Genomic DNA, 57,051 nt, shown 5'->3' on the forward strand with positions numbered 1-57,051 from the left:
TGCCACTGTTCGTACATCTGCACCGTGGTTTCCAGCACGCGCTTCGCCTGCTCGCGGTCGATGTTGTACTGGTTGGCCAGGCTCTGGGCGGTGCGGCTGCGAATATCCTGATGACGGAAGCGGCCTTCCATCTCATACAGCACCCCCTCACGCAGCGCGCCGTCGGAGAGGCGCAGCTCTTTAATCGCCAGCGCGTCGAATACGCCGCAGAGAATAGCCAGACCCGGCACGAAGACTGCCTTACGCTCGTCGGAAAGCCCCGGCAGGCTTAAGGCGTCAAAACTTTTATGCTTCAGCACCTCTTCAGTCAGCAGGGTCAGGCGTTCAGGCGTGATAAAGCCGTCTTTTTCACCCATCGCAAGCAGCACCTCATGCGCCGCCTTGATGGTGCCCGACGCGCCCAGCGCCACGTTCCAGCCCTGAATGCGGTACTGCCAGGCCAGGTTTTCCAGCTTCTGGATCGCAGCCATTTTCGCCCGCTGGAAGTTCTCGCGGGAGATGGTGCCGCCCGGGAAGTACATCTGCGCGAAGCTGACGCAGCCCATACGACGGCTCTCCACCAGGCGAGGCTCAAAATCTTCGCCGATCACCAGCTCCGTTGAGCCACCGCCGATGTCGATCACCAGCTTGCGGCCTTTTTCCGGCTGGGTGTGTTCAACGCCCATGAAAATCAGACGCGCTTCCTCATTACCGGAGATGATCTCAATCGGGTAGGGGATCACTTTTTCGGCCCGCTTGAGGAACTCCGGCGCGTTCAGCGCCTGGCGCAGAGTGTGGGTGCCCACGATGCACACGCTGGAGGGCGAGAAGCCCTGCAGGCGTTCAGCAAACAGCGACAGGCAGTTCAGGCCGCGCTCCATCGCCTCTTCGCTGAGCATGCTGCGCTCATCAAGCCCATCCGCCAGGTGTACGCGCTGCTTCAGACGACCGATGATCTGCAGCGCGCCATCCACCTCACGGGCGATGACCATGTGAAAACTGTTAGAGCCAAGATCGACCGCGGCGAATTCCTGCGGGCGTGGGGTCTTATCATTTATCGGCATAGGTTAATCGGGTTGCTCGAGTGATTTGATATAGTCGTAAATCGCCAACTGTGACCGCACTTTACGGCGATTGCCGCGCGGTACGTAGCGGTTACTGAGTTCTTTGTCGATATAGCGCGCTTTTACCGTATCGCTGAACAGGATCTCGATAATGTCGAGGATACGCTGTTTCAGACGCGGATCCAGCAGCGGGGTTGCGACTTCAATTCGATAGTCAATATTGCGCGTCATCCAGTCTGCCGAAGAGAGATAGACCTGTTTATCGCCCGCATTATCGAAAATATAGACCCGATCGTGCTCCAGGTAGCGGTCAACGATGCTGATAACGCGAATATTGTCGCTAATGCCTTCCAGTTCGGGGATAAGCGAGCACATGCCGCGGATCAGCAGGTTAACCGGCACACCGGAGCTGGACGCTGCATAGAGCCTGTCCACCAGTCCTTTGTCGACCAGGTTGTTAAGCTTCAGCGTGATGCCGGACGACAAGCCTTTCTGGGCATTGGCGATCTCTTTATCGATCATATCGTACAGCAGGCGGCGCGAGTTCTGCGGGGAGACCAGCAGATAATCGAAGCTTACCGGGCGGTACGGGTTTTCGATAAAGTTAAAGACCCGGCGCACCTCGTTAGTGATGCGGGCATCGGCGGTCAGCAGCGAGTAGTCGGTGTAAATCCGTGCGGTTTTTTCGTTAAAGTTCCCGGTGCCGATGTGGGCATAACGCACCACGTCGTCGCCCTCTTTGCGCGAAATCAGGAACAGCTTGGCGTGAATTTTCAGCCCCGGCGCGGAGAAGATCACGTGCACGCCCGCTTCCGTCAGACGGCGCGCCCAGTGAATGTTTGCCTCTTCGTCGAAGCGCGCCTGCAGCTCAACCACCACGGTCACTTTTTTGCCGTTGTGCGCCGCGTGGATCATCGCGTCGATGATGCGGGAATCTTTTGCCACGCGGTAGATGTTGATTTTGATCGCCAGCACGCTCGGGTCGAAGGAGGCCTGACGCAGCAGCTCCAGCACGTGCTCAAACGTGTGATACGGATAGTAGAGCAGCACGTCGCGCTCGCGAATGGCGTCGAACCCGTTGCGGAACTTATCGAACCACAAATGGCGCAGTCGCGGCAGCGGCTTGTTCACCAGATTGGCTTTGCCGACGTTCGGGAAGCCAATAAAGTCTTTAAAGTTGTGGTAACGGCCACCCGGCACGATGGAGTCATAGCGCGAAATGGTCAGTTTCTCGCGCAGCATCTCCACCATGGCGTCCGGCATATCGCGCTGGTAAACAAAGCGCACCGGCTCGGCCGTCAGGCGCTGTTTCAGGCTGGAGGACATTAGCTCCATCAGGCTGGCTTCCATCTCGTGCACCAGGTCATATTCGGCGTCACGGGTCATCTTCATCGAGTAGGCGTTTAAGGCATCGTAATCGAAGAAGCCTTTGAAGATGTCGTCCAGACAGTAGCGCAGGATGTTGTCCAGCAGGATCATCGGCTTGCGTCTGCGCGGGGTCTCCGGCGGCAGGTTCACAAAGCGCGGAACCTTATCGGACGGGATCTCCAGCAGGGCGTAACGGATGGATTCACCGCGAATAATTTCCACCGCCAGGTAGGTATAGTCATCCTTGAGGAACTGCACCAGGTCGGTTTCGCGGTTGATGAGAATCGGGGTAATGTGCTGGCGCAGGTAGTGTTTAAAGTAGTGACGCAGCCAGCTTTGTTGGTTAACGGAAAGCTGACGTTCGTTAATCAGGAAGATTTGATTGCGCGCCATCTCCAGCAGCAGTTCGTTATACAGGCCGTCAAATTCCTGATCGGCTTTCAACACGCGGGACTGGATTTTGCCCAGCAGATGCCGCGAGTGCGAGTTTAAGCCCTGTTCTTCGCTGATGATGATCCGTCTTTTCAGCTCGGCAAAGCGAACCTTGTAGAACTCATCCAGGTTGTTGGAATAAATGCCTAAAAAACGCATGCGTTCGATCAGCGGGTTACTTTTGTCTGCCGCTTCCTGGAGTACACGTTCGTTAAATGCTAACCAGCTTAGCTCTTTCTCGATATATAACTTTTCCTGACCCATTACAGCTCACACTCCAGTTCAATCACAGGACGTGGTAAATCCGTCTCGTCCTTATTATGGCGAGCATTTCCACGATATGTCCAACAGTGCCAGAAAAGTATGACAGTTATTTTTTTTGTTGGGGATTTTAGCGGGTTGGGGGAGGGAATATCGGGGAATGCAATGTACAGGTCGGGTAAGCGCAGCAGCGCCACCCGACATAACAAACTACTCTTCCGCCGCATAGCCCTGCGGGGGTAACTTCACGCCGTCCAGCCAGGCCGCGCCGTCGCGCATCTCCAGACGCCCGTCGACAAACCAGCTCACCACCAGCGGGTAAATGGCATGTTCCTGGGCCTGCACGCGGTCGGTCACGTCTTCTTCGCTGTCGCCGTCAAAGACCGGGACTTTCGCCTGCAGGATAACCGGGCCGCCGTCCAGCTCGTCGGTGACGAAATGGACAGAAGTGCCGTGCTCCTCGTCGCCGTTTTCCAGCACCTGACGATGGGTGTGCAGGCCGGGATATTTTGGCAGCAGGGAAGGGTGGATATTCAGCAGACGACCGGCGAAGTGTTCGACGAAGGCCGGGCTCAGAATACGCATATAGCCCGCCAGCACGACCACGTCTGGCGCGTAGGCATCAATCTCATGCACCAGCTCGCGGTCAAAGGCTTCACGCCCGGCGAACTGGCTGGCTTCCAGCGCGTGCGCAGGAATGTTCGCTTCCCGCGCGCGCTCAAGGCCGAACGCGTCGGCCTTGTTGCTGAAAACTGCCCGAATGGTGCCATTGATTTTCTTCTGTTTGCAGGCGTCTATGATTGCCTGCAAATTGCTTCCGTTGCCGGAAATGAGCACCACGATGTTTTTCATTCAATGACCACACGCTGTTCGGAATCGGAGGCTTTAATCGTACCGATTTTCCACGCGTTTTCACCTTTCTCTGTCAGCAGCTTAACCGCTTTATCCGCTTCGCTTGCCGGCAGGGCGATAACCATGCCCACGCCGCAGTTAAAGGTGCGGTACATTTCGTGAGAGCTCACATTCCCTGCGGTCTGCAGCCAGTTAAAGACGGCCGGCCACTGCCATGAGGATTCGTCGATCACCGCCTGGGTGTTGTCCGGCAGGACGCGCGGGATGTTTTCCCAGAAGCCGCCGCCGGTCAGGTGGGCGATAGCGTGCACGTCAACGTTCTCAATCAGTTCCAGCACGTTCTTCACGTAAATACGGGTTGGCGCCAGCAGGTGGTCGGCCAGCGGTTTGCCGTCCAGCTCGGTGGTCAGCGGGTCGCAGCCGCTCACTTCGAGGATTTTACGTACCAGAGAGTAACCGTTAGAGTGCGGGCCGCTGGAGGCCAGTGCGATCAGCACATCGCCATCGGCCACTTTGCTGCCGTCGATAATTTCTGATTTTTCTACTACGCCGACGCAGAAGCCCGCGACGTCATAATCTTCGCCGTGGTACATGCCCGGCATTTCAGCGGTTTCACCGCCTACCAGCGCACAGCCGGACTGCAGACAGCCTTCGGCGATACCGTTAATGACGCTGGCTGCGGTATCCACATCCAGTTTGCCGGTCGCGTAGTAATCGAGGAAGAACAGCGGCTCTGCGCCCTGAACCACCAGGTCGTTCACACACATCGCGACCAGATCGATACCGATCGTGTCGTGACGTTTTAAATCCATCGCCAGGCGCAGCTTGGTGCCTACACCGTCAGTACCCGAGACCAGAACAGGTTCACGATATTTTTGCGGCAGCGCGCACAGTGCGCCGAATCCACCCAGACCACCCATCACTTCCGGGCGGCGGGTTTTCTTCACCACACCTTTGATTCGGTCAACCAGCGCATTACCTGCGTCAATATCAACACCGGCATCTTTGTAGCTGAGAGAAGTTTTGTTGGTCACGGCTTAAATCCCCACGCGATTGCATAGCTAGTAAGAAAAATCGGCGCAATTCTAACAGTCCAGGCAAACGTTTGCGAGCCTATTCTGGACGTGGAGATCTTTTTTTCTGCATAGCCTGTAAATGCAGCCAAACTTGACTCCGTTCACGAAAATGAAACCGGTTTCTGAGAACTGCTTGCAACGGATATCTCCTTTGCACATCATCGAAATGAAACCGGTTTCTGTAATTGTTTTTGCAGAAAATAACGCAGAATGAGGGAAAGCGAATGTCAGGATTTAAAGCAGATTTTCTGTGGGGTGGGGCCGTGGCGGCACACCAGCTTGAGGGCGGCTGGAAAGAGGGCGGCAAGGGCGTAAGCGTGGCCGACGTCATGACCGCGGGCGCGCACGGCGTACCGCGTGAAATCACCAACGGCGTTCTGGAGGGGAAAAACTACCCTAACCATGAGGCCATCGATTTCTACCACCGCTATAAAGATGACATCAAACTCTTTGCCGAGATGGGGTTCAAATGCTTCCGTACCTCCATCGCCTGGACGCGCATCTTCCCGAAAGGCGACGAGCTTGAGCCGAACGAGGCGGGCCTGAAATTCTATGACGATCTGTTCGACGAATGCCTGAAGTACGGCATTGAACCGGTTATTACGCTTTCCCACTTTGAGATGCCTTTCCACCTGGTCACGGAATACGGCGGCTGGCGCAACCGTAAGCTGATTGACTTCTTTGTCCGCTTTGCGAAGGTCGTTTTTGAGCGCTACCAGCATAAAGTGAAGTACTGGATGACCTTTAACGAGATCAACAACCAGGCCAACTTCCACGAAGACTTTGCGCCGTTCACCAACTCCGGGCTGAAATATGCGCCGGGTGAAGACCGCGAGCCGGTGATGTTCCAGGCCGCGCACTATGAGCTGGTGGCCAGCGCCCTGGCGGTGAAGGCGGGGCGCGAGATTAACCCGTCGCTGCAGATCGGCTGCATGATTGCCATGTGTCCCATCTATCCGCTGACCTGCGCGCCGGACGACATGATGATGGCGATGAACGCCATGCACCGCCGTTACTGGTTCACCGACGTGCACGTGCGCGGCAAGTATCCACAGCATCTGCTCAACTACTTTGAACGTCGCGGCTTCGCGCTGGATATCACCGAAGAGGACAAAGCGGCGCTGACGCAGGGCTGCGTTGATTACATTGGCTTCAGCTACTATATGTCCTTCGCCACCAAGGCGACGGCGGATAACCCGCAGTTGGACTACGACGAGAGTAAGAGCCTGGTCTCCAACCCTTACGTGCAGAAATCCGACTGGGGCTGGCAGATTGACCCGGTGGGATTGCGCTACTCCCTGAACTGGTTCTGGGATCACTACCAGCTCCCGCTGTTTATCGTTGAGAACGGCTTTGGCGCAATCGACGTGCAGGAGAGCGACGGCACGGTGAACGACCAGTACCGCATTGATTACCTGGCCGCTCACATCCGCGAGATGAAAAAAGCGGTGGTAGAAGACGGCGTGGATCTGATGGGCTACACCCCGTGGGGCTGTATTGACCTGGTGTCTGCCGGTACGGGCGAAATGAAAAAACGCTACGGCTTTATCTTTGTTGATAAAGACAATGAAGGTAACGGCACGCTGAACCGCAGCAAGAAGAAATCGTTCGACTGGTATAAGCAGGTGATCGCGAGCAACGGCGATAACCTGTAATTGTCGGGTGGCGCTAACGCTTACCCGACCTACACTACACGTAGGCCCGCGTAAGCGTAGCGCCACCGGGCAGAACCTCACACTTAAGCCGGAGACCTGTCTCCGGTTTTTTGTCTTTGCTTGATCCCTGTCAAGCAACATGGGTATGGCGCAATCCGAAAAAAGCGGTATAATCCCGCGATTTTTTTGCGGATGCCACCTCAGAGGAGAAAGAGAATGAAGATTGTGGAAGTGAAACACCCACTCGTTAAACACAAGTTGGGCCTGATGCGTGAGCATGACATCAGCACGAAGCGTTTTCGCGAACTGGCTTCTGAAGTGGGCAGCCTGCTGACCTACGAAGCGACCTCTGATCTGGAAACAGAAAAAGTGACCATCGAAGGCTGGAACGGCCCGGTGCAGGTTGAGCAGATCAAAGGTAAGAAAATTACCGTTGTGCCTATCCTGCGTGCCGGTCTCGGTATGATGGAAGGCGTACTGGAGCACGTCCCAAGCGCGCGCATCAGCGTGGTCGGTATCTACCGTAACGAAGAGACGCTGGAGCCGGTACCTTATTTCCAGAAGCTGGTCTCTAACATCGACGAGCGTATGGCGCTGGTGGTTGACCCAATGCTGGCGACCGGCGGTTCAATGATCGCCACCATCGACCTGCTGAAAAAAGCGGGCTGCAGCAGCATTAAGGTGCTGGTTCTGGTGGCTGCACCGGAAGGGATCGCGGCGCTGGAAAAAGCGCACCCGGACGTTGAGCTGTATACCGCCTCTATCGACCAGGGGCTGAACGAGCACGGGTACATCATCCCGGGGCTCGGCGATGCCGGCGATAAGATCTTTGGTACGAAATAATCGAATAACGATAAATAAGCCGACTTTGATAGTCGGCTTTTTTTTGAATAAAACACCAACAACGATACTACACAGAGGAAAACACTATGACGCGCCGTGCTATCGGGGTGAGTGAAAGACCGCCGCTTTTACAGACTATCCCGCTTAGTTTGCAGCACCTGTTCGCCATGTTTGGCGCAACCGTGCTGGTGCCAATCCTGTTTCACATTAACCCGGCTACCGTGCTGCTGTTCAACGGCGTCGGTACGCTGCTGTACCTCTTTATCTGTAAAGGCAAAATCCCGGCGTATCTCGGGTCCAGCTTTGCTTTTATCTCACCGGTGCTACTGTTGCTGCCGCTGGGTTATGAAGTCGCGCTGGGCGGCTTTATCATGTGCGGCGTGCTGTTCTGCCTGGTCTCCTTCATCGTGAAGAAAGCGGGTACCGGCTGGCTGGACGTGATGTTCCCGCCTGCGGCGATGGGCGCTATCGTTGCGGTCATCGGTCTGGAACTGGCGGGCGTGGCGGCGAACATGGCCGGCCTGCTGCCTGCGGACGGCCAGTCGCCGGATTCCAAAACCATCATTATCTCGCTGGTAACCCTGGGCGTGACGGTGTTTGGCTCCGTGCTGTTCCGCGGCTTTATGGCGATTATCCCGATCCTGATCGGCGTGCTGGCGGGCTATGCGCTCTCCTTCGTCATGGGCGTGGTGGATACCACCCCGATTGCTCAGGCACCCTGGTTCGCGCTGCCAACCATCTACACCCCGCGCTTTGAATGGTTTGCTATTTTCACCATTCTGCCTGCCGCGCTGGTGGTGATTGCCGAGCACGTTGGTCACCTGGTGGTGACGGCGAACATCATTAAGCGCGACCTGATCCGCGACCCGGGGCTGCACCGCTCCATGTTTGCCAACGGTTTCTCGACTATCATCTCCGGATTCTTCGGTTCCACGCCAAATACCACTTACGGTGAAAACATCGGCGTGATGGCGATTACCCGCGTCTACAGCACCTGGGTTATCGGCGGCGCGGCGATCATCGCCATTCTGCTCTCCTGCGTGGGCAAGCTGGCGGCAGCGATCCAGATTATCCCGGTTCCGGTGATGGGCGGCGTTTCCCTGCTGCTGTACGGGGTGATCGGCGCGTCCGGTATTCGCGTGCTGATTGAATCCAAAGTGGATTACAGCAAAGCGCAAAACCTGATCCTGACCTCCGTCATCCTGATCATCGGCGTGAGCGGTGCGAAGGTGCATATTGGCGCGGCCGAGCTGAAGGGCATGGCGCTGGCGACCATCGTCGGTGTGGGCCTGAGCCTGATTTTCAAGCTGATCTCGGTGATCCGCCCGGAAGAGGTGGTGCTGGACGCTGACGAAAGCGAAAAAGCGCCACATTGATCCTTTAACCGGGTGGACGATCCGCCCGGTTCTCTCCCGGCTGGTTCCGTGTTAAACTCATCGCCGATTTTATGTAAGATCTCTGGTTGAGGTATTTCTGAACGGACCGGCACAGCTCTCTCTGCCACTTTATCTCCCTGACGACGAAACTTTCGCGAGTTTCTGGCCGGGTGATAACCCCTCTTTACTGGCTGCACTGCAAAACGTGCTGCGCCAGGATCACAGCGGATACATTTATATCTGGTCACGCGAAGGCGCGGGGCGCAGCCACCTGCTGCATGCCGCCTGCGCGGAGCTTTCGGCCCGCGGTGACGCGGTAGGCTACGTGCCGCTGGATAAACGTACCTGGTTCGTGCCTGAGGTGCTGGAGGGAATGGAACATCTCTCGCTGGTCTGCATCGATAATATCGAATGCGTGGCGGGGGACGAGCCGTGGGAAATGGCGATCTTCAACCTCTACAACCGCATTCTGGAGTCGGGAAAAACCCGGCTGCTGATCACCGGCGATCGACCGCCGCGACAGCTGAATCTGGGGCTGCCGGATCTGGCGTCTCGTCTGGACTGGGGGCAAATCTACAAGCTCCAGCCGCTGTCGGATGAAGATAAGCTTCAGGCGTTACAGCTGCGCGCAAAGCAGCGCGGCTTTGAGCTGCCGGAAGACGTGGGCCGTTTCCTGCTCAAGCGTCTGGACCGCGAAATGCGCACCCTGTTTGATACGCTCGATCAGCTCGATCGCGCCTCGATTACCGCCCAGCGCAAGCTGACCATTCCGTTTGTGAAAGATATTCTCAAGCTGTAGTTATGCCGGGTGGCGGCTACGCCTTACCCGGCCTACATATGGCATCCGTAGGCCCGCGCCACCGGGCTAAAGATCTCCCAGCAAGTGCTCCACCAAAAGTGGAATCGGTCTTCCCGACGCCACGCTCCTGCCATTTTCGCGCCACAGCGCCGTGCCGCTGATGTCCAGATGCGCCCACGGGATCGTCGGCGGGCAGAAATGGTGCAGCAGCCACGCCGCCGAGGCGCTGATCGCCGCGTTGTTTGTCGGGGTGTTGCACAGATCGGCGATGGCGCTGTCGGTCTGCTTTTTCAGCCGCGCATCTAAAGGCAGGGACCACACTTCGTCGCCGCTCTGCTTACCCGCCCGCGTCAGCGCGGCGCGCAGCGCTTCATCCTGCGTCATTAGCCCGCTCAGCTCATACCCCAGCGCCTTCACCACCGCACCGGTTAAGGTTGCCATATCAATGATATAGCGCGCCTGCGGATGGCGCTGGCTGGCCCAGGCGATGGCGTCGGCCAGCACCAGTCGGCCTTCGGCATCGGTGTTGTTGATTTCAACGGTGGTGCCGTTGCAGGCGGTCGCCACCGTGCCGGGCTGCATGGCGTCCGGGCCGATGGCGTTTTCCGCCAGCGCCAGCACGCCCATGATGCGCACGGGCAGCGCCAGCTCTGCGGTGGTCAGCATCAGCCCCAGCACGTTGGCCGCGCCGCACATGTCGTATTTCATGGTGTACATGCCCGCGCCTTCCTTCAGCCACAGGCCGCCGGTATCGAAGGTGATGCCTTTACCCACGTAGCAGCGCACCGGTCCGTCAGACACGCCGTCGTAATGAATCGCCAGCAGACGCGGTGGACAGGTCGCCCCTTTGCCGACGGCGTTAAGCAGCCCCAGCCCATGCTCAACGATTTGCTTTTCATCCAACACCTCACAGCGCAGGGTGGGGAAGGTAGCGCAGAGTTTTTGCGCCTCTTCGACGACAAACTGCGGCGTGCAGCGGTCGGACGGGATATCCGCCAGGCGTCGCGCCGCGACCATACCGTGGGCGATAGCCTGCTGCTGGCGGAAAATAACCGCCAGTCGGTCCTGCTGTTCTGGTAAACAGAGCGCGGTGATGCGCTGAAGACGGACTTCGTCACTGGTTTTCTTCAACTGCAAATCGCTTAGCCTGTGCGCCTGATTAAAGAGAAAGCGCAGTACCTGCGCCAGGACGACGTCGTCGATATTTGTTACGTCCAGCGCGATATCTGCGCTGACGGGAGAGGCAATCAGCGGTCGCAGGGCGGCAAGCAGGCTTTCAGTAAGTGCGTCATACCAGAGCGCCTCCGGCAGCAGAGTGATGCGGGCAAACGGCGCGCAGCCAAAGCGGGTGTCAGCTATGCTGGCAAAATTGCGCATTTCCGCGACAAGCGCCGTTTCGGGCAAGTGCGTACAGGAGGTGGAGGCAATCAAATGGCATTGCGGAGCCGCGTCAGAAAGCGCGGTGATAAACTGATATTCAATCATCATGACTCCTCAATCGGCGCACGGATCCGCGCGGCATAGGCCTGCATCCACTCATCGTCTACCGCGTGATAGTGCGTTTTCTCCCGCTGGCGCTCGGTACGATAAACGGTGAGAGGCTGACGGGCCGTCGCCACCACGAACGAGAAGGTTTTGATGTTGGTGGCGGCACCAAATTCGCCCCTGTTATTCATGCATACCACGGAGAGATCGCCCGCGCGGCCGAAGCGCGACATCAGCTTGTCCTCCAGCTCGAACACCACCGAATCTGCCGCCTGCTGGGGAGACATCCCTTGCGCCATGCGGCGGACGATTTCGTAGCTGGTGCAGCCTTTCATCAGATCTTCACCGACGCCCGTGGCGGTGGCCGCGCCGGTTTCGCTGTCGCAGTAGAACCCAGAGCCGATAATTGGCGAATCCCCAATGCGGCCGCGTTTTTTCATAAACAGGCCGCTGGTGGAGGTGGCGACGCTCATCGAGCCCTGTTTATCGAGGCCGATGATGCCGACGGTGTCGTGCCCGTCGTACGGGCTCAAGCCTTTATCCAGCGTCTCGCGGCAGCGCTTACGGTAGTGCTGCATGGCCCGGTCGGTGAGCATGGTTTTGTCGGCAAAGCCCTGGCTTAGCGCCCATTCCCGTGCGCCCTGGCCGACCAGCAGGCTGTTGTAGCGCTGGCGGCTGAGCGCGTGCGCCACGCGCACCGGGTTGGCGATATCCACCAGATTCCCCACGGCACCGAATGCCAGCGTGTCGCCGTCCATGTAGGCCGCGTCCAGCTCGACCTCGCCGTTTTCGGTAGGCAGCCCGCCGTAGCCGACGGATTTATAAAACGGAAAGTCTTCGACGGCGGCGACGGCATCAACCACCGCCGGCGCGACCGGTTTTCCCGCCGCCAGCGCAGACGCGGATTCCGTCACGCCTTCAAGCGCCATTCGCCAGGTGGCGATAATTCCCCACATGCTTTACTCCTGTTTTGCAAGGGTGGTGTCGGTGTGCGTAACGGTGGCAATTTCCGCCGCGCGGTACTGTTTGTCCACGATACGCATGAAAGGAAGGTACAGCATGGCGCCAATCAGCAGGTTAATCAGCTGCATCACGCTGCCGCTCAGGTGTCCTGTGACGATAAAGCCGCTGATCACCGGCGGCAGCGTCCAGGGAATAAACACCCCGGTGGTGACGGCGACCGCGCCAACCTTCATCGCCGCATACTGCACGGTAACCAGCACCAGCGGTACCAGGTTGAACGGGATGAGCATGATCGGGTTCATGATCACCGGCAGGCCAAACAGAATCGGTTCGTTGATGTTAAACACCGAAGCCCCGGCGCCGAGGCGCGCCACTTCGCGCATGTTTTTGCTGCGGGCGAAAATCAGCATCGCTATCACCAGCGACAGCGTGGCACCCGCGCCGCCCATCCAGATCATGTCAAAAAACTGCTCGGTGATGATGTGCGGCGGCGTTGCCCCGGCCTGAATGGCAGTGATGTTGTCGGTCTGGTTCTCCATCCACAGCGGGCGAATAATGCCGTTTATCATCGAGCCGGAGTTAATGCCCACGGACCACAGAATGGTGATGCTGAAGACGGTCATCAGCGCGCCAAAGTATGAGGTGCCGTAGTGGCGTACCGGCGTGGCAACGACTTCATAAATAAACTGATGAATCGTGTGGTAGTGGGTGTTTTCGAAGACGATGCGGATACCCAGCACCAGAATCATCACCAGCAGGGCGGGGATCAGCGCCGCGAACGACTCCTGCACCGCAGGCGGTACGCCGTCGGGCATTTTTATGACCAGATTTTTGCGCTTCAGCCAGCAGAACAGCTCCGTCCACAGCAGGGAACCGATCATCGCCACGAACAGACCTTTGCTGCCAATCCACTCCACCGGAATGACGGTGATACCGCCGTTTACTGCCACCTTGATAAACGGCGTCAGGATCAGAAACGCGACCAGCGCCAGAATGCCGCAGGAGATGCGGTCCTCGCCATAATGTTCGGCCAGGCGGTAGGCCACGAGGAAGCTGATAAACAGCGACATGGTGGAGAAGACCGCGTTGAACGGGATTTCAATAATGGCGCTCCAGCTCTCACCAAAGGCCTGAGACATAAACTGCTGATAGGCTTGATTCGGGAACGACGAGATCACCAGCAGAATAGAGCCAACGATGATAAACGGCATGAATGACACGTAGGCGCCGCGAATGGCCCCGAGATGACGTTGCTGGGCCGTTTTGGCCGCCAGCGGCATCAGTTTTGCTTCAAGAAATCCCAGAACATTGTTCATTGTGAACTCCGTACAAGATTGAGGGGTGTTGTTTATGTTATGTCTGTGGATTATCAGTGAAGCACGGCGAGCGAAAGGTGAAATCGGTCACAAAGCAACCGCCTTTGTAATATAAATCTCACATGATTAGTTAATGGAGTTGTTGCGATGGAAATTAAGCTACACGCCAACGCCACCACCACGCCGCGTATCCGCCGCTATCTGCAGCAGTCAGATAAAAGCGACAGAGAGCTGGCCGTTGAGCTGGGGATCTCGGTCACGACAGTCAGGCGCTGGCGCAACCGAGATCGGGTTTCGGATAATCACACCACGCCAAAAGTGATACACAAAGCGCTGAGACAGGAGCAGGTTGCGCTGGTCAATGCCCTGCGCGACATCTCAGGGGCGCCGCTGGATGAACTGCTGCAGATGGTTAACGACGTGCTGGGGATCCCCGTTTCAAGGGCAACGCTCAATCGCTATCTCAAACCGGCACCCGCGAAACATAAGGGGAGTTCACTGCAGGGGAAAAAAGCGCTGAAGGCCGGCATCCTGCCGCATACGCTGATGCTGCATCATCTGCCTTTGTCGCTGCATATGGACGATGGGGGAGAACAGCATCTGCTCTGGGCGCGTGAACCGGTAAGCGGCTGGTGCTATGCCCGGCTCTACGCGGGTCTTTCACCCCGGTTGCTTACTACCTGGACGCAGGCGCTGCTGGAGGCCTGTCCCGCTGATATACAATCTATCGAGACTTTTGGCTTTGAGCCGACACAGGCTGTAAAAGATGTGGCTGTAAAAACGCATCCCCAAAAACAAAATGCGCTTCAGGTGGCGGTGCCATTACGCGATATTATTCCGCGCGTGAATGATGAACCTGCCGGAGAGGTATTAATCGCGCTGTGCGAGTTTTATAACCGGGGCAAAACGCAGAAAAAGCTGGGAGAAAGTACGCCGCAGGCGTTTCTGGAAGCGCTGCGGCGTAAGGACTAGAGGATGTCGAGCACATCTTCCGGCGGGCGGCCAATGCGCGCCTTGCCGTTCGCTACCACAATCGGACGCTCAATCAGCTTTGGATTGTCGACCATCGCCTGTACCAGCTCAGCCTCGGTGAGACGGCTGTCATCCAGATTAAGCGATTTATACAGATCCTCTTTCTGACGCATCAGTTCGCGCGCGCTGCCCATCCCCAGCATGTGCAGCAGTTCGCGGATTGTCTGCGCGTCCGGCGGCGTCTCCAGATACAGCACCACCTCCGGGTCGATGCCATTAGACTTCAGCAGGCTGAGCGTGTCGCGGCTCTTGGAGCAGCGAGGGTTATGGTAAATTTTTACCGCGTCTGTCATGACTTCTCCTTTATTACATCTTCTCGTACGGCTTAAAGCGCTGTTGCAGGCCGCGCAGCTGGTCGATACGCGCGTCGTAGCGGGCCTGCTGCAGGCTGCCGAGCTTCACCTGCGAGCTGGCGCTGCTGAGCAGGGAAATCGCCTGATCGAGGCGACCCGCCAGGGCCAGCCCTTCAGCACGCGCCGCCAGCTCCTGATCGCGGTTACCCAGCTGACCCTGGGCCTGGGCGAGCAGCTCCCAGCCGTTCTGGTCGTCTTTATTGTTAAAGGTATAGCGGTTCAGAATGGTCACGGCCTGCGCAGGCTGACCGCCCTGTAAGTAAGCGTTCGCCAGGTTAAGCTGCAGCACCGGGTTGGTCCGTACGTCTTTCGCCCCTTTCAGGCGGTTAATCGCATCGGTGGCTTTCTTCTGTCCCAGATCGATATCCGTCGAGAGATCGAGATACCACGGGTTATTGGGGTCGGCTGCCAGCAGCGGCTGCAGCGCTTTACGCGCCTCGTCATATTTGCTGGCTTCCATCGCCTGCAGCGCCTGACCATACTGCGCGGCATTTTTTTCCCGCACGTTGCCTTTCGCCAGGGTATCCAGCAGATCGCTGGTGAGCTGGTTACGCCCGGAGTTGTACATGCCGAGCGTTCTTACCTTAGCCATGTAGAAGTCCTGCGACGACTGCACGACCACCGGGCGCATCTGGTTGGCACGGTTGCGCGCATCCGACAAACGGCTTTCCGGTAACGGGTGGGTAAGCAAAATTTCCGGTGGACGGGATGAATAACGCGCCTGGTCGAGCAGTTTTTCCAGGAAGCTCGGCATCGCCTGCGGGTCAAAGCCGGAGCGCTGTAAAACCTGGATGCCGATGCGGTCTGCTTCCTGCTCGTTTTGCTGGGTGAAGCTGATCATCCCCTGGCGCGTTCCCGCCAGCGTACCGGTCAGGGCCGCCATCCCGGCCTGTGGGCTGGCCATCGCCAGCAGAATAGAGCCCAGTGCGCCCACCCAGGTGAGCGGGGCGTTACGCTTCTGGTCTTCCATCGCACGCGCCAGGTGGCGCTGGGTGACGTGCGAAATTTCGTGCGCCATCACCGAGGCCAGCTGGCTTTCGTTGTCAGAGTAACGGAATAACGCCGAATGCAGCACCACGTTACCGCCAAAGAAGGCGAAGGCGTTGATTTCGTCGTTATTGATTAAATAGAAGTGGAAGGGGGTTTTTACCGAGTCGGCGTGCGAAACCAGACGCATCCCCAGCCCGTTAATGTACTGCACCAGCAAAGGGTCGTTGATCAGCGGGGCGCTACCGCGCAGCTGGCGCACATAGTAATCACCCATCTGCATCTCTTGCCCGATAGAGAGCGTGCTTCCTGCCGTGGTGCCCATGTCCGGCAATGAATCGGACGAGTCAGCGAAAGCGGGCAACACCTGACCGACCGTCACTGCGGCAATCAGTGTTGCAACCAGTGTTTTTCTCAACTGCCTGAACATAACCACTGTCCTGTATGTTGGAGGTGCTAATTTGACCGATGAACCGGCATATCGTTCATCTCTGCTGCCCTGCGAGTGTAGCCGTGTTACCGCATGAAGAAAATCCCATTCATCAGGCTTTTGCGGATTGTGACAGGGATACAAAAAGCGAAAGTCTTTTTTGTGACAATTAGATACAATTCATCGTCTCACTCCCGCCAATCGATTCAGGGAAGGGTTGTATGCTCGAAATGTTAATGCAGTGGTATCGGCGTCGGTTCAGTGACCCGGAAGCCATTGCTTTGCTGGTTATTCTGGTTGCCGGGTTCGGTATTCTGTTCTTCTTCAGCGGTCTTCTCGCCCCCCTGCTGGTGGCGATTGTGCTGGCGTACCTGCTGGAGTGGCCAACAGCGCGCCTGGAACATATCGGCTGTTCACGCCGCTGGGCAACGAGTATCGTGCTGGTGCTGTTTGTCGGCATTCTTATGTTGATGGCATTCGTGGTGATGCCGGTTGCCTGGCAGCAGGGGATCTACCTGATCCGCGATATGCCCGGCATGTTGAATAAACTCTCTGATTTCGCCGCCACGCTGCCGCGTCGTTATCCCGCGCTGATGGATGCCGGGATTATTGATGCGATGGCCGAAAACATGCGCGCCCGCATCATGACGATGGGCGACTCGGTGGTGAAATACTCTCTGGCCTCGCTGGTGGGGCTGCTGACGCTGGCGGTTTACCTTGTGCTCGTGCCGTTAATGGTGTTCTTCCTGGTCAAAGACAAAGAGCAAATGCTTAACGCAGTCCGCCGCGTGCTGCCGCGCAATCGCGGCCTGGCCGGGCAGGTCTGGGAAGAGATGAACCAGCAGATCACCAACTACATTCGCGGCAAGGTGCTGGAGATGATAGTGGTCGGGGTCGCGACCTGGATTGGCTTCCTGATCTTCGGCCTGAACTACTCGCTGCTGCTGGCGGTGCTGGTCGGATTTTCGGTTTTGATCCCCTACATCGGCGCGTTTGTGGTGACCATTCCGGTGGTGGGCGTTGCGCTGTTCCAGTTTGGCCTGGGCACGGAGTTCTGGAGCTGCTTTGCGGTATACCTCATCATTCAGGCGCTGGACGGTAACCTGCTGGTGCCGGTGCTGTTCTCCGAGGCGGTGAACCTGCATCCGCTGGTGATTATCTTATCCGTGGTGATTTTCGGCGGGCTGTGGGGGTTCTGGGGCGTGTTCTTTGCTATTCCGCTGGCGACGCTGATTAAAGCGGTGGTGCATGCGTGGCCGGATGTGCCGGCGATGGAAGAGAAGTAGTTTTTGTGCGGGCTGATGCCCTCACCCCGGCCCTCTCCCACGGGGAGAGGGGGAAAACACTCAAAACGGCAACCTGAGTTGCCGTTTTGCTGTTTATCAGGCGCTTGCTTTCAGCCAGTTCAACACCACGTCGTGGTGGTTGCTGGTTTTGAAGTCGTCAAATACATGTTCAACTTTACCGTCAGCGTCAATCAGGAAGCTGATGCGGTGAATGCCGTCGTAGGTTTTACCCATAAAGGTCTTTTCACCCCAGACGCCGAACTGCTCGCATACCTGGTGGTCTTCGTCGGAAAGCAGCGTGAAGTTCAGCAGCTCCTTTTCCGCAAATCGTGACAGCTTTTCTGGTTTATCGGTGCTGATTCCCAGCACTTCCACGCCGACTTTCTTCAACTCGTCCATGTTGTCGCGTAAGCCGCAGGCCTGTACGGTGCAGCCGGGGGTCATGGCTTTCGGGTAGAAATAGACCAGAACACGCTGTCCCTGGAAGTCGGTCAAATTTACTTGCTCGCCGTCTTGATCCGGTAAGCTAAATTTCGGTGCGATGTCACCGGCTTTCAGTGGATTCATTACTCAACTCCATCCTGTTCGTGCTGCGAATAATTGACGACGCTTATACTGCCCTGCGCGTTTAATTCTGTACAGAGGGCTTTGAACGCTTGCTCGATATTTGACGCATCCTGCGAGGCAGGGCTGTGCGCGGTAATTTGAATAAACAGCGTGGGAACGGCGCTCTCGTCGCCCGGCTGCGTGCGGGAGACGAGCTCGGCAATGTTCATCTGATGGCTGTCGAACAGCGCGGTAAAGCGCTCAATCAGATGTGGAGAATCAGGGACTTCAACCTGCACCCAGACGGTCGCAGGCATGGCCGGACGCGGGCGCGCGGTAGTGCGCTTCATGACGATCAGCAAATCCAACTCCGCGCCTTTCAGCGGCAGGGTGGATTCAATAAGGGTAATGGCATTCCATGTTCCGGACAGCAGCATGATAAACGTGAACTCTTCGCCGAGCATCGCAAGGCGGCTGTCTTCGATATTACAGCCGCAGCTGCTCACGTGACGGGTGATGGTGTTCACGATACCCGGCCTGTCGGCACCCAGCGCAGTGATAACCAGGTAATGTTGTGATGAGGTTGTCAAACCTGTTCTTCCTTTGCATGGTTAAGTCTTCCTAAGGAAAGCATAAAAAAAACGTGCATACAACCGCCAGAGGGCCTCAGGTCGCTTGCTTTTATTACAGTTCCAAACGTACCATTGAGACTCTTGTTCGCACAGAGGATGGCTCATGTTCACGGGAAGTATTGTCGCGCTTGTTACACCGATGGATGAAAAAGGTAATGTCTGCCGGTCCAGCATGAAGAAGCTGATTGATTACCATGTCGCCAATGGAACCTCGGCGATCGTTTCGGTAGGGACTACCGGTGAATCTGCAACGCTGAGCCACGAAGAGCACGGCGATGTGGTTATGCTGACCCTGGAACTGGCTGACGGACGTATTCCGGTCATTGCGGGAACAGGCGCTAATGCAACCGCAGAAGCGATCAGCCTGACCAAACGTTTTAACGACAGCGGCATCGTGGGCTGTCTGACGGTAACCCCTTACTACAACCGTCCTACTCAGGAAGGTTTGTTCCAGCACTTCAAAGCCATCGCTGAACATACTGACTTGCCACAAATTCTGTATAATGTGCCGTCCCGTACCGGTTGCGATATGCTGCCGGAAACCGTTGGTCGTCTCTCGGAAGTAAAAAATATTATCGGTATTAAAGAGGCGACAGGGAACTTAAGCCGCGTTCATCAGATCAAAGAGCTGGTTTCAGACGACTTTATCCTGTTGAGTGGTGATGATGCGACCTCGCTGGACTTTATGCAGCTCGGTGGCCATGGCGTGATCTCCGTAACGGCAAACGTTGCGGCGCGCGATATGGCTGAAATGTGCAAACTGGCCGCAGCCGGTCACTATGATGAAGCGCGCGTCATTAATCAGCGTCTGATGCCGCTGCACAATAAATTATTTGTCGAACCCAATCCGATCCCAGTGAAATGGGCGTGTAAGGAGTTGGGGCTTGTAGCATCCGATACGCTGCGTTTGCCTATGACACCGATTACCGACCAAGGTCGCGATATCGTCAGGGCAGCGCTGAAGCATGCCGGTTTGCTGTAAAGTTTAGGGAGATTTGATGGCTTATTCAGTACAGAAGTCGCGCCTGGCGAAGGTTGCGAGTGTTTCGCTTGTTATGCTGCTCGCTGCCTGTAGTTCAGACTCGCGCTACAAGCGCCAGGTGAGCGGTGATGAATCCTATCTGGATGCGACCCCGCTTGCTGAACTTCATGCACCGGCTGGTATGATCCTGCCGATTCAAAACGGCGATTATAATATCCCCGTGACCAACGGCAGTGGTCTGGTCGGTAAAGCGCTTGATATTCGTCCGCCAGCTCAGCCTCTGGCGCTGGTGAGCGGTGCGCGTACCCAGTTTACCGGTGATACGGCCTCTCTGCTGGTTGAAAGCGCGCGCGGAAGCAATCTGTGGCCACAGGTGGTCAGCGTTATTCAGGCGAAGAACTACACCATTGATAAACGTGATGACGCCAGCCAGACGTTAACCACCGACTGGATCGAGTGGAACCGTCTTGATGAAGATCAGCAGTACCGTGGACGCTATCAGGTCTCCGTGAAACCACAGGGTTACCAGCAGGCTGTTAACGTTAAGCTGTTGAACCTGGAGCAGGCGGGTAAACCGGTTGCGGATGCCGCCTCTATGCAGCGTTACAGCACTGAAATGCTGAACGTGATTGCCGCAGGTCTGGATAAGACCGCTACCGATGCCGCCAACGCCGCGCAGAACCGTAACGGCGTCACTTACGACGTTCAGAGCGGCGCGGATGATACCGGCCTGCCAATGCTGGTGGTGCGTGCACCGTTTAACCAGACCTGGCAGCGTCTGCCGGCGACGTTGGAAAAAGTGGGCATGAAAGTGACCGACAGCACCCGTTCAACCGGTAGCATGACGGCGACCTATAAGCCGCTGTCCGACAGCGCGTGGCAGGAGCTGGGCGCCAAAGATCCTCAGCTTGCTTCCGGTGACTACAAGATTCAGGTAGGCGACCTTGATAACCGCAGCAGTCTGCAGTTTATCGATCCAAAAGGTCACACGCTGACCCAGGCGCAGAACGATGCGCTGGTTGCTGTGTTCCAGGCTGCATTCAGCAAATAAATACGAGGGCGGGTTAATCCCGCCCTTTTTATTTTCGTGCTACGCAAACGTGTGCGTGGCATAATATACCCGGTTTTGAACACAAATTATCACACCAGGAGTAATGAAGATGCAGAAGCAAGCTGAGTTGTATCGTGGCAAAGCGAAGACCGTATACAGCACGGAGAACCCGGATCTGTTGGTGCTCGAGTTCCGCAATGATACGTCAGCAGGGGATGGCGCACGCATTGAGCAGTTCGATCGTAAAGGCATGGTGAACAACAAGTTCAACCACTTCATTATGACCAAACTGGCCGAAGCGGGTATCCCAACCCAGATGGAAGCGTTGCTGTCCGATACGGAATGTCTGGTGAAAAAACTGGATATGGTTCCGGTTGAGTGCGTGATTCGTAACCGTGCGGCAGGCTCCCTGGTGAAGCGTCTGGGCATTGAAGAAGGTATCGAACTGAATCCACCGCTGTTCGACCTGTTCCTGAAAAACGATGCCATGCACGATCCGATGGTCAACGAATCCTACTGCGAAACCTTCGGCTGGGTGAGCAAAGAGAACCTGGCGCGCATGCAGGAACTGACCTACAAAGCCAACGACGTGCTGAAAAAGCTGTTTGATGACGCGGGCCTGATCCTCGTCGACTTCAAGCTGGAGTTTGGTCTGTTCAAAGGTGAAGTGGTGCTGGGTGATGAGTTCTCCCCGGACGGCAGCCGCCTGTGGGATAAAGAAACCCTGGATAAAATGGACAAAGACCGTTTCCGTCAGAGCCTGGGTGGCCTGATTGAAGCGTACGAAGCGGTTGCTCACCGTTTAGGCGTTAAGCTCGACTAAGTCCCTCTGTTGCCAAAGGATGTTCGCATCCTTTGGCGTCTTACCTTTGTTTCCTATGGTAATCTTGCCGTTAACCGCCTACGATCATAGCTATTATTAATGGAATAGTTCGAGGTGGTTATGCGCTGGCAAGGGCGTCGTGAAAGTGACAATGTAGAAGACAGACGCGGTGATGGCGGCGGCGGTCCTTCAATGGGCGGGCCCGGCTTCCGCTTACCCAGCGGCAAGGGCGGTATCATCCTGCTGATTGTGGTGCTGGTCGCGGGCTATTACGGCGTCGATCTCACCGGTCTGATGACCGGTCAACCGCTGCAACAGCAGCAACAATCTCCGCGCTCCATCAGCCCGAATGAAGATGAAGCGGCCAAATTTACCTCCGTTATTCTCGCCACAACTGAAGACACATGGAGTCAGCAGTTTGAGAAGATGGGGCGCACCTATCAGCAGCCGAAGCTGGTGATGTACCGGGGCGCAACCCGCACCGGATGCGGTACCGGGCAATCTGTGATGGGGCCGTTCTACTGCCCGGCAGACGGCACCGTTTATATCGATCTCTCTTTTTACGATGACATGAAACGCAAGCTTGGCGCTGACGGTGATTTTGCCCAGGGCTACGTTATCGCGCATGAAGTCGGCCATCACGTGCAAAAGCTGCTGGGGATTGAGCCCAAAGTGCGCCAGCTTCAGCAGAATGCGTCTCAGGCTGAAGTGAACCGCCTTTCCGTCAAAATGGAACTGCAGGCGGACTGTTTTGCGGGCGTCTGGGGCCACAGCATGCAGCAGCAGGGCGTGCTGGAATCCGGCGATCTAGAAGAGGCATTAAATGCGGCTGAGGCTATCGGCGACGACCGTTTACAGCAGCAGAGCCAGGGTCATGTCGTGCCGGACAGCTTCACTCACGGTACGTCGCAGCAGCGCTACAGCTGGTTCAAGCGCGGCTTTGACAGCGGCGATCCGGCCCAGTGTAATACCTTCGGCAAAGCCATGTGATGGTGTCGTTTGAACATCTGACGCGCGAGCTTGAGCGTACCGGGCACCGCCGTCTGGTGGTGCTCACGGGTGATGAACAGTGGACGTTCAGCCAGGCGGCTGGCCTGCGTGATGCCTTGACGGGAGACTGGCTGTGGCTGGATGACAATCCCTCTAAAGCCGTTAGCGGACTGCTGGGACGCGAATACCTTCACGCCGTTTTTGACTCGCGTGCCGGGTTTGACGTTTCAGCCTTTGCCGCGCTCAGCGGGACGCTGCGCGCCGGTAGCCTGCTGGTGCTGCTGGTGCCCCCGCTCTCAGAGTGGGCCGACAGGCCCGACGGCGATTCCGTACGCTGGAGCGACAGCGCGGAGCCAATCGCCACCCCGCATTTCGTTCACCATTTTTGCCGGACGCTTGCCGCCGATGCGGATGCCATCGTCTGGCAACAGCATCGTCCTCTCTCTCTTCCCGCTGCGCCGGATCTTCCCGCCTGGCAGCCTGCCAGCGGCGAGCCGCAGCGCGAGCAGGCGGAGATCCTCGACGCGCTTCTGGCCATGCCTTCGGGCGTCGCTGCCGTGACGGCACCGCGCGGACGCGGAAAGTCAGCCCTGGCGGGGATGCTGCTCAACGGCATCCACGGAAATGCAGTGGTGACGGCACCGGCAAAAGGGGCAACGGATGTTATTGCGCGCTTCGCCGGCGAGCGTTTTCACTTTATGGCCCCGGATGCGCTGCTGGCCTCCGCGACAGAAGCCGACTGGCTGATTGTTGATGAAGCCGCCGCCATCCCTGGCCCGCTGCTGGACAAGCTGGTGGCGCGTTTTCCCCGCGTACTGCTGACCACCACGGTCCAGGGTTATGAAGGCACGGGCAGGGGGTTTCTGCTCAAGTTCTGCGCCCGGTTCAGCGGGCTGCGGCGCTATACCTTATCCACCCCCATTCGCTGGGCAGCCGGGTGTCCGCTTGAGCGGATAGTGGGGAATACGCTGCTGTTTGACGATGCACTTATTGACCGCAAGCCGGAAGGTGACGTGCGTTTACGAACGCTGGAGCCGCGGATGTGGGAGAGCGACCCGGCACGCGTGGCAAGCGTGTATGAACTGCTGTGTGCCGCGCACTACCGGACGTCTCCGCTCGATTTACGTCGGATGATGGACGCACCCGGCCAGCACTTTGCGGTTGCACACGCGGGTGTGGATATCGCTGGCGCGCTCTGGCTGGTGGAAGAGGGGGGATTGCCTCCTGAGCTGAGCCGCGCGGTGTGGGCGGGCTTTCGTCGTCCACGCGGGAACCTTGTGGCGCAGTCGCTGGCGGCGCACGGCGGATCGCCACTCGCGGCGACGCTGAAGGGGCGACGGATTAGCCGCATTGCGGTACATCCCCACCGTCAACGGGAAGGCATTGGCGAGCGGCTTATTCGCAGCGCCAGCGGTGAAGATTATCTCTCGGTCAGTTTTGGCTATACCGACGAGCTGTGGCGTTTCTGGCAGCAGTGCGGCTTTGTGCTGGTGCGAATGGGCAGCCATCGGGAAGCCAGCAGCGGGTGCTACACGGCGATGGCCATACTGCCGCAGAGCGAGGCCGGGCACCGGCTGTGCGCTCAGGAACATCAGCGCTTGTGTCGCGATATGCGCGTCCTGTCGGCCCGGAACGGCGAAAAGATCCCGGTAAGCGATGCCTGGGAAGCTACCCTTAATAGTGACGATTGGCTGGAGCTGGCGGGGTTTGCCTTTGCGCACCGGGCGTTTTCAACCTCGGTTGCCGCGCTGACGCGGCTGGTGTTAACCACAGACATGCCGCTCCCGGCTCTGCGCGGGAAAATCGAGGGAAAGACGGACGAGACGGGGCGAAAAGCGTTGCTGGCTAAGCTGCGGAGTGAAGCTGCGCAAGCGCTTGAGAGTCTTGACTATTCCCGCTGCCAGCGGTTGAAAGCAGACATTTTGCAATGGCAATTTTTTCAATGACTTCTTCAGTAAAGTGGCATGGTCATTACCCCGCAGAGGCGTAAAATCCTGCTCATCAATTAAGGAGACCGCCATGAAACACGACCATTTTGTTGTTCAAAGCCCTGACAAACCGGCTAAACAGTTACTGCTCCTGTTTCATGGTGTGGGCGATAATGCCGTTAACATGGGGCAGATTGGCCGCTGGTTTGCCCCCGTTTTCCCGGAAGCGCTAATTGTCAGCATCGGCGGCGTGGAGCCGTGCGGCCCGAACGGACGGCAGTGGTTCCCGGTTCAGGGCGTGACGGAAGAGAACCGTCAGGCACGCATTGATGCCATTATGCCCACGTTTATCGACATCGTACGCTACTGGCAGCAGCAGAGCGGCGTAGGCGCTGACGCAACGGCGCTGATTGGTTTCTCTCAGGGGTCAATCATGTCGCTGGAAAGCGTAAAAGCGCAGCCCGGTCTGGCTTCACGCGTGATCGCGTTTAACGGGCGCTACGCGACGCTACCGACCAGCGCGACCACGCAGACCACTATCCATCTTATTCACGGCGGCGAAGACCGGGTGATTGAGCTTTCGCATGCGGTGGCAGCCCAGGAAGCGCTGGTGCGCGAAGGCGGGGATGTGACGCTGGATATTGTTGACGGTCTGGGCCACGCGATTGACGACCGCAGTATGCAGTTTGCGCTCGACCATCTGCGTTATACCGTGCCGAAACACTACTTTGATGAAGCGCTCAGCGGCGGCAAGCCGAATGATGATGATATTGTTGAATTTATATAAACATTTATCCCCTTACCCTAACCCTCTCCCCTAAGGGGAGAGGGAACATGGCCCCCCTCGCCCCTCTGGGGAGAGGGGCCGGGGGTGAGGGGATTACTTCTTCTGGTCTTTCTTCGGCCAGTCGTCGTCATCGTCCCACTTGTCGTTAAAATCCCGGTGCGGCGGAAGATCCGGTTTGTTGGCGAGAAATTTTTTGTGGTCAACGCGCTTAAGGTCTTTAATCACGTTAAGCAGTACGCCTACCAGAAACACCAGAACCAGAATCCACCAGTACTTTGCAAGCCAATCCATTCGCTATTCCTCTCTGAGCGTTCGTCAGGCGACGAGTTGCTCCATAATACGTTGATACATGCGGGCCAGCAGTTGTAAATCGGCAGCGTTCACACACTCGTTGATTTTGTGAATCGTCGCGTTAACCGGACCCAGTTCGACAACCTGTGCACCCATGCGGGCGATAAAGCGTCCGTCTGAGGTGCCGCCCGTCGTCAGCAGCTGCGGCTTAATTTCATTATAGTGCTCGATGGCGTTCACTACCGCATCCACCAGCTTGCCGCGCTGCGTCAGGAACGGCTGGCCGGAAAGCCACCAGTCGACGGTGTAGCGCAGGTTGTATTTTTCCAGCAGAGCGACAACGCGGGCTTTGATCGTCTCGTCGGTCAGTTCGGTGCTGAAGCGGAAGTTGAACTGGACGAAGAAGTCCCCCGGGATCACGTTGTTGCTGCCGGTCCCGGCCTTAACGTTAGCAATCTGCATGCTGGTCGGCGGGAAGAACTCGTTGCCTTTATCCCACTCGATGCCCACCAGTTCGTTCAGCATTGGCGCGGCGCGGTGGACCGGGTTATCGGCCAGATGTGGATAAGCCACGTGCCCCTGAACGCCGTGAATGGTCAGGTTACAGGTCAGCGAGCCGCGGCGACCGTTTTTGACGACATCACCCACCACTTCGGTACTGGATGGCTCGCCGACCAGACAGTAGTCGAGACGCTCGTTACGCGCCATCAGCGCCTCAACGACCTTTACGGTACCGTTATGGGCGCTGGCTTCTTCATCGGAGGTGATCAAAAACGCGAGACGGTTTTTGTGGTTCGGATGCTGAGCCACAAAGCGCTCTGCCGCCACCACCATCGCCGCCAGCGAGCCTTTCATGTCCGCCGCACCGCGACCGAAGAGCATGCCATCGCGGATGGTTGGCTCAAACGGCGGGTTAATCCAGCGATCTGCGTCACCCGCGGGAACGACGTCAGTGTGCCCGGCAAAGGCCAGCGTTTCGCCCTGGCCACGCCACGCCCAGAAGTTCTGGGTATCGCCAAAATCCATGCGCTCAACGGTAAAACCGATGGCACGCAGGCGCTCAATCATTAATGCCTGACAACCTGCGTCGTCCGGGCTAAGGGAAGGACGGCGAATAAGCTGTTGAGTCAGCTCAATGACCGGGCATGACATACACTACACCTCAACGAAAAAGTCAGAATAAAGGGTTTCACTGAAACCCAGCAGCATAGGCTGACCTGGCTTGCAGAGCAATGGGCGTTTGATAATTGCTGGCATATCGAGCATCAGCTTTGCCGCGCTGTCGGCATCAACGATGCTGGCGCGCACGGATTCGTCCAGCTTACGCCAGGTGGTGCCGCGGGTGTTCAGCAGCGCTTCCCATCCCAGTTCGTTAATGGCGGTATGCAGAAATTGTGCATCAAGCCCGTCGGCACGGTAATCGTGGAAGCGGTACTCCACGTGGTTTGCTTCCAGCCAGCGGCGCGCTTTTTTGATGGTGTCGCAATTTTTAATGCCGTACATCACAACCATGTTGAATCCTTTTGCTCTTATGGCGATTAAATGTTCAATAAATTCGAAGATATATCCTTAAGTGGAATATAACACATTCAGGAATTGTCTGGATTTACGCTTCATCTTAATTCAACTCACACTTGTACGCTGAATATTCTTTCACCCTTTAAGCATAGATGTCCATAGGGTTTAAATTCCCCATAAACTCAGCGAGTAAAATAGAACTCACCCGTTCGTAGGGTTATTTCAAAATATTGCTGCCCATCACACAAAATTTAAGGTTCTCGGTTCATATTTATCATAAATCCCCGGCAGTGGCGGGGTACAATCGCAGCGATTGGTTAAATAGTCTTCACAATGATGATACGTTTTCGTAGAATGCGCATAATAATAAGAGAGGTTGTTATGATTGAACGTGAACTGGGGAACTGGAAAGATTTTATCGAAGGCATGCTTCGTAAATGACATTCAGTAAGAATTGCAAGAGCACTAAAATAAGTAAAATAACCATAGTGTGAATTAATCACACAATAAAAAGGCGGCCGATAAAGCCGCCTTTTTTATGGCTGCGGGTTATTCCTGTCGCTCCCGGAGCGGGAAGCGACGACGCACCAGCACAAAGAACAGCGGAACAAAATAAATCGCCAGGATGGTGGCCGAAATCATCCCCCCCATGACGCCGGTACCCACCGCATGCTGGCTGCTTGAGCCTGCACCCGTGCTGGTTGCCATCGGCAGTACGCCAAAAATAAACGCCAGCGAGGTCATCAGGATCGGACGCAAGCGCTGACGGCAGGCGTGCAGCGTGGCGGCCATCAGCTCGTGGCCTTTAGCATTCATCTCGTTGGCAAATTCTACGATCAGAATGGCGTTTTTCGCCGATAAGCCGATCACCGTGAGTAGCCCCACCTGGAAGTAAACGTCGTTCTCCAGGCCGCGCATCCAGGTCGCCAGTAGTGCACCGATAACCCCAAGCGGCACCACCAGCATGACCGAGAACGGAACCGACCAGCTCTCATACAGCGCGGCAAGGCAGAGGAAGACCACCAGCAGAGAAAGCGCATAAAGCGCGGGCGCCTGTGCCCCGGAGAGGCGCTCCTGGTAAGACATGGCCGTCCATTCCAGACCAAAACCAGCGGGCAGCTGCTGCACCAGTTTTTCCATGGTGTCCATGGCGGTACCGGTGCTGACGCCCGGCGCGGCTTCCCCGACGATTTCAACTGCCGAATAGCCGTTGTAGCGCTCCAGGCGCGGCGAACCGCTCTCCCAGCGCGACGTGGCAAAGGCGGAGAAGGGAACCATCCCGCCAGAATTATTGCGTACAAACCAGCGGTTAATGTCATCCGGCAACATGCGGAAAGGCGCGGCTGCCTGAACATACACTTTTTTCACGCGGCCGCGATCCATAAAGTCATTTACGTAGCTTGAGCCCCACGCGGTTTGCAGGGTGTCGTTGATATCGTCGATCGAGACGCCCAGCGCCTGCGCCTTACGCTGGTCTATATCCACCTGAAGCTGCGGGCTGTCGTCAAGACCGTTGTGACGAACGCGGGTCAGGCCGGGATCTTTACCTGCAAGTTCTAACAGCTTGTCGCGCGCGGCCATCAGCGCCGAGTGACCCGCGCCGGCGTGATCCTGCAGCTCCATATCAAACCCGGCGGAACTGCCCAGGCCGCTGATCGCGGGCGGACTGCTGGCAAAAACGCGCGCCTCTTTAATGCCCGCAAAAGCTTTGGTTGCCCGTTCAATGATGGCGAACGAGGTTCCCGTTCTGGCGTCGCGTTCGTCCCAGTCTTTCAGGCGGACAAACATGCGGGCGACGTTCTGCCCGTTCCCGCCCGGGCCGGAGCCGACAGTGGAGAAGACCGAGACAACGTTATCTTTCTCTTTGGTGAAGAAGTACTGCTCCACGTTCTGGACCACCTTCAGCGTTTGCTGCTGCGTGGAGCCGCTCGGGAGCTGCACCGAGGTGATGAACATCCCCCGGTCCTCCTGAGGCAGGAACGAGGTGGGAAGATGCAGAAACAGCCACACCATGCCGCCCAGCAGCACAACGTAAATCATCATCCAGCGCAGGCTGCGGTGCAGCACTTTACCGACGGCAGATTCATACCGCTCGGCATTGCGGTTGAACATACGGTTAAACCAGCCGAAGAACCCTTTCTGTCCGTGATGTTCCCCTTTGTGCAGCGGCTTAAGGAGGGTGGCACAGAGCGCGGGGGTGAGGATCAGCGCCACCAGCACGGAGAGCACCATCGCCGAGACGATGGTAATTGAGAACTGACGGTAAATCGCCCCGGTTGTACCGCCAAAGAAGGCCATCGGGATAAAGACCGCCGACAGCACCATCGCGATACCGACTAACGCCCCCTGAATTTGCCCCATGGATTTGCGTGTGGCCTGACGCGGGGAAAGCCCCTCTTCGCTCATGATGCGCTCGACGTTTTCCACGACCACGATGGCATCGTCCACCAGCAGGCCAATCGCCAGCACCATGGCAAACATCGTCAGGGTGTTGATGCTGTAGCCGAACGCGTAGAGCACCGCAAAAGTACCCAGCAGCACTACCGGGACGGCAATGGTGGGGATCAGCGTGGCGCGGAAGTTTTGCAGGAACAGGTACATGACCAGGAACACCAGTGCGATCGCTTCCAGCAGGGTTTTCACCACATCCTCAATCGAGGCTTTAACGAAGGAGGTGGTTTCATAGGCGACTTTGTACTCCAGCCCGTGCGGGAAATACTGCGACAGCTCATCCAGACGGTCCAGCACCAGCTTCGCCGTCGCCATTTCGTTCGCGCCGGAGGCCAGCTTGATCCCAAGACCGGAGGCCGGATTGCCGTTAAAGCGGCTCAGGTAATCGTATTTCTCCGCACCCATTTCCACCTTAGCGACATCGCCCAGGCGCACCTCTGAACCGTCCTGATTCACGCGAAGGGTGATGTTGCGGAACTGGTCCGGCGTCTGAAGCAGGGATTGTGAATTGATGGTGGCATTCAGGGCCTGTTTATCAACCGAAGGCGTGCCTCCCAGCTGCCCCACGGCAATTTGGGCGTTCTGGGCTTTGATGGCGTCCGTCACGTCGGTTGCGGTCATCTGATAGCTGTTCAGCTTGTTAGGATCGAGCCAGATACGCATTGAGTACTGTGAACCGTAGGCGTCGATATCCCCTACGCCGTTAATACGGCTGAGCGGGTCCTGAATATTACTGGCGACGTAGTCCGCAATGTCCTGTTTATCCATTGAGCCATCGGTGGAGACAAACGCGATAGTCAGAATGTTGGTATCACCGGTTTTACGCACGGTGACCCCCTGGTTCTGCACCGCCTGGGGCAGCTTACGCATGGCCGACTGCAGCTGGTTTTGTACCTGCTGCACCGCTTCGTCCGGGTCGGTGCCCGCCTCAAAGCTCAGGGTGACCGTGGCCTGTCCCGTGGCGCTGCTTTGGGAGGACATGTACATCAGATTATCCAGACCCGTCATGTTCTGCTCGATAACCTGCGTCACGGTGTTTTCCAGCGTTTGTGCGGAAGCGCCGGGATAGTTGGCGGTGACACGCACGTTAGGCGGTGCCAGATCGGGGTATTGCTCAACGGGAAGAAAAGTAATCGCCAGGACGCCTGTCAGACACAACAGGATGGCAAGCACCCAGGCAAAAATGGGGCGATCGATGAAAAAATTCGCCATGGAAAAGTGACCTCGTTTTGCTGCACGTCATTATTGTTTATTGCCCGCATCACTTTAGCGGCAAGGCCCAGGCCAAACGTGGAGAAATAAAGGAGATAATGTAAATTATCATGCGCTTTTCCCGGCGCTTCCCCCTTTACCGTTATTTACCTGTTAACGGCGCGGGTGCGGGGAACGTCACGCTGACCTGCGTGCCGCCGTTTTGCGGCTGCGAGAAGTGCAGCATTCCGCCGAGCCGTTGCGCGCGTTCTCGCATAATGTTCAGCCCGTAGTGTCCCGGCGGTTCGCTGGCCTCGCCAATTCCGATGCCGTTGTCACGAATGCTGACGTTGTGCGTGCCGTCCACGGCGGTCACGCAGCTGACGGTGATCTCGCTGGCCTGCGCGTGCTTAATCGCATTCAGGACGGCCTCCCGCACGATCTGCAGCAAATGCACCTGCTTCTGCGCGTCAAGCGCCAGCGAGGAGAGGCGGCAGTCGAGGTACAGCTTCGCCTGCGTTTGGCTCTGCAGGGCATCGAGGGACTCCTGAAGCGCCGCGGGTAAATTCGCATGGTTTAGCGTCAGGCGGAAGGTGGTCAGCAGCTCGCGCAGCTGCTGCCAGGCGTTGTTCAGTTCGCGGGAGAAGTCGGTGATGATGGTCTGCGCGGGGGCATTTTCCGCCGGCACGGCGTGTTTAAGCAGCGTGAGCTGGATCCGCAGATAGGAGAGTACCTGCGCCAGCGAGTCATGCAGCTCGCGGGCGATGGTGGCGCGCTCCTCCATCAGCAGCAGCTGCTGGTAGTGTTTCTGCGCCTGGTTAAAGTACAGCCCGCGCCCGAGCATGGTCGCGACACTTCTCATCAGCGGAAGAGGAACGCTGCCCGTCTCGCTTTGCCAGCGCAGCTCGCCGTAAAGGGTGTCCTGCATCAGCACCGGCAGGGTTTGCAGAGAAATGCCGCTCACCTCTGTCCCTTCACACAGCCGCCAGTCGTCGCTGGTGCGTAGCTCCAGGTAATTCATCTGCGTGTATTCATGGACAATCTGTAAAATATGCCGGAAGCACAGGCTGTCAATCTGTCCGGTATTCAGCGCCTGAGAGCATTTGAACAGCATGTCGAGCTGCTGGTGGGCTTCATGCAAATGCCGCGTCTTTTCCGCGACGGAGGCTTCGAGCGACCGATAGAGAGTATGTAGCTCGCCCGACATATGGTTGAAGGCGCGGGAAAGCTGGCCCAGCTCGTTGGGCAGCGCGGTGTCCGGCGCCGGGGTGGTAAATTCCCCTCGCTCAATCCGTTCACTGGCGGCTACCAGGTTGTTCAGTGGCAACACCACCTGGCGGCGGATGCGCCGCAGGGTAAACAGCGTCAGCAGCAGGATCCCGAGCGCGCCAGCCAGAGAGAGAAGGGTCACCGTCTGGATTTTATTTTCGGTGTAGTGCTGGAGGGCGAGAACAAAGGCATCAATGCGGCCGACAAAATCCTCAATGTTAGCGTCATACCATGCGCTGTCGCCGCGGGCGATGTGCTTATCTATTTCCCGCCAGGCCACATGAAGCTGCTGATAGCGCGCCTTGACGTTTTCCGGGACGTACCAGCGGTTCAGCTTCTCCAGGGAAGGCGCGCTTAACGTCTGCTGCCAGTTCTCAAGATGCGCCTTAAGGGAGGGGCTGTTGCGCTGCATCTCGTAGCCGAGGCGGTAGCTCTGCATGCGCAGCGAACCCGCAATGTTAATGGCTTCGGCGTCACGCTGGCTGCTGGCAAGCGTCAGCAGCGCGACGGTGCTGGTCAGCACGGACAGGGCAATGATCGAAAAGAAAGCCCAGGCAAGGCTTCCGGAAACGGGGCGTTTAACGGTCACGGAACGGCTCTCTGAATAAAATGGCTCTGCCACAGGTTACGGGCAGTTGTACATTGCCTGATAACGCGGTAGTGAGCAAATAGCTTATTCATACTAAAAATAAGGTTATTGATCCAAAAGCCGCTTTGGGGATTAACATGAAATCTGACGAGAAGAGACGCGCCGTCTTAACCGACGGGCGACAAAGCGGGCTTCACGGCGTAGTATAAACAGACTCATTTTGCCGTGGAGCCCGTATGTCCCTGAACATTACCGTTATCAAAGACAAAATCCTCTCTGAAAATTACTTTGTCCTGCGGAATATCACTTACGATTTAACCCGTAAGAACGGTGACGTGATTCGCCACAAACGCGAAGTCTACGACCGGGGCAATGGCGCAACCATTCTGCTGTATAACCGTGAAAAGCAAAGCGTGGTGCTGATTCGCCAGTTTCGGGTCGCGACCTGGGTCAACGGCAACGCGGACGGGCGTCTGATTGAAACCTGCGCCGGCCTGCTTGATGACGATGAGCCGGAAGTCTGCATCCGCAAGGAGGCCGTCGAGGAGACCGGTTTTGAAGTGGGCGCGGTGCAAAAAGTCTTTGAGCTTTTCATGTCACCTGGCGGCGTGACCGAGCTGGTCCATTTCTTCATTGCGGAGTACACCGATGCCCAGCGCACGCATCGCGGTGGCGGCGTGGAGGATGAAGATATTGAAGTGCTGGAAATGCCTTTCGCTCAGGCCGTTGAGATGGTGAAAAGCGGCGAGATCCGCGATGGTAAAGCGGTGATCCTGTTGCAATATCTGCAAACCAGCGGGTTAATGAACCCCAAACCGATGTCGCAATAGCCTGCATTTCAGATAAATCTATCCGATAAATCCGATTGAGCCCGCCCGCCCTGGGCACGAAGATACGCCCCAGATTGACCTTTTCGTTTCCGGGGCTGTGCCATTCATGCGCTACTGCGTTTTGCTTCTCTTCTTTTTCTGCGTGCTACCCGTGCCTCTGGTGTGGGCGGCACCTGCGCAGCAGTCTTTCTCAGACTGGCAGGTCACCTGCAATAACCAGAATTTTTGTGTTGCCCGGAATACGGGGGAACATCGCGGTCTGGTTATGACGCTGAGCCGTAGCGCCGGCGCGAAAACGGACGCCAGCCTGCGCATCGATCTCGGCGGGCTTTCGGCCCCGCCGGTAAAAGAGCCGGACATCGCCCCGCGCCTTCTGCTCGACAACGTTCCGCTAAAACTCAATTCACAGCACTGGCAGTTAACGCCTTGGCATCTCAAGACCGACGATACGGGTACCCTCAACGCGTTTCTGAAAACTATTCAGGAAGGGCAGGCGCTGACCCTGCGCGGGGGGAAGCAGACGATTTCGCTGGTCGGGCTGAAGGCGGCGCTGCTGTTTATTGACGCCCAGCAGAAGCGCGTTGGCAGCGAAACGGCATGGATTAAAAAAGGGGATAGCCCGCCTCTGAGCGTGCCTCCTGCACCAGCATTAAAAAAGGTGGCCGTGGTGAACCCGACGCCGACGCCGCTGACGCATAGCGAGCTGAACGATCTGCTGGATTATGGAACCTGGCGGATGAACAACAGCCAGTGCTCGCTGGATCCTAACCGCCGTGAAGTACGCGTCACCGCATTAACCGACGACAAAGCGCTGTTAATCGTCAGCTGTGAGGCAGGAGCCTATAACACGGTCGATCTGGCGTGGCTGGTATCACGTAAAAAACCGTTCACTGCCCGCAGCGTCAGGTTACGTCTGCCGTTTACCCCCTCCAGCCAGAGCAGCGACATGGAGCTGATGAACGCCAGCTTTGATGAAAAAACGCGCGAGCTGACGACGCTGGCGCTGGGACGCGGTATCGGGGACTGCGGGATCCAGACGCGCTGGCGTTTTGACGGCCAGCGCTTCCGCCTGGTGCGCTATGCGGAAGAGCCAAGCTGCGATAACTGGAATGGGCCAGACGCCTGGCCCACGCTGTGGATCACACGCTAGTTTTACCGGGTGGCGACTTACAAAACCTCGAACCGCAGGCCGGGTAAGCGACAGCGCCACCCGGCAACGAAGAACGCACTACAGCACGCTCAGCGCCTTCTCCACCACGTTCTCAACGGTAAAGCCGAAGTACGGGAAGAGCTTGTCGGCAGGTGCCGATTCACCGTAACCCCGCATGCCAACAATCGCTCCTTTTAGCCCCACGTACTTATACCAGTAGTCGGCAATACCCGCTTCCACCGCCACGCGTGCCGCTACGTTGGACGGCAGCACCGATTCCCGATACGCCTCATCCTGGGCGTCAAAGATATCCGTTGAAGGCAGGGACACCACGCGCACCGCGTGGCCTTCGGCGGTCAGTTTCTCCGCCGCTTTCACCGTAATTTCCACCTCGGAACCGGTGGCAATCAGGATCACGTCCGGCTTGCCGCCGCTGTCTTTCAGGATGTACCCGCCACGGGCGATGTTTTTAACCTGCTCCGGGGTGCGCTCGATCTGCGCCAGGTTCTGGCGCGACAGGATCAGCGCCGTGGGGCCGTTGTGGCGCTCAACCGCCAGCTTCCAGCCCACCGCCGCTTCCACCTGGTCGCACGGACGCCAGGTGCTGAAGTTTGGCGTTAAGCGCAGGCTCGCCAGCTGTTCCACCGCCTGGTGCGTCGGGCCATCTTCCCCCAGGCCGATGGAGTCGTGGGTGTAGACCATGATCTGCCGGGCCTTCATCAGCGCCGCCATGCGCGCCGCGTTTCGGGCGTACTCGACGAACATCAGGAAGGTGGCGGTGTAGGGCACGAAGCCGCCGTGATGGGCGATGCCGTTTGCAATCGCGGTCATGCCAAACTCGCGCACGCCGTAGTGGATGTAGTTCCCGGCAATATCCTCTTTCAGCGATTTCGAGCCGGACCAGATGGTCAGGTTACTTGGTGCAAGATCCGCTGAGCCGCCGAGCAGCTCAGGCAGGATTGGGCCAATGGCGTTGAGGGTATTTTGCGACGCCTTACGGGTGGCGATTTTCGCCGGGTTGGACTGCAGATTTTCAATCAGCGCCTGGGTTTTATCGTCCCAGTCCTCCGGCCGCCCGCCGCCCATGCGGCGGGAAAACTCTGCCGCCAGCTCCGGGTGCGCTTTTTTGTAGGCGGCAAATTTTTCGTTCCACGCCTGCTGGGCTTTTTCACCCGCTTCGCGGGCATCCCAGGCTCTGTAGATCTCTTTCGGGATCTCAAATGGCGGATACTTCCAGCCCAGCTTCTGGCGGGTTAAGGCCACTTCCTCTTCGCCCAGCGCCGCGCCGTGCGCCTCTTCCTTGCCCGCTTTGTTCGGCGAGCCGAAGCCGATGGTGGTGCGACAGATAATCAGGGACGGTTTGTCCTTCACGCTCTGCGCTTCCTGAATCGCTTTTTTCACCGCCTCAGGATCGTGGCCGTCGATCTCATGCACCACGTGCCAGTGATAGGCCTCAAAGCGTTTCGCCGTGTCGTCGGTAAACCAGCCCTCGGTTTCCCCGTCAATGGAGATGCCGTTGTGGTCGTAGAAGCCAATCAGCTTCCCGAGCCCCAGCGTGCCCGCCAGCGAGCAGACCTCGTGGGAGATCCCCTCCATCAGGCAGCCGTCACCCATAAAGACATACGTGTAGTGGTCGACAATCTGATGGTCCGGCTGGTTAAACTGCGCCGCCAGCGTGCGCTCGGCAATCGCCAGACCGACGGCATTCGCCAGACCCTGACCCAGCGGGCCGGTGGTGGTTTCCACGCCCGGGGTATAGCCGATCTCCGGATGGCCCGGCGTTTTAGAGTGCAGCTGGCGGAAGTTTTTCAGCTCTTCCAGCGGCAGATCGTAGCCGGAAAGGTGCAGCAGGCTGTAGAGCAGCATCGAGGCGTGGCCGTTGGAGAGAATAAAACGGTCGCGGTCGTACCAGGTTGGGTCTGTGGGGTTGTGCTTCAGAAAGTCGTTCCACAGCACTTCGGCAATATCGGCCATCCCCATCGGGGCGCCAGGGTGGCCGGAATTGGCTTTTTGTACGGCATCCATGCTGAGGGCGCGAATGGCGTTGGCAAGCTCTTTACGGGACATAGTTCACTCCGTGGCAAGGTTAAAGTTTGGCGGCGAGAAGATCTTCAAGTTTGCGCTGGTCGACGGCGAACTGGCGGATGCCGTCAGCCAGTTTTTCCACGGCCATAGGGTCCTGATTGTGCTCCCAGCGGAACTCCGCTTCGGTCATGGCTTTCGGTTTTGGCAGTACGGTAGAGGTCGGCACCAGTTTGCGGATCACCGTTTCGTCGCTCTCCTGCAGCTTTTTCAGCAGATCGGGGGAGATGGTCAGACGGTCGCAGCCTGCGAGCGCGAGGATCTGCTCGGTGCGGCGGAAGCTGGCGCCCATCACGATGGTTTCGTAGCGGTGCTGCTTGTAATAATCGTAGATATTACGCACCGACTTCACGCCAGGGTCTTCCTCTACCACGTACGGATCCATCGGCTGTTTCGCCTGATACCAGTCGTAGATGCGCCCGACAAACGGCGAGATCAGAAACACGCCCGCTTCGGCACAGGCGCGCGCCTGGGCAAACGAGAACAGCAGCGTCAGGTTGCAGTGGATCCCCTCTTTTTCCAGAACCTCCGCCGCGCGGATGCCTTCCCATGTGGACGCGAGCTTGATCAGAATGCGTGACTTATCGATCCCCTGTTCCTGGTAGAGTTCCACCAGACGGCGCGCTTTGTGAATACTCTTTTCCTGATCGAATGAGAGGCGGGCATCCACTTCGGTCGACACGCGCCCCGGAATGCTTTTCAGAATTTCCGCACCAAAATTAACCGCCAGCTTGTCGCTGGCTTCAGCAACCTGCTGTTCCTGTGTTTTCCCGCGCTGTTTACCGTAGGCAATCGCGTCATCAATCAGATGGCTAAAGTGGGCAAGCCCCGCCGCTTTCAGAAGCAGCGAAGGGTTGGTGGTCGCGTCCTCCGGCTGATAGTGGCGAATCGACTCGATATCGCCGCTGTCTGCAACCACGGTGGTGAATTGTTTGATGCCGTCTAGCTGGTTCATAAATCATTACTCCTTGGAAATAAAAGAGTTAGATGAGTGCGTTAGTTCACACTTCTGAGAAAATCATGATGGACTTAACAAAAAAGCATAGCAGACGGGGCAGGCATTGCTTTTGAGACGGGTAACATGGCTGTTATAAATTGATAACAATTTTTAATGTGTGATGGTGAGAGTTTGGCAGCCTTCAAAGTTTATGCGCTGTCCTGAGGCGATACTAGGCGGCACACCAGGGTGTGCATCAGGATCGCTTACGTCACCCTTTTGATCGATACGTGAAAGGAAAAATAAGATGGATGAGCAGTTGAAACAGAGTGCCCTCGATTTTCACGAGTTCCCTGTCCCCGGTAAAATTCAGGTTTCCCCAACCAAGCCGCTGGCGACGCAGCGCGATCTGGCGCTGGCCTACTCGCCGGGCGTGGCGGCACCGTGTCTGGAAATCGAAAAAGACCCGCTTGCGGCCTACAAATACACCGCGCGCGGTAACCTTGTCGCCGTTATCTCTAACGGGACGGCGGTGCTGGGCCTGGGCAACATTGGTGCACTGGCCGGTAAACCGGTGATGGAAGGGAAGGGCGTACTGTTCAAGAAATTTGCCGGTATCGACGTGTTCGATATCGAAGTGGACGAACTCGATCCCGATAAATTCATCAACGTGGTAGCCGCGCTGGAGCCGACCTTCGGCGGGATCAACCTGGAAGACATCAAAGCGCCGGAATGTTTCTATATCGAGCAGAAGCTGCGCGAGCGTATGAACATTCCCGTGTTCCATGACGACCAGCACGGGACCGCGATTATCAGCACCGCCGCCATTCTGAACGGCCTGCGCGTGGTCGAGAAAAATCTCTCCGATGTGCGCATGGTGGTTTCTGGCGCAGGCGCCGCGGCCATCGCCTGTATGAACCTGCTGGTGGCGCTGGGCATGCAGAAACACAACATTGTGGTCTGCGACTCCAAGGGCGTTATCTACAAAGACCGTGAGCCGAACATGGCGGAAACCAAGGCGGCGTACGCGGTAGAAGACGACGGCAAGCGCACGCTTGAGGACGTGATCGACGGCGCGGATATCTTCCTCGGTTGCTCCGGTCCGAAAGTGCTGACCCAGGAGATGGTGAAGAAGATGGCGCGTGCGCCAATGATCCTGGCCCTGGCGAACCCTGAGCCGGAAATCCTGCCGCCGCTGGCGAAAGCGGTGCGTGAAGACGCCATTATCTGTACCGGCCGTTCGGACTACCCGAACCAGGTCAACAACGTGCTCTGCTTCCCGTTCATCTTCCGCGGCGCGCTGGACGTTGGCGCGACGGCGATCAATGAAGAGATGAAGCTTGCCGCCGTTCACGCCATCGCCGAGCTGGCCCACGCCGAGCAGAGCGAAGTGGTCGCCTCCGCGTACGGGGATCAGGATCTAAGCTTTGGCCCGGACTACATCATTCCAAAACCGTTCGACCCGCGTTTGATTGTCAAAATTGCGCCAGCCGTTGCCAAAGCGGCGATGGACTCCGGCGTGGCAACGCGTCCGATTCAGGATTTCGACGCTTACGTCGATAAGCTCACCGAGTTTGTCTATAAAACCAACCTGTTCATGAAGCCGATCTTCTCTCAGGCCCGCGCAGACGCGAAGCGCGTGGTGCTGGCGGAAGGTGAAGAGGCGCGCGTGCTGCACGCTACCCAGGAGCTGATCACCTTAGGGCTGGCGAAGCCGATCCTGATCGGTCGTCCGAGCGTGATCGAGATGCGGATCCAGAAGCTGGGCCTGCAGATTAAGCCGGGCGTGGACTTCGAGATCGTGAACAACGAATCCGATCCGCGCTTCAAAGAGTACTGGAGCGAATACTACGCGATCATGAAGCGCCGGGGGATCACCCAGGAGCAGGCGCAGAAAGCCGTTATCAGCAACACGACGGTGATCGGCGCGATCATGGTCCATCGCGGCGAGGCGGATGCGCTGATCTGCGGCACCATCGGCGATTACCACGAGCACTTTAGCGTGGTGCAGGAGATCTTCGGCTATCGCGACGGCGTCCACACCGCCGGGGCGATGAACGCGCTGCTGCTGCCGAGCGGCAACACCTTTATTGCTGATACCTACGTTAACGACGATCCGTCCCCGGACGAGCTGGCGGAGATCACCGTGATGGCGGCGGAAACGGTGCGTCGCTTTGGTATCGAGCCGAAGGTAGCGCTGCTGTCGCACTCTAACTTCGGTTCGTCCAAATCGGCCGCGGCGTGCAAAATGCGCCAGACGCTGGAGCTGGTGCGCGAGCGCGCGCCGGAGCTGATGATTGACGGGGAGATGCACGGCGATGCCGCGCTGGTGGAAAGCATTCGTAACGAACGTATGCCGGACAGCCCGCTTAAGGGGTCGGCGAACATACTGATTATGCCGAACGTGGAAGCGGCGCGTATCAGCTACAACCTGCTGCGTGTCTCCAGCTCTGAAGGGGTGACCGTAGGACCGGTGCTGATGGGCGTGGCGAAACCGGTGCATGTGTTAACGCCGATTGCCTCCGTGCGCCGCATCGTGAACATGGTGGCGCTGGCTGTGGTTGAGGCGCAGACGCAGCCGCTGTAAGCCTTGTGAGTCGGGTGGCGCGTTTGCTTACCCGACCTACAGGTTGAGTAGGCCGGATAAGCGCAGCGCCATCCGGCAGTTAAACCCAGTCGCGTACTTTAAGGAACTCACACAAGGCAGCCTCCGGGCTGCCTTCTTTTGGCTCGTAGCAGTACTCCCAGCGCACCAGCGGCGGCATCGACATCAGAATCGACTCCGTGCGTCCGCCGGTCTGCAGGCCGAACAGCGTCCCGCGATCCCACACCAGGTTGAACTCCACGTAGCGCCCGCGGCGGTAAAGCTGGAATTCACGCTCGCGCACGCCGTAGTCGGTGTTTTTACGGCGTTCGACGATGGGCATATAGGCATCGGTAAAGCCTTCGCCCACCGCGCGCATAAAGCTGAACGCGGTGTCAAAATCAGGCACGTTGAGATCGTCAAAGAACAGCCCGCCAATGCCGCGCTGCTCATCGCGGTGCTTCAGGTAAAAGTAGTCGTCGCACCACTTTTTAAATTTCGGGTAGACGTCTTCGCCAAACGGCAGGCAAAGATCCCGCGCGGTGGTGTGCCAGTGCACGGCGTCCTCTTCGAAGCCGTAGTAGGGCGTGAGGTCGAAACCGCCGCCAAACCACCAGACCGGATCGGCCCCTGGCTTCTCCGCAATGAAAAAACGCACGTTAGCGTGGCTGGTGGGCACAAACGGGTTATGCGGATGCACCACCAGCGAAACGCCCATCGCTTCGAAGCTGCGGCCCGCCAGCTCAGGGCGATGCGCGGTAGCGGAGGCGGGCATGGCGTCGCCGTGAACGTGGGAGAAATTTACGCCCGCCTGTTCAAAAATACCGCCGTTTCGCAGCACGCGGCTGCGCCCGCCGCCGCCGGCTTCGCGCTGCCAGCTATCTTCCTGAAATTCACCGCCGTCTGCGGCGGCCAGTTTCTGGCAGATCGCATCCTGCAGCTGCAGCAGGAAGGTTTTTACCAGTTGAGCATTGGGTTTCATCAACGTTTCCTGGAGTGCGCTTTTTGGTTATCGAACCAGTTGAAGTAACTGATAATGCCGGAGGCGATGGCGTTGGCGATCTTCTGGCGAAACGCCGTGGTGCCGAGCAGTCGTTCTTCTTCCGGGTTGGTAATAAAGGACGTTTCCACCAGCACGGACGGGATGGACGGTGACTTCAGCACCACAAACGCCGCCTGTTCGGTGCTTTTACTGTGCAGGCGGTGCACCGGCTTAATCCGTTTGAGAATATGCGAGCCGAGCGTTAGGCTGTTTTTGATGGTGTCCGTTTGCACGAGATCGAACAACACCTGCTGCAACAGATGATCTTTGTCAGTGGCCTTCTTACCAGCCACTTCATCCGCCCGGTTTTCACGATCGGAAAGGTACTTCGCCATGGCGCTACTGGCGCCACGGTTGGAGAGGGCAAATACCGACGCGCCCGCGGCGGAAGGGTTGGTAAAGCCGTCCGCGTGAATGGACATAAACAGATCCGCACCGTGCTGGTGGGCGATCTCGACGCGGTCGTACAGCGGAATGAACGTGTCGCCCGTGCGCGTCAGGCGGGCGTCAATGCCGTTGCTGCGTAAAATCGATCGCACATTTTTTGCAATCGCCAGCACGACGTGTTTTTCTTTCGAACCGTTTTTGCCAATGGCACCGGTATCAATCCCGCCGTGGCCCGGATCGAGCATCACCAGACGCTTTGCGCCCGGCTTTTTGGTTTTTGGCTTACTGTGTCCGTTACTGGTTTTGAGCGTGCTCTCGTCTTTTGCCTGAGCCTGCTTTGCGATGCCCGTTAACGTTAAGGCCGCCAGCCCCGCTTTGAGAACCTGACGACGCGATGTGAGTGCTTTTAATGGTTTGAATGTGCTCATGCGGCCTGAATACTAAAAAAAGGGGTCCTGGTGTTATATCGTATCGTGTTTCCCGTTACGACAGTCCTTATTGAGAATTGTTTTACTTTTCATTTCAATACGTGACAAAGTGACATTATGCCAAATTTTGGCGAGATTTTCCCCGGTTATTGGCTAAACGCCCCGTTCACGCCATAATCACTGTTTTTAAACCCGAAAAGGCGGTTAATACCATGGAGATACGCGTTTTTCGCCAGGAAGATTTCGAAGAGGTGATCACCCTTTGGGAGCGCTGCGATCTGCTGCGTCCGTGGAACGATCCGGAAATGGATATCGAACGTAAGCTGAATCACGACGTTAGCCTGTTTCTGGTCGCGGAAGTGAACGGCGAGGTCGTCGGTACCGTGATGGGCGGCTACGATGGCCATCGCGGCTCGGCCTATTATCTGGGCGTCCACCCGGAATATCGGGCGCGCGGCATCGCCAACGCGCTGCTTAATCGGCTCGAGAAGAAGCTGATCGCCCGCGGCTGTCCGAAAATTCAGATCATGGTGCGGGAAGATAACGACGTGGTGCTGGGCATGTATGAACGTCTGGGCTATGAGCACGCTGACGTGCTGAGCTTAGGTAAGCGTCTGATCGAAGATGAAGAGTACTGAGATCCACCCGGCTGACTTTGATGCACAGGGCCGCGTCAGGCTGCCGTTTTTATTCTGGTGCGTTTTGCTCCTGCAGGCCCGCACCTGGGTGCTGTTTGTGATGGCCGGCGCGTCGCGCGGGCAGGGCGATACGCTGCTGAATCTCTTTTATCCCGATCACGATGCTTTCTGGCTCGGCTTACTGCCGGGCGTACCGGCGGTGGTGGCTTTTTTATGCAGCGGTCGGCGGCACGTAATCCCGCGTCTGTGGCGCGCCCTTCGCTGGCTGCTGATCCTCGCCCAGATCGCACTGCTGTTCTGGCAACCCGTGCTCTGGTGGTTGGGTGAACCGCTTTCGGGTATTGGCATCGCGCTGGTGGTGGCGGATATCGTGGCGCTGCTGTGGCTGCTGACGAATCCCCGATTACGCGCCTGTTTTACGCAAGAGTCAGATTAGTGCGGCACTTTTTGCCGATGCCGCACTCCAACAAGCGTTGATTTAATTAGAAAGGACGTTTCAATGAAATCGCTGCGTTTACTTTTATGCGCTCTCCCGCTGGCGTTGACCGGCTGTTCCACGCTCTCTTCTATTAACTGGTCCGCCGCGTATCCGTGGAACTGGTTTGGCTCTTCCATCGAAGTCACCGAGCAGGGCGTAGGAAAAATCACCGCGTCGACCGCGCTCAATCAGGACGCTATTCAGGATGCCCTGAGCAGCGACTACCGCCTGCGTAGCGGGATGAAAACCGAGAATGGCAACATTGTGCGTTACTTTGAAGCGCTGAAGGGTGACAAGCTGGCGCTGGTAATTAACGGTGATAAAGGGACGGTGAACCGCATTGCGGTGCTGGACGATGCTATCCCGACCGCCAGCGGCGTAAAGGTCGGCACCCCGTTTAGCGATCTTTATAAACAGGCCTTTGGCAACTGCAGCAGCGCCCCTTCAGACGATGGCGTTGCGGTGGAATGTAAGGCGGAAGGCAGCCAGCACATCAGCTATGTCTTCACCGGAACCTGGAGCGGCCCGGAAGGATTGATGCCGTCTGACGACACGCTGAAGAGCTGGAAAGTGAGCAAAATAGTCTGGAAGCAGTAATTTGCGCCTGAACAAACCGCCTCGCTGAAATCCGGGTATAATAGCCGCCATCAATGCCACGCTGACGTGGCATCTTTATTTCAGGAGGAGCGATGTCTCAGGTTCAGAGTGGCATTTTGCCAGAACATTGCCGCGCGGCGATTTGGATTGAAGCCAATGTAAAAGGGGACGTGGATGCCCTGCGTGCGGCCAGTAAAGCGTTTGTGGACAAGCTGGCGACCTTCCAGGCCAAATTCCCCGACGCCCACCTCGGTGCCGTTGTTGCCTTCGGCAATAACGTCTGGCGTCAGCTGAGCGGCGGCGAAGGGGCGGAAGAGCTGAAAGACTTTATCCCTTACGGCAAAGGTCTGGCACCAGCTACCCAGTATGACGTGCTGATCCACATTCTCTCCCTGCGTCATGACGTGAACTTCTCCGTTGCGCAGGCGGCGGTCGCGGCCTTTGGCGACAGTATTGAGGTGCAGGAAGAGGTTCACGGCTTCCGCTGGGTGGAGGAGCGCGATCTGAGCGGCTTCGTTGACGGCACCGAAAACCCGGCCGGTGAAGAGGTTCGTCGCGACGTGGCGGTGATTAAAGACGGCGTAGACGCGGGCGGCAGCTATGTGTTCGTCCAGCGCTGGGAGCACAACCTCAAGCAGCTTAACCGCATGAGCGTGCACGACCAGGAGATGATGATTGGTCGTACTAAAGAAGCCAACGAAGAGATTGACGGCGACGAGCGTCCGGTGACCTCTCACCTGAGCCGCGTTGACCTCAAAGAGGACGGTAAAGGGCTGAAGATTGTTCGCCAGAGCCTGCCGTACGGCACCGCAAGCGGCACGCACGGCCTCTACTTCTGCGCCTACTGCGCGCGCCTGCACAACATTGAGCAGCAACTGCTGAGCATGTTCGGTGACACCGACGGCAAGCGCGACGCCATGCTGCGCTTCACCAAACCGGTGACCGGCGGCTACTACTTTGCGCCGTCCGTTGAGCGACTGCTGGCGCTGTAACACCCCTCACCCTGACCCTCTCCCCACAGGGGAGAGGGGATTAATGCCTTATTCCCTTTTCTGCTTGTAAATCACCAAACGGTATATAAAACCGTTACTCCTTTCATCCCCGTTATAAATATTATGACTATAAGATAGTCATCACATTTATAAGGGTGCGCAATGGCCGTTACTGTACTGAAAAAAGGAACTCTGGCGCTGGCAGGTATACTGCTGGTGGCCCAGGCGCAGGCGACCGAGCTGCTGAACAGCTCGTATGACGTTTCCCGCGAGCTGTTTGCCGCCCTTAACCCACCGTTTGAGCAGCAGTGGGCGAAAGACAATAACGGCGATAAGCTGACCGTCAAGCAGTCCCACGCCGGCTCGTCCAAGCAGGCGCTGGCGATTTTGCAGGGGCTGAAAGCGGACGTCGTGACCTATAACCAGGTGACTGACGTGCAGATCCTGCACGACAAGGGCAAGCTGCTCCCGGCTGACTGGCAGAGCCGCCTGCCGAACAACAGCTCGCCGTTCTACTCCACCATGGGCTTCCTGGTGCGTAAGGGTAATCCAAAAAATATCCACGACTGGAGCGACCTGGTGCGTTCCGACGTGAAGCTGATTTTCCCGAACCCAAAAACCTCCGGTAACGCACGCTACACCTGGTTAGCCGCGTGGGGCGCGGCGGACAAGGCTGACGGAAACGACAAAGCCAAAACCGAGCAGTTCATGACCCAGTTCCTGAAAAACGTCGAAGTGTTCGATACCGGCGGCCGCGGCGCGACCACCACCTTCGCCGAACGCGGTCTGGGTGACGTGCTGATCAGCTTTGAATCCGAAGTGAACAACATTCGCAAGCAGTACGAAGCGCAGGGCTTCGAGGTGGTTATCCCGAAAACCAACATCCTGGCCGAGTTCCCGATAGCGTGGGTGGATAAAAACGTGCAGGCGAACGGCACCGAGAAAGCGGCAAAAGCCTATCTCAACTACCTGTACAGCCCGCAGGCGCAGACCATCATTACCGATTACTACTACCGCGTGAACAACCCGGACGTCATGAACAAACTGAAAGACAAATTCCCGCAGACCGCCCTGTTCCGCGTGGAAGATCATTTCGGCTCCTGGCCTGAGGTGATGAAAACGCACTTTGCCAGCGGCGGTGAGTTAGACAAATTGCTGGCGGCGGGGCGTAAGTAATGTTTGCAGTCTCGACAAAACGCGTGCTGCCGGGCTTTACCTTAAGCCTGGGGACCAGCCTGCTGTTCGTCTGCCTGATCCTGCTGTTGCCGCTCAGCGCGCTGGTGATGCAACTTGCTCAGATGAGCTGGGCGCAGTACTGGGAGGTCATCACCAACCCGCAGGTGGTGGCGGCCTATAAGGTGACGCTGCTGTCGGCGTTTGTCGCCTCCATTTTTAACGGCGTGTTTGGCCTGCTGATGGCGTGGATCTTAACCCGCTATCGCTTCCCGGGTCGCACGCTGCTTGATGCACTGATGGATCTGCCGTTTGCGCTGCCGACGGCGGTCGCGGGCTTAACCCTCGCGTCGCTCTTCTCCGTGAACGGGCTGTACGGCGAGTGGCTGGCGAAGTTTGATATCAAAGTGACCTATACCTGGCTTGGGATCGCGGTGGCGATGGCCTTTACCAGCATCCCGTTTGTGGTCCGTACCGTGCAGCCGGTGCTGGAAGAGCTGGGTCCGGAATATGAAGAGGCGGCGGAAACGCTGGGCGCCACGCGCTGGCAGAGCTTCCGTAAAGTGGTTCTGCCGGAGCTTTCTCCGGCGCTGATGGCGGGCGTCGCGCTGTCGTTTACCCGCAGCCTGGGTGAGTTCGGCGCGGTGATTTTTATCGCCGGGAACATCGCCTGGAAAACGGAAGTTACTTCGCTGATGATTTTCATCCGTCTGCAGGAGTTTGATTACCCGGCGGCGAGCGCGATTGCCTCGGTGATCCTGGCGGCCTCGCTGCTGCTGCTGTACTCGATTAACACTCTGCAAAGTCGCTTTGGTCGACGTGTGGTAGGTCACTGATGGCGGAAGTTACGCAATTGAAGCGATACGATGCGCCCCGCATCAACTGGGGTAAATGGTTTCTGATTGGCGTGGGCGTGCTGGTGTCTGCCCTCATTCTCGTCGTCCCGACGGTTTATATCTTCGTTCAGGCGTTCAGCAAGGGGCTGATGCCCGCGCTGGAGAACCTGGCGGACCCGGATATGCTGCATGCCATCTGGCTGACGGTGCTGATTGCGTTGATCACCGTGCCGGTGAACCTGGTATTCGGTACCCTGCTGGCCTGGCTGGTGACGCGCTTTAACTTCCCGGGACGTCAGATGCTGCTGACGCTGCTGGATATTCCCTTTGCCGTGTCGCCGGTGGTGGCGGGTCTGGTGTACCTGCTCTTTTACGGCTCCAACGGTCCGCTGGGCGGCTGGCTGGATGCGCATAACCTGCAGATCATGTTCGCCTGGCCGGGCATGGTGCTGGTGACCATCTTCGTGACCTGTCCGTTTGTGGTGCGTGAGCTGGTGCCGGTGATGTTAAGCCAGGGCAGCAACGAAGATGAAGCAGCGGTGCTGCTGGGCGCGTCAGGCTGGCAGATGTTCCGTCGCGTCACGCTGCCGAACATTCGCTGGGCGCTGCTTTACGGCGTGGTGCTGACCAACGCCCGCGCGATCGGTGAGTTCGGTGCCGTTTCCGTTGTTTCCGGCTCCATCCGTGGTGAGACCCTGTCGCTGCCGCTCCAGATTGAACTGCTGCAGCAGGACTACAACACCATTGGCTCGTTTACTGCCGCAGCGTTGCTGACGCTGATGGCCATTTTGACCCTGTTTTTGAAGAGTGTGGTGCAGTGGCGTTTAGAAAATCAGGAAAAACGTCAGCATCAGGAGGGAAATCATGAGCATTGAGATTGCCAATATTAAGAAGTCTTTTGGTCGCACCCAGGTGCTGAATGATATCTCGCTGGATATCCCTTCCGGACAAATGGTGGCGCTGCTTGGGCCGTCTGGCTCGGGAAAAACCACGCTGCTGCGTATTATCGCCGGGCTTGAGCATCAGACCAGCGGGCATATCCGCTTCCACGGCACCGACGTGAGCCGCCTGCACGCCCGCGATCGTAAAGTGGGCTTTGTGTTTCAGCACTACGCTCTTTTCCGTCACATGACCGTGTTCGACAACATCGCCTTTGGCCTGACCGTGCTGCCGCGTCGCGAGCGCCCGGATGCGGCAACCATTAAAGCGAAAGTGACCAAACTGCTGGAGATGGTGCAGCTGGCTCACCTGGCGGACCGTTTCCCGGCCCAGCTTTCCGGTGGGCAGAAACAGCGCGTGGCGCTGGCGCGCGCGCTTGCCGTTGAGCCGCAAATTTTGCTGCTGGATGAGCCGTTTGGCGCGCTGGACGCGCAGGTGCGTAAAGAGCTGCGCCGCTGGCTGCGCCAGCTGCATGAAGAGCTGAAGTTCACCAGCGTCTTCGTGACCCACGACCAGGAAGAGGCGATGGAAGTTGCGGACCGCGTGGTGGTCATGAGCCAGGGCAACATTGAGCAGGTTGACGAGCCGGAGCAGCTCTGGCGCGAGCCGGCGACCCGCTTCGTGCTGGAGTTTATGGGCGAGGTAAACCGTCTGCAGGGCACCATTCGCGGTGGGCAGTTCCACGTCGGCGCGCACCGCTGGCCGCTGGGCTACACCTCCGCGCATCAGGGACCGGTCGATCTGTTCCTGCGCCCATGGGAGGTGGACGTCAGCCGCCGAACCAGCCTGGATTCACCGCTGCCGGTTCAGGTGCTGGAAGCTAGCCCTAAAGGTCACTACACCCAATTGGTGGTACAGCCGCTGGGTTGGTATACCGAGCCGCTGACCGTGGTTATGCGCGACGACGTGCCGCCGCACCGGGGAGAGCGCCTGTTTGTCGGGCTGCAGCATGCCCGGATTTATCACGGTAACGAGCGGATTGAGACGCGCGAGGATATTGCTCTGGCGGAGTCAGCCTGATAGGTTAGGATTACGTAGTTTTGCCGGGTGGCGCTGCGCTTACCCGGCCTACAATATGACGTCTGTAGGCCCGGTAAGCGAAGCGCCACCGGGCTTTTTATTGGACAGCGATCATGAAAACATTAGAAAACACCATCGGCAACACGCCTCTGGTCAAGCTTCAGCGTATGGGGCCAGACAACGGCAGTGAAATCTGGGTCAAACTCGAAGGCAATAACCCGGCGGGGTCGGTAAAAGACCGCGCGGCGCTGTCGATGATTGTCCAGGCCGAAAAACGCGGTGAAATTAAGCCCGGCGACGTGCTGATTGAAGCCACCAGCGGCAACACCGGCATCGCCCTGGCGATGATTGCGGCGCTGAAAGGCTACCGCATGAAGCTGCTGATGCCGGACAACATGAGCCAGGAGCGCCGCGCCGCGATGCGTGCCTACGGGGCCGAGCTGATTCTGGTGACCAAAGAGCAGGGGATGGAAGGCGCGCGCGACTTAGCGTTAGAAATGGCCGGGCGCGGCGAAGGTAAGCTGCTCGACCAGTTCAACAACCCGGACAACCCGTACGCGCACTACACCACTACCGGGCCGGAAATTTGGCAGCAAACCGACGGACGCATCACCCATTTTGTCTCCAGCATGGGCACCACCGGCACCATTACCGGCGTGTCGCGTTTTCTGCGCGAGCAGGCGAAAGCTGTCACCATCGTTGGCCTGCAGCCGGAAGAGGGGAGCAGCATTCCGGGCATTCGCCGCTGGCCTGCGGAGTATATGCCCGGCATCTTTAATGCGCAGCTTGTGGACCAGGTGCTGGATCTTCACCAGCGCGAGGCGGAAAATACCATGCGTGAGCTGGCCGTGCGCGAAGGTATCTTCTGCGGCGTTAGCTCGGGCGGCGCGGTAGCGGGTGCGATTCGGGTAGCACAGGCAAACCCGGGTGCCGTAGTGGTGGCGATTATTTGCGATCGCGGCGATCGCTATCTGTCTACCGGCGTCTTTGGTGAAGAAAGTTATTCGCAGGGGGCGGGGATTTAAGCATCATGGAGATGATTCTATTCCGGGATAATACCCGGGCGCAGCAAACCGACATTGTCGCCGTGCAGTCGCAGGTGGTTTACGGCAGCGTGGGGAACAGCATTGCGGTTCCGAATATTCGTACCCACAGGCTGAACGTTACCGCCGTGCCGACGGTACTGTTCAGCAACACGCCGCACTATGACACGTTTTATGGTGGAGTGATCCCCGACGAGTGGTTCAGCGGCTACCTGAAGGCGCTGGAAGAGCGAGAGATCCTGCGCGAGCTTAAGGCGGTCACCACCGGCTATATGGGCAGTGCCAGCCAGATCGTACTGCTGGCGCAGTGGCTGAAGGCGGTCAAAGCGCAGCATCCTGACCTGCTGGTGCTGGTCGATCCGGTTATCGGCGATATCGACAGCGGGATGTACGTGAAGCCCGAGATCCCGCAGGCGTATCGGGAGCACCTGCTGCCACTGGCGCAGGGGATCACGCCAAACGTCTATGAGCTCGAAGTGTTGAGCGGCAAACCGTGCCGTACGCCGGAAAGCGCCATCGCGGCGGCGCAGGGACTGCTCTCTGACAGCCTGAAATGGGTGGCGATCACAAGCGCGCCGGTCGCAGACGACCCGGAAAACATCCATGTGGTGCTGGTGACGAATGAAGGCGTGACCGTCAGCGCGCACCCGCGCGTAGAAACCGATCTGAAAGGGACGGGCGACCTGTTCTGTTCAGAGTTGGTGAGCGGCATTGTAGAGGGGAAAACCGTTGCCGATGCCATTCGCATGGCCGGCGATCGGGTGACTGACGTGATGCTTTATACCCAGTCGAAAGGCTATGACGAGCTTATCCTCCCTGCATAAACAAAAATGGCGCCCGAAGGCGCCATTTTTCTGTGCGGCAAGAATTACTTCTTGATGCGGATAACCGGGGTTTCACCCACGGTGACGCTGCCAGACAGTTTGATCAGTTCTTTGATTTCGTCCATGTTGGAGATAACAACCGGCGTCAGGGTAGACTTGGCTTTTTCTTCCAGCAGTGGCAGATCGAATTCAATCACCGGGTCGCCAACTTTAACACGCTGGCCTTCTTCCGCGATACGTTTGAAGCCTTCGCCTTTCAGTTCAACGGTGTCGATACCGAAGTGAACGAACAGTTCGATACCGCTATCTGATTCGATAGAGAACGCATGGTTGGTTTCAAAAATTTTACCGATGGTGCCGTCAACTGGAGCAACCATTTTGTTGCCAGTTGGTTTGATAGCAATGCCATCACCAACGATTTTCTCAGCAAACACTACATCCGGCACGTCTTCGATGTTGACGATCTCGCCGGAGAGCGGAGCAACAATCTCAATAGTTCCGGAGTCTTTCTTATCATCAGAAACCAGAGATTTCAGTTTATCGAACAAACCCATGATCTTCTCCTAAGCAGTAATTTGGGCCGCATCTCGTGGATTAGCAGATTGTTTTTTCTTCAATGAACTTGTTAACCAGCGTCATTAACTCGTCCGTTGTCGGTTGAGCAAGAGCCTGCTCTGCTAACACCTTCGCATCTTCGAAGTTCGTGTTACGGATAATCTTCTTAATGCGCGGGATGGAAATGGCGCTCATAGAGAATTCGTCCAGACCCATACCCAGCAACAGAAGTGTAGCACGTTCGTCGCCTGCAAGCTCACCACACATGCCAGTCCATTTACCTTCTGCATGAGAAGCATCAATAACTTGCTTGATCAAGTTCAGTACGGACGGTGACATTGGCTGGTAGAGATGTGAAATCATATCATTACCACGGTCAACTGCCAGGGTGTACTGCGTTAAATCATTGGTGCCGATACTAAAGAAATCAACTTCTTTGGCTAAATGACGCGCAATAGTCGCCGCAGCAGGTGTTTCCACCATCACGCCGATCTCAATTGACTCGTCAAACGCTTTACCTTCGTCACGCAGTTCCTGTTTGTAGATTTCGATCTCTTTCTTCAGTGCACGCACTTCTTCAACAGAGATGATCATCGGGAACATGATGCGCAGTTTACCGAAAGCGGAGGCACGCAGGATTGCGCGAACCTGGTCACGCAGGATCTCTTTACGATCCATCGCGATACGAATCGCACGCCAGCCCAGGAATGGGTTCTCTTCTTTCGGGAAGTTCATGTACGGCAGCTCTTTGTCGCCACCGATGTCCATGGTACGGACGATAACCGCCTGAGAGCCACACGCTTCAGCCACGGCTTTATAAGCAGCAAACTGCTCTTCTTCCGTTGGCAGCGCGTCGCGGTCCATGAACAGGAATTCTGTACGATAGAGACCTACGCCTTCCGCACCGTTGCGCTCAGCGCCATCAACGTCGCGGACGGTACCGATGTTTGCGCACACTTCTACCTGATGGCCGTCCAGGGTGATGGCTGGCAGGTCTTTCAGCTTAGCGAGTTCCGCTTTTTCAGTCGCAACCTGCTCCTGAACCGCGCGCAGTTTTTCGATCTCTTCGTTAGTTGGGTTGACGTAAACCAGATTGTTTACGGCATCCAGAATCAGATAATCGCCGTTTTTCACCTGAGAGGTGACGCTACCGGTACCCACGATGGCAGGCAGTTCCAGGGAGCGCGCCATGATAGAGGTGTGGGAGGTACGGCCACCCGCGTCGGTGATGAAACCGAGGACCTTTTTCAGGTTCAGCTGTGCGGTTTCAGACGGGGTGAGGTCAGCGGCAACCAGGATCACTTCATCCTGAATCGCGCTCAGGTCGATGATGGCCAGGCCCAGGATGTTGCGCAGCAGGCGCTTACCGATGTCACGTACGTCAGCCGCACGCTCTTTCAGGTATTCATCATCCAGTTCTTCCAGGGCAGTTGCCTGACCTTCGATAACTTCATGCGCAGCCGCGTCGGCCGTCATGCCTTTATCTTTAATCAGGGCTATGATTTCCTGCTCCAGCTCCTCATCTTCGAGCAGCATGATGTGCCCTTCGAAGATGGCTTCTTTTTCTTCACCGAAAGTTTCGCCAGCTTTAGTTTTGATTGCTTCCAGTTGCGCAGATGCCTTGGCACGACCGCTCAGAAAACGTTCAACTTCCTGATCAACCTTGTCGGCAGAAATTTTTTTCCGGTCGATGACGATCTCGTCTTCTTTCAGCAGCAGTGCTTTGCCGAAAGCGATACCCGGGGATGCTAAAATGCCTGAAATCATAACCCTACCTTACTTGTGACTGATATTTAAAAGAACCCGGAAACTTACTCGAGCTCAGCCATCAGTTTTACCAGATGCTCAACTGCTTTCTGCTCGTCTTCACCTTCAGCAGAGATGGTGACAACGGTGCCCTGAGTCAGGCCCAGAGTCTGCAGTTTAAACAGGCTTTTTGCGCTGGCGCTTTTGCCGTTGGAAGTCACAGTGATTTCAGAAGTGAAGCCTTTCGCTTCTTTAACAAACTGAGCAGCAGGGCGGGTGTGCAGACCGTTCGGAGCGGTAATGGTAACTTCTTGCTGGAACATTGTATTTCCCCAACTTATAGGTTTAGTGTTGTGGAACTAAAGTCTAGCCTGGCGACTGAACTTTAGCCTGTATTGTTAGCGCTGACGTTTCGATCGTCATTAAACATTATGCAGCGAAAGCAAGACTTGAACCAAATCATAAAATCGATTCAGCAAGGCTATTTCGTTCACTGATTAATTTCACGCATCAAAATAATTGCTGGTTTAAATACCAGACCCTACGGGGTGAAGCAATGCCAGGAGGGGCAAAAGTTTGAAGCAGGCCACAAAAAAGCACCTGAAAAGGTGCTTTTTTACGCGTTATTAACATGCTGGCACTACTGTTGCAGCTCTTTTTCGGTAAACAGATCGGCAAACAGTGCGGTGCTCAAGTAACGCTCACCCGAGGAAGGAAGGATAACCACAATATTCTTATTGGTAAAGGCTTCATCTTCCTGAAGTTTGAGCGCCGCCGCAACGGCCGCACCGGAAGAGATACCCGCCAGAATGCCTTCTTCATCCATCAGGCGACGCGCGGTAGAGATGGCTTCTTCGTTAGTGATGGTGACGACTTTATCGATCAGCTTCAGATCCAGGTTGCCCGGAATGAAGCCTGCGCCAATGCCCTGGATTTTATGCGGGCCTGGCTTGAGCTCTTCACCCGCCAGTGCCTGGGTGATAACCGGTGAGTCGGTTGGCTCAACGGCAACGGTGATCAGGTCTTTTTTACCCTTTGTGCCTTTAATATAGCGAGACACGCCGGTCAGCGTTCCGCCGGTACCCACGCCGGAGATAAATACATCAACCTGGCCGTCGGTATCTTCCCAGATTTCCGGGCCGGTGGTCTTCTCGTGAATTTCCGGGTTAGCCGGGTTGCTGAACTGCTGCAGCAGCAGGTATTTCGCCGGATCGCTGGCCACAATCTCTTCCGCTTTCTGAATGGCACCCTTCATGCCCTTCGCGCCTTCGGTCAGGACCAGGTTCGCGCCCAGCGCTTTGAGCAGCTTGCGACGTTCAATGCTCATGGTTTCCGGCATGGTCAGCGTTAGCTTGTAGCCACGCGCGGCGGCAACATAGGCCAGAGCGATACCGGTGTTACCGCTGGTCGGTTCCACCAGCTCAACGCCAGGCTTCAGCACGCCACGTTTTTCAGCATCCCAAATCATGTTTGCACCGATACGGCATTTTACGCTGAAGCTCGGGTTACGTGATTCGACCTTCGCCAGAATGCGTCCATTACCGATACGGTTCAGTCGAACCAGGGGCGTATGACCGATAGTCAGCGAGTTGTCTTCATAAATCTTACTCATGGCCTGTCCTTAACTGTATGAAATTGGGATACCGACCCAGCATACCTGCTAAGCAGGTAGGGGGAAGTAAGGAATTCGCATATCTATATACTGCAAGGAAATAATGGGGATCAGTATGGAATAAGGGGCGGCATAAGCCACCCCTGCTTTACACATTTTTGCATTATTTCCATAACGCGTGCTTAGCACGGTAGCAGTCCACCCACATCGCCGTCGCGCCGCAAACCGCAACCGGCATGATGAACAGGTTAAGGAAGGGAATCATGGTGAACAGGCTGGTCAGCGCGCCGAACTGCATATTGGCGACCTTCCGGGTGCGCAGGGTAGTGCGCATCGCTTTAAACGGCACCTTGTGGTTATCAAACGGATAGTCGCAGTACTGGATGGCGAGCATCCAGGCGCTGAACAGGAACCACAGCACCGGCGCAACCGTCTGGCCAATGCCGGGAACAAAGTAGAGGGCAAGCAGCACAACCGCGCGGGGGAGGTACCAGGCAAATTTCTGCCACTCGCGCTTCATAATGCGCGGGATATCTTTCACGATCCCCAGTACGCCCGTGTCCGGCGGCGTCGCGCCGGTAAGCCGCGCCTCCAGCTGTTCCGCCAGCAGGCCGTTAAACGGCGCGGCTATCCAGTTCGCAATTGTTGAGAAGAAATAGCCGAACACCAGCAGTACGGAGATGACCGCCACCGGCCAGAGCAGATAGTTCAGCCACTGCAGCCAGTCCGGTACGTAGCTCATCAGCGACGGGATCCAGCTTTCGAGCTTTGTTAACAGCCACCAGAACGCGCCGCCCATCAGAATAATGTTGATCAGCAGCGGCAGAATGACGAAGCGTCGGATACCCGGCAGTGAAACCAGTATCCAGCCCTGTGAAAAATACCAGACGCCGCTGCGCGGGGGAGAAGACGATGTTGAAACCATAACTAGGCTGTACTCCTTTTTTCACAACCAGTGGAATTGCCCGCCTATATTATCCACTTGCGGACCAATGACCAGTTCGGAAATGTTCGAAAAACCAGCAAAAAGCACGATTTACTTCATCTTTATGCTGTGAATGCTCTGCACACACTTGCACTTGACGTAAACGGCAAATACTCTTAGTGAGTAAATGTTTGCCGTGGTGGCAAGGTGTTAGAACAACAGAGAATATAATGATGCAGGATTTGCGTCTGATATTAATCATTGTTGGCGCGATCGCCATAATCGCTTTACTGGTACATGGTTTCTGGACCAGCCGTAAAGAGCGTTCCTCGATGTTTCGCGATCGCCCACTGAAGCGCATGAAGTCCAGTCGTGACGACGATGACACTGAAGATGACATCGACGGCAGCGACGACGACGGCGTGGGTGAAGTTCGTGTTCATCGGGTCAATACTGCGCCCGGCGCGGCTCATGGGGAGCATGAAGCCCCCCGCGCTCCGCAGCACCAGTATCAACCGCCGTATGCCTCTGCCCAGCCGCGTCAGCCAGCGCCGCAGCCGGTGGAAGAACCTGTGCGTCAGGCGCCGCAAGCGCCTGTGCAACAGCAGCCCGCTGCGCCACAGCCGGTTCAAAACCAGCCGGTGCAGCAGCCCGTCCAGCAGCAGCCCGCTCAGCCGGTACAACAGCCGCAGCAGCCTGTTCATGTGCAGCCTGCGCCGCAGCCCGCTCCGGCTCCGCACGTTGAGCCAGAGCCGGTCGTCGAGCCAGAACCGGTTGTCGAAAAGCCACAGCGCAAAGAAGCGGTGATCATCATGAACGTGGCCGCGCATCACGGCAGCCATCTCAACGGTGACGTTCTGCTTAACAGTATTCAACAGGCAGGCTTCAAGTTTGGCGATATGAACATTTTCCATCGCCACCTGAGCCCAGACGGAAGCGGCCCGGCGCTGTTCAGCCTGGCTAACATGGTTAACCCTGGCACCTTCGATCCGGAAATGACCGGTGATTTCGTGACCCCGGGCGTCACTATCTTTATGCAGGTGCCGTCCTACGGCGACGAGCTGCAAAACTTTAAGCTGATGCTGCAGTCCGCTCAGCATATTGCTGATGAAGTGGGTGGTGTGGTGCTCGACGATCAGCGTCGAATGATGACCCCGCAGAAGCTGCGCGAGTATCAGGACCGCATCCGCGAAGTTAAGGAAGCCAACGCGTAATCGTCGCGTTTACGTCAACTCCTCCTCAACCCCCGCCTGTCGGGGGTTTTTTCTCATTGATGGTGCGATATGGACTCAATCGAACAACAACTCACTGAACTGCGAACCACGCTTCGCCATCATGAATATCTCTATCATGTTATGGACGCTCCGGAAGTACCGGATGTGGAGTACGACCGGCTGATGCGCGAGCTGCGCGAGCTTGAGGCGCAGCATCCGGAGCTGATTACGCCGGATTCTCCCACACAGCGCGTCGGTGCTGAGCCGCTGGGGGCTTTCAGCCAGGTGCGTCATGAAGTGCCAATGCTGTCACTGGATAACGTCTTCGATGAAGAGAGCTTCCTCGCGTTTAACAAGCGCGTGCAGGATCGCCTGAAAAGCAGCGATTCCCTCACCTGGTGCTGCGAGCTGAAG

The 57,051-nt window shown here is 57.0% G+C and carries 53 protein-coding genes (2 of these 53 running past the window's edge); 28 read left to right on the forward strand and 25 right to left on the reverse strand.

Annotated elements, in window-relative coordinates:
• The 4 genes from ppx to purM form a co-directional block, all read right to left on the reverse strand.
• A protein-coding gene (gene ppx / locus URZ40_RS05695; protein ID WP_320720004.1) for an exopolyphosphatase crosses the window boundary here: on the reverse strand, positions 1-1,043 show its 5' portion. 496 nt of this gene lie to the left of the window's left edge; 1,043 of the gene's 1,539 nt are visible here — the first part of the coding sequence; its start codon is at positions 1,041-1,043; its stop codon lies off the left edge, out of view.
• A gap of 3 nt (positions 1,044-1,046) precedes the next feature.
• Positions 1,047-3,107 carry a polyphosphate kinase 1 gene (gene ppk1, locus URZ40_RS05700; protein ID WP_163330562.1) on the reverse strand — a complete coding sequence of 687 codons (2,061 nt, stop codon included), beginning with the start codon at positions 3,105-3,107 and terminating at the stop codon, positions 1,047-1,049.
• 207 nt (positions 3,108-3,314) lie between these two features.
• Positions 3,315-3,956 carry a phosphoribosylglycinamide formyltransferase gene (gene purN / locus URZ40_RS05705; protein WP_163330561.1) on the reverse strand — a complete coding sequence of 214 codons (642 nt, stop codon included), beginning with the start codon at positions 3,954-3,956 and terminating at the stop codon, positions 3,315-3,317.
• Positions 3,953-4,990 (reverse strand): phosphoribosylformylglycinamidine cyclo-ligase, encoded by a 1,038-nt coding sequence (gene purM, locus URZ40_RS05710; RefSeq protein WP_008501643.1) that lies wholly within the window; start codon positions 4,988-4,990, stop codon positions 3,953-3,955. The genes purN and purM overlap by 4 nt, the downstream gene beginning before the upstream one ends.
• A 266-nt stretch (positions 4,991-5,256) precedes the next feature.
• Between purM and URZ40_RS05715 the strand changes: the two genes are divergently transcribed.
• The 4 genes from URZ40_RS05715 to URZ40_RS05730 all read left to right on the forward strand — a co-directional run bounded on the left by URZ40_RS05715 (position 5,257) and on the right by URZ40_RS05730 (position 9,705).
• On the forward strand, positions 5,257-6,687 hold the full coding sequence (locus tag URZ40_RS05715) for a 6-phospho-beta-glucosidase (protein ID WP_320720006.1): 1,431 nt from the start codon (positions 5,257-5,259) through the stop codon (positions 6,685-6,687).
• Positions 6,688-6,903: 216 nt separating this feature from the next.
• The gene (gene upp / locus URZ40_RS05720) at positions 6,904-7,530 is read left to right on the forward strand and encodes a uracil phosphoribosyltransferase (RefSeq protein WP_008501641.1); all 627 of its coding nucleotides are present in this window, start codon (positions 6,904-6,906) and stop codon (positions 7,528-7,530) included.
• A gap of 86 nt (positions 7,531-7,616) precedes the next feature.
• Entirely contained in the window at positions 7,617-8,906 is a 1,290-nt protein-coding gene (gene uraA / locus URZ40_RS05725; protein ID WP_163330559.1) for a uracil permease, read from the forward strand.
• Positions 8,907-9,003: 97 nt separating this feature from the next.
• Positions 9,004-9,705 carry a DnaA inactivator Hda gene (locus tag URZ40_RS05730; RefSeq protein ID WP_211438414.1) on the forward strand — a complete coding sequence of 234 codons (702 nt, stop codon included), beginning with the start codon at positions 9,004-9,006 and terminating at the stop codon, positions 9,703-9,705.
• Between the two features lie 66 nt (positions 9,706-9,771).
• Here the strand turns inward: URZ40_RS05730 and URZ40_RS05735 are convergent, their stop codons facing one another.
• The 3 genes from URZ40_RS05735 to celB are packed head-to-tail and all read right to left on the reverse strand — an operon-like array spanning position 9,772 to position 13,469.
• Positions 9,772-11,190 carry a leucyl aminopeptidase family protein gene (locus URZ40_RS05735; protein WP_320720052.1) on the reverse strand — a complete coding sequence of 473 codons (1,419 nt, stop codon included), beginning with the start codon at positions 11,188-11,190 and terminating at the stop codon, positions 9,772-9,774.
• Positions 11,190-12,146, reverse strand: a complete 957-nt coding sequence (locus tag URZ40_RS05740) for a N(4)-(beta-N-acetylglucosaminyl)-L-asparaginase (protein WP_192983599.1) — start codon at positions 12,144-12,146, stop codon at positions 11,190-11,192. The genes URZ40_RS05735 and URZ40_RS05740 overlap by 1 nt, the downstream gene beginning before the upstream one ends.
• A gap of 3 nt (positions 12,147-12,149) precedes the next feature.
• Entirely contained in the window at positions 12,150-13,469 is a 1,320-nt protein-coding gene (gene celB / locus URZ40_RS05745) for a PTS cellobiose transporter subunit IIC (RefSeq protein WP_320720008.1), read from the reverse strand.
• Positions 13,470-13,616: 147 nt separating this feature from the next.
• Between celB and URZ40_RS05750 the strand changes: the two genes are divergently transcribed.
• A complete protein-coding gene (locus tag URZ40_RS05750; protein WP_320720010.1) occupies positions 13,617-14,441 on the forward strand; it encodes an XRE family transcriptional regulator in 825 nt (274 codons plus the stop codon).
• On the opposite strand, the gene arsC is transcribed toward URZ40_RS05750, so the two are convergent.
• Positions 14,438-14,794 carry an arsenate reductase (glutaredoxin) gene (gene arsC, locus URZ40_RS05755; RefSeq protein ID WP_049136756.1) on the reverse strand — a complete coding sequence of 119 codons (357 nt, stop codon included), beginning with the start codon at positions 14,792-14,794 and terminating at the stop codon, positions 14,438-14,440. The genes URZ40_RS05750 and arsC overlap by 4 nt on opposite strands.
• Positions 14,795-14,807: 13 nt before the next feature.
• A complete protein-coding gene (gene bepA, locus URZ40_RS05760) occupies positions 14,808-16,271 on the reverse strand; it encodes a beta-barrel assembly-enhancing protease (protein WP_192983602.1) in 1,464 nt (487 codons plus the stop codon).
• A gap of 221 nt (positions 16,272-16,492) precedes the next feature.
• Between bepA and URZ40_RS05765 the strand changes: the two genes are divergently transcribed.
• Positions 16,493-17,557, forward strand: a complete 1,065-nt coding sequence (locus URZ40_RS05765) for an AI-2E family transporter (protein WP_116343175.1) — start codon at positions 16,493-16,495, stop codon at positions 17,555-17,557.
• A gap of 96 nt (positions 17,558-17,653) precedes the next feature.
• On the opposite strand, the gene bcp is transcribed toward URZ40_RS05765, so the two are convergent.
• Together bcp and URZ40_RS05775 are read right to left on the reverse strand one after the other, a co-directional pair.
• Positions 17,654-18,124: a thioredoxin-dependent thiol peroxidase gene (bcp, locus tag URZ40_RS05770; protein WP_032659360.1), complete on the reverse strand. Its 471-nt coding sequence runs from the start codon at positions 18,122-18,124 to the stop codon at positions 17,654-17,656.
• Positions 18,124-18,693 carry a glycine cleavage system transcriptional repressor gene (locus URZ40_RS05775; protein WP_028016134.1) on the reverse strand — a complete coding sequence of 190 codons (570 nt, stop codon included), beginning with the start codon at positions 18,691-18,693 and terminating at the stop codon, positions 18,124-18,126. Before URZ40_RS05775 ends, bcp begins: the two co-directional genes overlap by 1 nt.
• Before the next feature lie 145 nt (positions 18,694-18,838).
• Between URZ40_RS05775 and dapA the strand changes: the two genes are divergently transcribed.
• The 6 genes from dapA to ypfH all read left to right on the forward strand — a co-directional run bounded on the left by dapA (position 18,839) and on the right by ypfH (position 25,296).
• The gene (gene dapA / locus URZ40_RS05780; RefSeq protein WP_316380603.1) at positions 18,839-19,717 is read left to right on the forward strand and encodes a 4-hydroxy-tetrahydrodipicolinate synthase; all 879 of its coding nucleotides are present in this window, start codon (positions 18,839-18,841) and stop codon (positions 19,715-19,717) included.
• A gap of 16 nt (positions 19,718-19,733) precedes the next feature.
• Positions 19,734-20,768, forward strand: coding sequence for an outer membrane protein assembly factor BamC (gene bamC / locus URZ40_RS05785; RefSeq protein ID WP_028014020.1), 1,035 nt, complete (start codon positions 19,734-19,736; stop codon positions 20,766-20,768).
• Positions 20,769-20,877: 109 nt separating this feature from the next.
• On the forward strand, positions 20,878-21,591 hold the full coding sequence (gene purC / locus URZ40_RS05790; protein ID WP_023332985.1) for a phosphoribosylaminoimidazolesuccinocarboxamide synthase: 714 nt from the start codon (positions 20,878-20,880) through the stop codon (positions 21,589-21,591).
• A gap of 120 nt (positions 21,592-21,711) precedes the next feature.
• Positions 21,712-22,581 carry a neutral zinc metallopeptidase gene (locus tag URZ40_RS05795; RefSeq protein WP_116343173.1) on the forward strand — a complete coding sequence of 290 codons (870 nt, stop codon included), beginning with the start codon at positions 21,712-21,714 and terminating at the stop codon, positions 22,579-22,581.
• Positions 22,581-24,527, forward strand: coding sequence for a GNAT family N-acetyltransferase (locus URZ40_RS05800; RefSeq protein WP_320720053.1), 1,947 nt, complete (start codon positions 22,581-22,583; stop codon positions 24,525-24,527). Before URZ40_RS05795 ends, URZ40_RS05800 begins: the two co-directional genes overlap by 1 nt.
• A 73-nt stretch (positions 24,528-24,600) precedes the next feature.
• The gene (ypfH, locus tag URZ40_RS05805; RefSeq protein ID WP_316380602.1) at positions 24,601-25,296 is read left to right on the forward strand and encodes an esterase; all 696 of its coding nucleotides are present in this window, start codon (positions 24,601-24,603) and stop codon (positions 25,294-25,296) included.
• 93 nt (positions 25,297-25,389) lie between these two features.
• On the opposite strand, the gene URZ40_RS05810 is transcribed toward ypfH, so the two are convergent.
• Genes URZ40_RS05810 through URZ40_RS05820 form a run of 3 tightly spaced genes read right to left on the reverse strand, consistent with a single transcriptional unit; the run spans position 25,390 to position 27,099 of the window.
• Entirely contained in the window at positions 25,390-25,587 is a 198-nt protein-coding gene (locus URZ40_RS05810) for a YpfN family protein (protein ID WP_013098222.1), read from the reverse strand.
• Positions 25,588-25,611: 24 nt separating this feature from the next.
• The gene (gene dapE, locus URZ40_RS05815) at positions 25,612-26,739 is read right to left on the reverse strand and encodes a succinyl-diaminopimelate desuccinylase (protein WP_028014016.1); all 1,128 of its coding nucleotides are present in this window, start codon (positions 26,737-26,739) and stop codon (positions 25,612-25,614) included.
• Between the two features lie 3 nt (positions 26,740-26,742).
• On the reverse strand, positions 26,743-27,099 hold the full coding sequence (locus URZ40_RS05820; protein ID WP_163330554.1) for an ArsC family reductase: 357 nt from the start codon (positions 27,097-27,099) through the stop codon (positions 26,743-26,745).
• Positions 27,100-27,486: 387 nt separating this feature from the next.
• Here URZ40_RS05820 and ypfM point away from each other — a divergent pair, with 387 nt between their 5' ends.
• Entirely contained in the window at positions 27,487-27,546 is a 60-nt protein-coding gene (gene ypfM / locus URZ40_RS05825) for a protein YpfM (RefSeq protein ID WP_015572204.1), read from the forward strand.
• A gap of 108 nt (positions 27,547-27,654) precedes the next feature.
• Here the strand turns inward: ypfM and acrD are convergent, their stop codons facing one another.
• Positions 27,655-30,768 (reverse strand): multidrug efflux RND transporter permease AcrD, encoded by a 3,114-nt coding sequence (gene acrD, locus URZ40_RS05830; RefSeq protein ID WP_320720014.1) that lies wholly within the window; start codon positions 30,766-30,768, stop codon positions 27,655-27,657.
• A gap of 142 nt (positions 30,769-30,910) precedes the next feature.
• The gene (gene narQ, locus URZ40_RS05835; RefSeq protein WP_316380601.1) at positions 30,911-32,605 is read right to left on the reverse strand and encodes a nitrate/nitrite two-component system sensor histidine kinase NarQ; all 1,695 of its coding nucleotides are present in this window, start codon (positions 32,603-32,605) and stop codon (positions 30,911-30,913) included.
• 236 nt (positions 32,606-32,841) lie between these two features.
• Here narQ and nudK point away from each other — a divergent pair, with 236 nt between their 5' ends.
• Both nudK and URZ40_RS05845 read left to right on the forward strand, forming a co-directional pair.
• Positions 32,842-33,435 carry a GDP-mannose pyrophosphatase NudK gene (gene nudK / locus URZ40_RS05840; RefSeq protein ID WP_116343163.1) on the forward strand — a complete coding sequence of 198 codons (594 nt, stop codon included), beginning with the start codon at positions 32,842-32,844 and terminating at the stop codon, positions 33,433-33,435.
• Positions 33,436-33,541: 106 nt separating this feature from the next.
• Entirely contained in the window at positions 33,542-34,585 is a 1,044-nt protein-coding gene (locus URZ40_RS05845; RefSeq protein ID WP_316380600.1) for a DUF1176 domain-containing protein, read from the forward strand.
• Positions 34,586-34,663: 78 nt separating this feature from the next.
• Here the strand turns inward: URZ40_RS05845 and tkt are convergent, their stop codons facing one another.
• Both tkt and tal read right to left on the reverse strand, forming a co-directional pair.
• A complete protein-coding gene (gene tkt / locus URZ40_RS05850) occupies positions 34,664-36,652 on the reverse strand; it encodes a transketolase (protein ID WP_320720017.1) in 1,989 nt (662 codons plus the stop codon).
• 19 nt (positions 36,653-36,671) lie between these two features.
• Positions 36,672-37,622 carry a transaldolase gene (tal, locus tag URZ40_RS05855; protein ID WP_116343157.1) on the reverse strand — a complete coding sequence of 317 codons (951 nt, stop codon included), beginning with the start codon at positions 37,620-37,622 and terminating at the stop codon, positions 36,672-36,674.
• A gap of 289 nt (positions 37,623-37,911) precedes the next feature.
• On the opposite strand from tal, the gene maeB reads away from it, so the two are divergent.
• Positions 37,912-40,191, forward strand: coding sequence for an NADP-dependent oxaloacetate-decarboxylating malate dehydrogenase (gene maeB, locus URZ40_RS05860; protein ID WP_116343155.1), 2,280 nt, complete (start codon positions 37,912-37,914; stop codon positions 40,189-40,191).
• Positions 40,192-40,270: 79 nt separating this feature from the next.
• Here maeB and hemF read toward each other — a convergent pair whose 3' ends face one another.
• Both hemF and amiA read right to left on the reverse strand, forming a co-directional pair.
• Positions 40,271-41,170: an oxygen-dependent coproporphyrinogen oxidase gene (gene hemF / locus URZ40_RS05865; RefSeq protein WP_316380598.1), complete on the reverse strand. Its 900-nt coding sequence runs from the start codon at positions 41,168-41,170 to the stop codon at positions 40,271-40,273.
• Positions 41,170-42,045, reverse strand: a complete 876-nt coding sequence (gene amiA / locus URZ40_RS05870; RefSeq protein ID WP_116343151.1) for an N-acetylmuramoyl-L-alanine amidase AmiA — start codon at positions 42,043-42,045, stop codon at positions 41,170-41,172. The genes hemF and amiA overlap by 1 nt, the downstream gene beginning before the upstream one ends.
• Positions 42,046-42,257: 212 nt before the next feature.
• Between amiA and URZ40_RS05875 the strand changes: the two genes are divergently transcribed.
• The 10 genes from URZ40_RS05875 to pdxK all read left to right on the forward strand — a co-directional run bounded on the left by URZ40_RS05875 (position 42,258) and on the right by pdxK (position 50,585).
• A complete protein-coding gene (locus tag URZ40_RS05875; protein ID WP_116343149.1) occupies positions 42,258-42,683 on the forward strand; it encodes a GNAT family acetyltransferase in 426 nt (141 codons plus the stop codon).
• The gene (locus URZ40_RS05880) at positions 42,670-43,119 is read left to right on the forward strand and encodes a DUF2919 domain-containing protein (RefSeq protein WP_192983612.1); all 450 of its coding nucleotides are present in this window, start codon (positions 42,670-42,672) and stop codon (positions 43,117-43,119) included. The genes URZ40_RS05875 and URZ40_RS05880 overlap by 14 nt, the downstream gene beginning before the upstream one ends.
• 63 nt (positions 43,120-43,182) lie before the next feature.
• The gene (locus URZ40_RS05885) at positions 43,183-43,758 is read left to right on the forward strand and encodes an RpoE-regulated lipoprotein (protein ID WP_192983615.1); all 576 of its coding nucleotides are present in this window, start codon (positions 43,183-43,185) and stop codon (positions 43,756-43,758) included.
• Positions 43,759-43,850: 92 nt separating this feature from the next.
• A complete protein-coding gene (locus URZ40_RS05890) occupies positions 43,851-44,750 on the forward strand; it encodes a Dyp-type peroxidase (RefSeq protein WP_116343143.1) in 900 nt (299 codons plus the stop codon).
• A 162-nt stretch (positions 44,751-44,912) separates the two neighbouring features.
• On the forward strand, positions 44,913-45,926 hold the full coding sequence (locus tag URZ40_RS05895; RefSeq protein ID WP_320720018.1) for a sulfate ABC transporter substrate-binding protein: 1,014 nt from the start codon (positions 44,913-44,915) through the stop codon (positions 45,924-45,926).
• Positions 45,926-46,759 (forward strand): sulfate/thiosulfate ABC transporter permease CysT, encoded by an 834-nt coding sequence (gene cysT, locus URZ40_RS05900; RefSeq protein WP_061097449.1) that lies wholly within the window; start codon positions 45,926-45,928, stop codon positions 46,757-46,759. The genes URZ40_RS05895 and cysT overlap by 1 nt, the downstream gene beginning before the upstream one ends.
• Positions 46,759-47,634, forward strand: coding sequence for a sulfate/thiosulfate ABC transporter permease CysW (gene cysW / locus URZ40_RS05905; protein WP_116343139.1), 876 nt, complete (start codon positions 46,759-46,761; stop codon positions 47,632-47,634). The genes cysT and cysW overlap by 1 nt, the downstream gene beginning before the upstream one ends.
• On the forward strand, positions 47,624-48,718 hold the full coding sequence (gene cysA, locus URZ40_RS05910) for a sulfate/thiosulfate ABC transporter ATP-binding protein CysA (protein WP_023615695.1): 1,095 nt from the start codon (positions 47,624-47,626) through the stop codon (positions 48,716-48,718). The genes cysW and cysA overlap by 11 nt, the downstream gene beginning before the upstream one ends.
• 113 nt (positions 48,719-48,831) lie before the next feature.
• Positions 48,832-49,743: a cysteine synthase CysM gene (gene cysM / locus URZ40_RS05915; protein WP_316380596.1), complete on the forward strand. Its 912-nt coding sequence runs from the start codon at positions 48,832-48,834 to the stop codon at positions 49,741-49,743.
• 5 nt (positions 49,744-49,748) lie between these two features.
• Positions 49,749-50,585 carry a pyridoxine/pyridoxal/pyridoxamine kinase gene (gene pdxK / locus URZ40_RS05920; protein WP_023332955.1) on the forward strand — a complete coding sequence of 279 codons (837 nt, stop codon included), beginning with the start codon at positions 49,749-49,751 and terminating at the stop codon, positions 50,583-50,585.
• 44 nt (positions 50,586-50,629) lie between these two features.
• On the opposite strand, the gene crr is transcribed toward pdxK, so the two are convergent.
• From crr to cysZ, 5 genes are all read right to left on the reverse strand, one after another.
• Complete coding sequence (gene crr / locus URZ40_RS05925; RefSeq protein ID WP_003861316.1) at positions 50,630-51,139, reverse strand: PTS glucose transporter subunit IIA; 510 nt, start codon at positions 51,137-51,139, stop codon at positions 50,630-50,632.
• Positions 51,140-51,179: 40 nt separating this feature from the next.
• Entirely contained in the window at positions 51,180-52,907 is a 1,728-nt protein-coding gene (ptsI, locus tag URZ40_RS05930) for a phosphoenolpyruvate-protein phosphotransferase PtsI (protein WP_116343133.1), read from the reverse strand.
• Between the two features lie 44 nt (positions 52,908-52,951).
• Positions 52,952-53,209 (reverse strand): phosphocarrier protein Hpr, encoded by a 258-nt coding sequence (gene ptsH / locus URZ40_RS05935; RefSeq protein ID WP_000487600.1) that lies wholly within the window; start codon positions 53,207-53,209, stop codon positions 52,952-52,954.
• 317 nt (positions 53,210-53,526) lie between these two features.
• Positions 53,527-54,498: a cysteine synthase A gene (gene cysK / locus URZ40_RS05940; protein ID WP_014884739.1), complete on the reverse strand. Its 972-nt coding sequence runs from the start codon at positions 54,496-54,498 to the stop codon at positions 53,527-53,529.
• Positions 54,499-54,661: 163 nt separating this feature from the next.
• Positions 54,662-55,423 carry a sulfate transporter CysZ gene (gene cysZ / locus URZ40_RS05945; protein WP_320720020.1) on the reverse strand — a complete coding sequence of 254 codons (762 nt, stop codon included), beginning with the start codon at positions 55,421-55,423 and terminating at the stop codon, positions 54,662-54,664.
• 230 nt (positions 55,424-55,653) lie between these two features.
• Between cysZ and zipA the strand changes: the two genes are divergently transcribed.
• Positions 55,654-56,637 carry a cell division protein ZipA gene (zipA, locus tag URZ40_RS05950; protein ID WP_316380593.1) on the forward strand — a complete coding sequence of 328 codons (984 nt, stop codon included), beginning with the start codon at positions 55,654-55,656 and terminating at the stop codon, positions 56,635-56,637.
• A 69-nt stretch (positions 56,638-56,706) separates the two neighbouring features.
• Positions 56,707-57,051, forward strand: the start of a protein-coding gene (gene ligA, locus URZ40_RS05955) for an NAD-dependent DNA ligase LigA (RefSeq protein WP_320720022.1). Its footprint extends 1,671 nt past the window's final position; only the first 345 of its 2,016 coding nucleotides appear in the window; its start codon is at positions 56,707-56,709; its stop codon lies beyond the right edge, outside the window.

Origin of the sequence: Enterobacter sp. 296B2, from assembly GCF_034106185.1 — a bacterium.
GTDB lineage: Bacteria > Pseudomonadota > Gammaproteobacteria > Enterobacterales > Enterobacteriaceae > Enterobacter > Enterobacter cloacae_N.

Coding starts and splice junctions, on each gene's coding strand:
- ppk1 (WP_163330562.1), bottom strand. CDS start 3,107: ATGGGTCAGGAAAAGTTATATATCGAGAAAGAGCTAAGCTGGTTAGCA.
- purN (WP_163330561.1), bottom strand. CDS start 3,956: ATGAAAAACATCGTGGTGCTCATTTCCGGCAACGGAAGCAATTTGCAG.
- URZ40_RS05715 (WP_320720006.1), top strand. CDS start 5,257: ATGTCAGGATTTAAAGCAGATTTTCTGTGGGGTGGGGCCGTGGCGGCA.
- upp (WP_008501641.1), top strand. CDS start 6,904: ATGAAGATTGTGGAAGTGAAACACCCACTCGTTAAACACAAGTTGGGC.
- uraA (WP_163330559.1), top strand. CDS start 7,617: ATGACGCGCCGTGCTATCGGGGTGAGTGAAAGACCGCCGCTTTTACAG.
- URZ40_RS05735 (WP_320720052.1), bottom strand. CDS start 11,190: ATGATTGAATATCAGTTTATCACCGCGCTTTCTGACGCGGCTCCGCAA.
- URZ40_RS05740 (WP_192983599.1), bottom strand. CDS start 12,146: ATGTGGGGAATTATCGCCACCTGGCGAATGGCGCTTGAAGGCGTGACG.
- celB (WP_320720008.1), bottom strand. CDS start 13,469: ATGAACAATGTTCTGGGATTTCTTGAAGCAAAACTGATGCCGCTGGCG.
- URZ40_RS05750 (WP_320720010.1), top strand. CDS start 13,617: ATGGAAATTAAGCTACACGCCAACGCCACCACCACGCCGCGTATCCGC.
- arsC (WP_049136756.1), bottom strand. CDS start 14,794: ATGACAGACGCGGTAAAAATTTACCATAACCCTCGCTGCTCCAAGAGC.
- bepA (WP_192983602.1), bottom strand. CDS start 16,271: ATGTTCAGGCAGTTGAGAAAAACACTGGTTGCAACACTGATTGCCGCA.
- URZ40_RS05765 (WP_116343175.1), top strand. CDS start 16,493: ATGCTCGAAATGTTAATGCAGTGGTATCGGCGTCGGTTCAGTGACCCG.
- bcp (WP_032659360.1), bottom strand. CDS start 18,124: ATGAATCCACTGAAAGCCGGTGACATCGCACCGAAATTTAGCTTACCG.
- dapA (WP_316380603.1), top strand. CDS start 18,839: ATGTTCACGGGAAGTATTGTCGCGCTTGTTACACCGATGGATGAAAAA.
- bamC (WP_028014020.1), top strand. CDS start 19,734: ATGGCTTATTCAGTACAGAAGTCGCGCCTGGCGAAGGTTGCGAGTGTT.
- purC (WP_023332985.1), top strand. CDS start 20,878: ATGCAGAAGCAAGCTGAGTTGTATCGTGGCAAAGCGAAGACCGTATAC.
- URZ40_RS05795 (WP_116343173.1), top strand. CDS start 21,712: ATGCGCTGGCAAGGGCGTCGTGAAAGTGACAATGTAGAAGACAGACGC.
- URZ40_RS05800 (WP_320720053.1), top strand. CDS start 22,581: ATGGTGTCGTTTGAACATCTGACGCGCGAGCTTGAGCGTACCGGGCAC.
- ypfH (WP_316380602.1), top strand. CDS start 24,601: ATGAAACACGACCATTTTGTTGTTCAAAGCCCTGACAAACCGGCTAAA.
- URZ40_RS05810 (WP_013098222.1), bottom strand. CDS start 25,587: ATGGATTGGCTTGCAAAGTACTGGTGGATTCTGGTTCTGGTGTTTCTG.
- dapE (WP_028014016.1), bottom strand. CDS start 26,739: ATGTCATGCCCGGTCATTGAGCTGACTCAACAGCTTATTCGCCGTCCT.
- URZ40_RS05820 (WP_163330554.1), bottom strand. CDS start 27,099: ATGGTTGTGATGTACGGCATTAAAAATTGCGACACCATCAAAAAAGCG.
- acrD (WP_320720014.1), bottom strand. CDS start 30,768: ATGGCGAATTTTTTCATCGATCGCCCCATTTTTGCCTGGGTGCTTGCC.
- nudK (WP_116343163.1), top strand. CDS start 32,842: ATGTCCCTGAACATTACCGTTATCAAAGACAAAATCCTCTCTGAAAAT.
- URZ40_RS05845 (WP_316380600.1), top strand. CDS start 33,542: ATGCGCTACTGCGTTTTGCTTCTCTTCTTTTTCTGCGTGCTACCCGTG.
- tkt (WP_320720017.1), bottom strand. CDS start 36,652: ATGTCCCGTAAAGAGCTTGCCAACGCCATTCGCGCCCTCAGCATGGAT.
- tal (WP_116343157.1), bottom strand. CDS start 37,622: ATGAACCAGCTAGACGGCATCAAACAATTCACCACCGTGGTTGCAGAC.
- maeB (WP_116343155.1), top strand. CDS start 37,912: ATGGATGAGCAGTTGAAACAGAGTGCCCTCGATTTTCACGAGTTCCCT.
- hemF (WP_316380598.1), bottom strand. CDS start 41,170: ATGAAACCCAATGCTCAACTGGTAAAAACCTTCCTGCTGCAGCTGCAG.
- amiA (WP_116343151.1), bottom strand. CDS start 42,045: ATGAGCACATTCAAACCATTAAAAGCACTCACATCGCGTCGTCAGGTT.
- URZ40_RS05875 (WP_116343149.1), top strand. CDS start 42,258: ATGGAGATACGCGTTTTTCGCCAGGAAGATTTCGAAGAGGTGATCACC.
- URZ40_RS05880 (WP_192983612.1), top strand. CDS start 42,670: ATGAAGAGTACTGAGATCCACCCGGCTGACTTTGATGCACAGGGCCGC.
- URZ40_RS05885 (WP_192983615.1), top strand. CDS start 43,183: ATGAAATCGCTGCGTTTACTTTTATGCGCTCTCCCGCTGGCGTTGACC.
- URZ40_RS05890 (WP_116343143.1), top strand. CDS start 43,851: ATGTCTCAGGTTCAGAGTGGCATTTTGCCAGAACATTGCCGCGCGGCG.
- URZ40_RS05895 (WP_320720018.1), top strand. CDS start 44,913: ATGGCCGTTACTGTACTGAAAAAAGGAACTCTGGCGCTGGCAGGTATA.
- cysT (WP_061097449.1), top strand. CDS start 45,926: ATGTTTGCAGTCTCGACAAAACGCGTGCTGCCGGGCTTTACCTTAAGC.
- cysW (WP_116343139.1), top strand. CDS start 46,759: ATGGCGGAAGTTACGCAATTGAAGCGATACGATGCGCCCCGCATCAAC.
- cysA (WP_023615695.1), top strand. CDS start 47,624: ATGAGCATTGAGATTGCCAATATTAAGAAGTCTTTTGGTCGCACCCAG.
- cysM (WP_316380596.1), top strand. CDS start 48,832: ATGAAAACATTAGAAAACACCATCGGCAACACGCCTCTGGTCAAGCTT.
- pdxK (WP_023332955.1), top strand. CDS start 49,749: ATGGAGATGATTCTATTCCGGGATAATACCCGGGCGCAGCAAACCGAC.
- crr (WP_003861316.1), bottom strand. CDS start 51,139: ATGGGTTTGTTCGATAAACTGAAATCTCTGGTTTCTGATGATAAGAAA.
- ptsI (WP_116343133.1), bottom strand. CDS start 52,907: ATGATTTCAGGCATTTTAGCATCCCCGGGTATCGCTTTCGGCAAAGCA.
- ptsH (WP_000487600.1), bottom strand. CDS start 53,209: ATGTTCCAGCAAGAAGTTACCATTACCGCTCCGAACGGTCTGCACACC.
- cysK (WP_014884739.1), bottom strand. CDS start 54,498: ATGAGTAAGATTTATGAAGACAACTCGCTGACTATCGGTCATACGCCC.
- cysZ (WP_320720020.1), bottom strand. CDS start 55,423: ATGGTTTCAACATCGTCTTCTCCCCCGCGCAGCGGCGTCTGGTATTTT.
- zipA (WP_316380593.1), top strand. CDS start 55,654: ATGATGCAGGATTTGCGTCTGATATTAATCATTGTTGGCGCGATCGCC.